Source organism: Cyclobacterium sp. 10D3-21 (assembly GCF_055809755.1).
The window spans coordinates 1,095,760-1,153,430 of sequence record NZ_CM147924.1 but is presented as its reverse complement, the minus strand read 5'-3'; the positions used below and the strand labels follow the sequence as shown (position 1 = coordinate 1,153,430).

The following is a 57,671-nucleotide window of genomic DNA, read 5'->3' as shown; positions in this document are numbered from 1 at the left end:
TAGGAAGTCCACTTCAGGACACCATTCCTACTGACAAAAGACTAGATCAGGTGCGAGAAGGTACCAATGACAACCACATTACGGAATTGTTTTTTCAATACGGCAGGTATCTTTTGATGGGCAGTTCTGTCAACAGAGCCAACCTACCTGCCAACTTGCAGGGTATCTGGAACAAGGAGATGTGGGCTCCCTGGGAATCGGATTTCCACCTGAACATCAACTTACAAATGAACTACTGGCCTGCTGATCAGACCAACTTATCCGAGGCCTTTGTTCCATTGTCAAATTTCATAGTGCAACTGGCGAAAAATGGGGAGACAACTGCAGAAAAATTTATTGGATCCTCCGGCTGGATGGCACACCATGTTAGCAATCCTTTTGGAAGAACTACTCCATCAGGATCCACCAAGGACTCTCAAATGACCAATGGCTATTCCAACCCACTTGCCGGAGCATGGATGTCCCTCTCCTTATGGAGGCATTATGAGTTCACGCAAGACCAGGAGTATTTAAAGGAGACAGCTTATCCTGTCCTGGCTGGTGCAGCACAATTTATTTTGGACTTCCTGAAGGAGAATGAAAAAGGTGAATTGGTCACTTCCCCTTCTTACTCACCGGAAAATGCCTATATAGATCCAAAAACAGGTAAAGCCACAAGAAACACAACTGCTGCCAGCATGGACATCCAAATCATCAATGACATCTTCAATGCCTGCTTGAAAGCAGAGGAAATCATTGGAGACGAGCAATTGACTGCAGCCATAGAAAAAGCATCCAACAAATTACCACCGATCAAAATCGGGAAAAACGGCACCCTTCAGGAATGGTATGAAGACTATGAAGAAGTGGAACCTGGCCACCGACACATGTCTCATTTGTATGCCTTGTATCCTTCCAACCAAATCACAAAGGCTACTCCTGAATTATTTAAAGCAGCAGAGAAAACCATTGAAAGGCGATTGACATACGGTGGCGCCGGACAGACGGGCTGGAGCAGGGCATGGATCATCAATTTCTTTGCGCGCTTGCAAAAGGGAGAAGAAGGACTTGAACATATCCATGAGATGATGGCCACTCAATTGTCTCCCAATATGTTTGACTTGCTGGGTAAAATTTTCCAGATCGAAGGCAACTTTGGCGCAACCGCAGGCATAGCCGAAATGCTAGTACAGTCACATGAAAAAGGAATCATCCGATTGTTACCAGCCCTACCTAAAGCCTGGAACACAGGTGAAGTAAAAGGACTGAAGGCCAGGGGCAACTTTGAAATAAGCATGGAATGGGAAGATGGTAAACTTAAAAAAGCAGCGATTCTGTCCATTTCCGGTGGAAAGACCAAGGTTGTATGTCAGGGCAAGGAATGGGAAATAGACCTGGAAAAAGGAGCTTCACAGGTCCTTTTATAAATTTTAATAAAATGGTTAGACCTGGAGGGGGATAGCTTCAGCCCCACAGGCAACAGCCTGTGAGACTTTTTGAATGCATAAAGAAGCCTGAAGGACTTCAACAATAATAACCAAGTGGTTTCACCCCAGGGAAATCGGTATATATTGCCAAAACCATAACGTCACTTTCCTAGATAAAAACCAAATTCTAATCAATACGGAAAACAAAAACCCCGACAGGGGTGAAATGATTATAGCCGGTGGCCTCAGCCACCGGATTAGTGAATAAAACACTAATTGATTTTGGCGGCATTGTTGCTTTTTTTTTCTGCAACAATACTGACAAAATCATAACGTCAATTTCCTACCGTGATCGTGCATTATTTCATTTGTCCTCACCTAGCCCCAACAGGGCGAAATATCTCAGTCACGGGTACCAGCCAGTGAGACGTCATTTTAGAACACATCAAGAAGCCTGAAGGGCTTCAACAACAATAACCGTGTGGTGTCAACCCACGGTAAACGGAATATACCGCCAATTGATTTTGGCGGCATTGTTGCTATTTTTCTGCAACAATGCTGACAAAATCACAACGTCAATTTCCTAACCTGATCGCGCATTATTTCAAATGACCTCACCAAGCCCTGACGGGGCGCAATATATTAGCCAAGGGTGTCAGCACTTGGTGAAAAACGGTAGACACACCTTGATTTTGGCGGTATTGTTGATTTTTTTCTGCAACAATGCTGACAAAATCACAACGTCAATTTCCCAAATAAAAACCAAATCCTAATCAATACGGAAAACAAAAACCCCGACAGGGGTGAAATGATTATAGCCGGTGGCCTCAGCCACCGGATTAGTGAATAAAACACTAATCGATTATGGCGGCATTGTTGCTATTTTTCTGCAACAATGCTGACAAAATCATAACCTCTGAGATAGCTAAACGTTTCTTATTGGAATTTTCAGATTAATCTAACCCATACAATCCTCATTGCAAAAAACCTAAAACCATGGACACCGAAACAAACAAAAAAAACGCCATCAGCTTTTACAAAACGGCCTACCTCGGAAAGCCAAAAGAGGCGATAGAAAAATATGTGGGTAAGGAATACATTCAACACAACCCCGCAGTAGCCAATGGCACCCAGGGTTTTATTGATTATTTTGATAAAATGCAGCGAGAATACCCCAAAAAATCCATCGAATTTTTACGTTGCATCGCAGAAAGTGACTTGGTGGCCCTTCATACCCGGCAAATCTGGCCAGGAAATGACCAATACGTCACCATGGACTTTTTCAGATTTGATGAAGCCGGTAAAATCTGCGAACACTGGGATGCCATCCAACAAGTACCTACCGATGCAGCCAATAACAATGGCATGTTTTAGTTACGGTAATTGAATATTTCATGTCTTTATAAATTCCCTTAAAATAGGAAGGAGTAGATGCAATCTACTCCTAGCAGGCTTAACAAGCTATTCGAATAATCTTAACCAATTGAATTACAATCTTATCTGTTTGGCTTTTTTCCCAATCATTACCTGATAGGCATCTTTCATTTCATCCGTAAGAAAGCTTTTTTCCACAAACGCATGCCATTTAGGTATCGCTTTTTTGAAACGTTGGAAGATGTTATCGAAAGCTTTTTGATCAATTTCAAACCTAGCCATAGCTGCTTCAAAATCCTTGCGAGTTATTTTCTTTTTCTTACCATTTAGGGTAAGTGCTAATTCTTCGCTATCTCCTTCAACAACCAATTGAGCTGCTATCATGTCGTAAGCAGGGCTCAGGTTGTACCCCTTTTCCGGATCCTTCAACAGGGAGAAGTTTTTCAGGTGCATGTCGTTGTTGCCGGTAAGGTAGCAAAACACCACCTGCTCAAAAAAGTTGATGATATCAAATCCAGGATTGTTCGAAAACTGAACCAATGCTTTTCCAATCTGTTCATAAGAACCACGATATTTTGATTCTGTTAACCGATCGGTCAATTGACACATGTCTTCCATGTGGAATTTTCGTTTTCCTTTTCTATCTATTCGTTTGGTAATGTAAGAAAGCTCACCTGACTTTAACCGTATCAGAGAATGCGGGACCGTCCTAATACCTGCTATAGCTGCCAGATGCATCGTGAGATCTTCAAGCTCCGGCAAACTTTTGTAATGCTCACTTGGTGGTTTCAAAATGTATTCTCCCCAAAAATCCATAATAGTCAGTTTTTGAGGCTTATCTTTTTCATCCATGGTTTGTAGCCCTAGGGAGAGTTTTGCTTGGACTCCGGGCACAGTCGATTGACTCTGTATGATCTTTTCAGCCAGTTCCAACATCTGATCATTTGTATATACTAATAGGGGAGGAAGAGGCTTACCGAAAATTTTCTTGCTGCATTTTGAGTGAAAATCTATTTCGCCTCCATCCAGTTTCTGGTAACAGTATAAACAGTTTCTCTTACTCATTTTCATTGTCCTCTTCTATGGATTGAATGCTCACTGCACCTATGCAGTCCTGACATGTTTTAAGTAACAAACCCATTCGATCACGGGCATTTAGTTTCCAGTTTTTTTCAGCGATCTCCAATAACCACCCTTCCGGTATCAAACCGTCAAAAAAGGGGAAAAGCACTTTATCCTTAAAAGGTTTTTCCTGCAGCGGAAGTGTCAAACTTACGGGCTCTGCATTGTCCTTTTTCAGATAATCATTACTGTATTGAAAATGATATCCTTCCTCATCCTCTTTAAGGATTCCAGCCCAATTATTATACATAAAAACTTTAGCCTTTCTCATGAATCAGTTTATTTCGGTTCATTGGCACTGGCCCAAGTTCAAAACCAAACAATACCAGTACCTGGTTAACTTTATCCATTTGAAGGGAAGGTTTATCACGTTCTAGTTCGCGTACAAAACGCAACCCTACGCCAGCTTTATCTGCCAGCTCTTTCTGGGTTAGCCCTAAGTCCTTTCTTTTTTCTTTTACAAACCTGCTTAATAGAAGTGCAATTGAGTGATTTCCAGAATTCATTCGTATATTATTACCCGTTCGGGTATAAATATACGATAATTAGGTAATAATATACCCGATAGGGTATGAATTGTGTTATTAACTAATTTTTATACCCGATAGGGTATAATTAATAAATTGCAGAACTACTTCTTAATATTTATTTGGCTAAATATTATAATGCTACTACGGGCAAATCATAATAGTAGATGATCGTTACAACTGTAATCAAAACACAGCGGAATTTTTTCAGATTTGATGAAGCCGGAAAAATCTGCGAACACTGGGATGCCATCCAGCAGGTACCTACCGATGCAGCCAATAACAATAGCCTGTTTTAGTTGCGGTAATTGAATATTTCATGTCTTTATAAATTTCCTTAAAATAGGAAGGAGTAGATGCAATCTACTCCTAGCAAGGGTAATAATATACCCGATAGGGTATGAATTGTGTTATTAACCAATTTTTATACCCGATAGGGTATAATTAACAAGTTGCAGAACTACTTCTTAATATTTATTTGGCTAAATATTATAATGCTACTACGGGCAAATCATAAAAGTTGATGATCGTTACAACTGTAATCAAAACACAGCGGAATTTTTTCAGATTTGATGGGGCTGGAAAAATCTGCGAACACTGGGATGCCATCCAGCAGGTACCTACCGATGCAGCCAATAACAATAGCAGGTTTTAGTTGCGGTAATTAATATTTAATTTCTTTATAAATTCCCTTTAAATACGAAGGAGTAGATGCAATCTACTCCTAGCAAGTGACAGTAAGGCATCTTTTTCAACAAGGATTGACCTAGCATCAAATCTGTTTAAATTAACATGCTTAATCTGGGATTTTGAAAGCAACAACATTTGGTTCCTCATCGATGCTGACCCCATATATTATTCCGTTTACTTCATCTACGGTAAAGCTTGTCAGAGGATAGTCTAAGGTATAATGCCTTACTATATTTCCCTGATAATCAAAAACGAACATTCTGTTCAGTTTGTCTGGATCACTAATATTCCTGAAGCTCTTCCCCAAATGGAGTCCATATATTAATTTTTCTCCCGCAAAGCTATCCAAATATTTTACGGTAAGTGTCTTAATATTCATAGCCGCCATGGGATATCCCATACTATAGTCTACCTCAAATTCGGGAACTTCATCTACAGGCCCTCTAATGGAAAGTATCTTTCCTGATGCTTTATCCAATACATCGATAAAATCTCGTCTTGATCCGGCAGATATAAATTTACGTTTATCAGGTGAGGCCTTTATTCTTCCCTGATGGATACTACTGATCACATTGTAGGGAATGTCTTTTCTTTCGAACATGCTGTCCCATTTACCATAGGTAGCCAAAGTATCCCCATTTAGAGAAACCTCAAAAAATTTATCATTACCGTCCACCATCGTAACCAATAAGCTAGTATCTGAAGCCCAAGTTAAATCCATTACATAATGAAAAATTTCTCCCAATCTCAACTGGCTATCTGCCAATTTAGAAGTATCTCCGGTAACTGAGTACTTCGAAAAAATAGTTTGTTCTAAATCATAGCACCAGAAGCTTTCCTTTTCAGAGGCATTCTCTAGTTTAGATACCATAGTTGCTTCTCTCGGACCAAGACCATTTTTCCCAGTGCTACGAATGTACTTCTCGGATTTAATGTCAAGGATATGCAAAAGATTATCATTGGTCTTTTCACTTACCACTAAGTAATCCCCTAAACACAAAATATATCTAGGATTTATGATGTTAGGGAAATTGTATTTCTTCCCTCTTAGCGCAATCGGATCAGGAAGGTCTTCCTCATCAAAAACCACTATTGCTTCCTTGCCTTTTTCCTCAGCTGAGGGAGAACAGCCTAAGCCAAATACTAGAAACACAATGAAAGTCAGAAAATTATTGTTCATAATACCTAGAGGTTAAAGTCAAAAACCACCACGCCAGGATCTATATCAGTAGTGATTCCAAAAATTCGCTGGCGCTCTTCGTCAACTGTAAAGGACTTTATAGGAGTATTCAATTTAAAAACGGTTTTGATATTTCCTAAAAGATCAAAGACAAACAGATTCGTTTCTCCCCTTCCTTGCGCCATAATTTCACTGTCCGTTTTTCCTGAATAGAGGCCAAAAACATGATCCTTACCTAAAAATGCATCCATATAGGCCAAAGGATGATCCGAAGTAATAACGGCTCCCGCATCTACTGCCTCGAATTCCGGTATAGCATTTTCGGGACCATTTATTTCAATGATCTCCCCACTTTCCTTATCCAAAATTTCCAAATGGTCTCTGAAAATGCTGGCTTTGATGAATTTACCTGCAATTGGGTCTCCAATTAATTTCCCCTGATGCAGATCTGCTATGACATGGTCTTCAAAATCTCCAGGAACCAAACCTTTCCACTTACCAAAGCCTTTAAGCCATGTTCCATCGGTATTGAATTCTACAAACTTGTCCTCACCATGAGCTAGAAAAGTCATAAACGTACTGTCAGAAGCCCAGGTAATGCCCATGGCCAGGTAGAACGCTTCTTTTTGTCGCACCTGAGTTAAGGCTTTGGCATCAATTACATTATCCAGCCCATATTCCGAAAAAAGCTTTCCTTCCAAACTATGTACCCAAAAGGTGTTCGGGTCAAGCCCTCCTTCAAGATTCCATGCCTTAGGCATTTCTCCAGGTCCATAGCCAACTGCACCAGTTGGGAAAAGATATTCCAAACTGTTCCCATCCAAAACATGGACAAAACTATCCCCTGGAGCTGATTCAATGATTAACAACTTGTCGTTTTTATAAAGAAGTCTACTGGGCATTTTCAATTCCTCGATAAAATACTTTTTACCAAAAAGCTCCTTTTCAAGTGAAGAGATGGAATCCCAAGTAAATGACTTTTTATTGGTATTGCCACTATTCCTACTGCAACTGCAAAATACAGTTGCCCAGATAAAGCAAATAATTACAAGGGAAAAATTACATTTTAACCTTGAACGAAAGCGCCCGTTTTTAGTGGCAACTTTTCTATTTAAGAAATCAACCTTTTTCATTTCACTCACAGCTGATTACATCTTTTACAATTCCCCTAAACACAAACAAAGAATCAAGAATTCAATTTTTACTCCCCATTGGGAAAGGCATCTTTCAAGGTTAGCGTAGCTAAGGCCTCCTGAACCTCCTCATAATAGTGCTCATATAGGTCGCAGCTACCAAAGACGGTTTGAATTATCCTTCCCTCTTTTGTAAAGATGGTAACCTCGCTTTGGCGAGTATATTTAACACCTTTGGAATCAACTAGCTGGTTGGCATAATTTAACCTATAACCTTTAGATTTTTCATCACCACCTATTTCTTTTACCTTAAAGTAAATCAAACTTGAATTGGACCGATAATCAGCTACCATTTTATCCAAAAGGCTCCCTATATCCAAAGCCGCTTCTTTAGGAAATAAAATTCTTACCTGAAGTGAAGCATCTCCGCAAAAGGACTTCCCCTCCCGTTTTGGACTCCTGAAAGAATCATTGGTTAGGTACATGTTGTCTTTTTCATAGTAGTCTTTTTTCACTTCCCCTCTTACAGCAGTATAATTCCACCCTACTGGTAATTTCATTTTGTAATAATCGTTCTCAGCAATGATTTCACTATTAGGGTCGATAATCTGATCTTGCTTTTCGGGTTGTTTGTCTTTCTTTGGGGAAGTCCTTTTTTGGTTTTTACCGATTAGTGGATTGGGTCGCACACCATCTTTTAAATCATACTCGAAAAGTACACCTTCTTTAAAATAAGAAAATCCGTAGATTTTTTGCCGTTTTTCTGAAACAGCATAGCTAGTGAGGAATTGATCCATCGTATAACGTTCCAATAGGTTTCCTTCCCAATCCCAGATTTCCATATGGGGCCGGAATGTCTCAAATTCTTCCATTATCTCACTTTTAGGTTTACCTACAAACATCACATAAATATGATTTTCGGTAGCGTAAGGCTCTACCCAAAAAAGGTCCAACTCTTCACCAGAAACTGGTTTTTCAAGCGCTTCAACGCCTATTTCCTTCAATAATTCTCCCTTGGGATTATAAAACTTGATTTGATTTTGTGAAAAGTAAAATGCAGCCAACCTCCCGTCTCTAGGATTGATCACGGTTGATTTTCCGAAATCCTGATATAGGTTGCCTTGACCACTACCCTGGTTTGTAGATTGTTCGGGATACTTACCAAATGTGGCTACTTCTTTAGCACTAGGCAGGTGTACCATTTGGTATTCCGGCCCTCTCGGTATAGCATCAAAAATATCACAAATATAGGTGGAGTCATTGAGCATAAGCAGCCTGTTCACGGGGCCGGCATTGGAATTGAGTAGTTTCACACTTTCCCCCATAACTGCCCCCTCCTCTTCCATACTAATTTTTCTGAGCTTTGTACCAGAGACGACCACCATATCATCTCCCTTTTTTTGTAAGGAATTTACATTCACATAACTAAATTCATCAGGTCCTTCTCCTAGTTTACCAAAACTGTAAAGGAGGGAAAAGTCAGGCAAACTGAAGACCTTAAACAAGGATTCTTTGCCATTGTCTAGAATAACCGCCTTGTCAGGAAATACCAGTATTTTGGCGGGAATCAGCACAGTACTGTCCATCGCTATTTCTTTGGATATTAAGCTTCCTGAATCCGGGAGCTCACTGATCAACTTCTTTGAAGAATCATTGGATTGACAAGAAAGAAGAAAAAGAGCTGGAAGGAAAAGCGCGCTACTTAGACCGTAGTTTTTTAAATATTTGAACATTAAAAACCTGTTTTAAAATTTAAACCCTATGTATATAGTTCAATTAGAATGGGGATGCATACACATTTCATCAAACTCCAATTTCTTTAATTAAAGGGTTAATTTGTATAGCTTTTATACTTCACATTAATTGAAGGGACCCCGATGAGAAAAAACAACTCCAACTAATTTATTAAAAATTATTGATGTAGAAAATCAATAAGTGGTTTTATTACAAGGATTTAAAAATACCCAATTGCGAATTTCAGCCTTGAAGGGCTTAAGTAACTACAAGCACGGCTTTTCACCCTTGGACGACCCTCTATTCGATCAATCTTCTTAATAAGAAGGAGTAGATGCAATCTACTCCATGCAGGGGAATACCTCCTACTGATTTACTATCACCGGTGAGATCGTATAAGACTGATTTTGCAATTGCTTAATTAATCCACATTCGTACATCAAATGACTTAAGCCTACTGCAATGAAACAGTTGTTCATTTCAAGTAATTTGACAATGTCACTCATCCATTTATTATTCCTATCGGTTAGCAGTAAAATATTACTACAAGGCAGATTGAATTGATAATCGATTTTCATTTGGTTGTACCATTCTGTTTCCTTACAGTAGTTGTTATTTTGGCTCTTGATTTTTGCAATTATATTCGACAGCCTTCTTTTGTGAACCTTTTGTGGCATTCCTTCAACGTCTTTATTGATGAGTTCTATTTGCTCTTCCGTTGTTTCAAGACCAAACAGTTTTACATTATGCTCCTTGGCTTTTAGGGCTATATAATCATCTAAGGTACGGGAAGGATCAGTTTGGTCTTTTGACAGACAAACTTGTTGATTGAAATGCCTGTTCAGAAAAACATACATCTCTGTTGGTGTCATTTTATGAAAATTGGTTGGACTGAAAGCGAACAAATTTTGAACAAAAGTAAGCTCATCTTTTTTCAAGTATTTGGACCATTTGGTCTTGACTGTTCTCCTATTGATTATGTCTTCTGCCAAATGCCCTGAAATATTCAGGTTTTCTTTTATCAGCACTTCACAAGTTCCCAAAGCTTGGTGGACATTATATAAAGTGTCGAAGAAGGATTTTCCAAATGCATGGTGGGTACCAAAAAGATATGAAACCTTGTTCGAATGGCTAGAAGTGACTTTAAATAACACCGTATTTAAGGTGTCGGCACCTATTATATTTTCATCCTGAGCCCAAACAAATTGACAAGAAATAAGCTGAAGATAAAACAGCATGATGACTGTGCGACTCAATGTGCATCCCATATTACTTTTTTGTCATTATCTTCCTTTAGTAAAACCAAATAGGGCTTGGGTGTACTACCATCGAAAATCATTTTAGAAGAAAACAACAGCTTTTCATTGCCCAAAAAAGCTACCCAATGTGGTGTAAGAGGTGCTGCTTGTTGGTAGATGTTTTTTCTCCTTTTTGATTTTTCTACAAGTTCAAATGACCTTTTGCCCCAATACGCAAAAAGTAAGTTACCTTTACTGAAATCTGCATCAAATATTTGGTTTCTATTTAGGGGTGCCTCCTCCACTTCATCTTCTGTTAATTTGGGCCAATGTTCCAAAATAACACCGTTTTGTTGGGTTAAATAACAATCATTCTCAGTCAATATTAGAATGTTGTTGCTTTCTACTGCCCTTATTCTATTTATGGCTTGATCGAACTTAAAATAAGTTGAAGGTTCCCCCCCTTTTTTTAAACGATATATTTCAGGGTATTTACCAAATACCATTTGATTGTCGGCAAGCATAAAAAAACCACCTTCTCCAATTCGCCAATCGTCTTCAAACCAATCCCAAATAACTTTTGGTTTGGTATCGACTTTTGTTTTCAATACCCTAACCTCGAAACTTTGAGTTGCTTGCAGGTGCCTTCTTTCTATAATGTAAATCTCATCCCGATTATTAAAGAGCATATAATCACTTGCAGGAAATTCAGACTTGATAAATACTTCAGGTTTTGAACCCTTGTTCCAAATCATTACACATGCGCTGTGGTTTGGATCATCAATTGGACTGATATAGGACCAAAGCACAGTGTTTTTGACAGTGATCATATTTCCAGTTGGATGAGCAACTCCCCACTGTGAATGGATCAGCATCCACAATATTAAAACAATGGTATGGGATCTAACCAGATTCATTCACCAATTTATTTCCGATATTAACTATTGATAATTAAGACATTAACCTATATAAACATAGGGGAAATGAAAAAAATATCCAAATTATTTACTATCAAACCTAGACCAAGTAAATAAAGGAGAATTTAACCCGGATTATGTTATAGGATTTCTCCACCCTGACAGAAGTCAGGGGTAAAGCCTGTCCCGTGTTTATGGGAAGTGGTGTAATCGCAAGAAAATCAGGCTGTTTGGAGATTTTAGCATAGCACCGTTATGGTGAAATTGAAAACAGCAACGATTGGGTATTTTGAAGTGATTCCATCACGTAATAGAAGGTCTATTGCATATTTCGGGTTTAAAAATTGACTTGACCAATAAAATATAATACGGCATTGCCTGACCAAAAAAAATACCTGACTTAAAGCCAGGCATTTTCTACTAAAAAAACTTTAATGTTTAATTATTTCGCATCTACAATTTCGCCAATTGGCTGACCAGTAGCTCCGCTAGGAAGTCTGGTTTTCAACATCATGGATAAAGTAGGCGCTATATCTGTAATGGTAGCATACCTGCTGCTGCTACCTGGTTTTACACCCCATCCGTAAAATACAATAGGCACATTGGTATCATAGGTATATCCGGTTCCGTGAGTAGTACCTTTGCTCGCATTGGCAAGCCATGCAGGCTCCATGATCACCATCACATCTCCTGAAGATTTGTGGTTGTAACCCATTTGTAACCTATGCTTAAATCCAGTAGTATACTCATACCTTCTTAAGTCATCTGCAATATAGGTCTCTTTAACGCCATCAAAGGTCAAAATAAAATCGGCTACTGCTCTTTGCATCTCTACAAGGGACAAGTCTTTTTCGATAACCAATTCTCTGTTTAGGAATATTTGCTGATTTGAAAAACTTGATATCCAACCACCTGCACCATATTTTTGATTGACAAAATCATTCAATTCGGCCATCATCGTTTTCGTGTCCAAACTTCCTGAAGTCACCATTCTTTCGCTTTTCATGTAGTTAACTACATCAGCAACACCATGATCGGCTGTAAGAAACACAAGGTATTCTCCTTTGCCTATTTCTTTGTCCAGGTAGTCAAAAAATCTGGCCAAATCCCTGTCTAATCGAAGGTAATTGTCCTCAACTTCTATGGCTTGAGGACCAAATCTATGTCCTATATAATCAGGTGAAGAAAAGCTTACTGCTAGAAAATCAGTTTCTCCTCTATTCCCCAATTGCTCTCCTTCTATGGCTGCTAAAGCCATTTCAACAGTAAAGGTATTTCCAAAAGGGGTAGAACTGATCATTCCCAAACCGCCATTGTCCTTCTGTAATTTTTTTAAATCATAAGGAAAAGTAGGTCTGTCTTTGCCTTTAAAAGGAGATTCAAATTCGTTGTCATCGGCAGCTCCCTGTATATAAGTTTCTATTGGGAAAAGTGTTTCCCAGGTCTGATCCAGGTATTTGGATACAAGTTTTCTATTGTTGAATTCTTTCACCCAAGAAGGCAATTCTTCGTAGTAATAACTGGAAGTCATAAAACCACCTGTCTTGCTGTCATACCAATAGGCATCTCCCAGGTGACCAGCAGGTAAGGCTGCGCCTCTGTCCTTAATCGCTACCCCTACTACTTTAGAACGTTTTCCGGTAGCAAATCTTAATTCATCTGTAATGGTGCTACTCAATAAGTTTTTAGGAGAGATTTCCCCACTGCTTTCACTCCCTCCTACAGCTGTAACATCCTGGTCTTCTGCACAGTAAATGTCAGAATCCGTCGCACGGATGTACCAGTTATTGCCTATAATACCATGGGTTGCAGGGGTAGTTCCTGTATAAACTGAAGCATGACCAGGTCCGGTATAAGTAGGAATATAATTGTAATGACCATTCTGCATCATAAATCCATCATGCATCAATCGCTTTAATCCACCTTCAACATACCTGTCGTGAAATCTGTAGAAATATTCCTGTCGCATTTGATCCACAACAATTCCTACCACTAACTTAGGTCGCTCTACTTCCCTTGCGGAATATTCTTGAGCAAAACTGAATTGGGAAAACAATAAGCATCCCAAGATTATCAATCTTTTCATATGGTCTATAATTTAAAATTTCGCCTGTAAATATACCTTTTTGCAAACCTAATGAGGGAAAACAATATCATTAATGATCAAAATTGGGATAAACGGAAGATAAAAGTTTTAAACCTTGATAATTAGTCCTTGTTCTTCAAGTCCCCATTTTTTATGGATTTGATAAACTGCGCCCAGGCAAATGGGTTTAACAATGGCATAGGCCTTGGTCCGTAACGGTCCATTGTTTGTTGGGTTTGTTGGTTGGTAAATTGCCTGAAATTTTCATTGCCTGAAGCTGGCATATCTGCTGCCCAACGCAATAGTAATTGAGGACTTAAATTACCCCTATTTAAAGGTGGTGCAGCATCTATATTGACTGCCAATATTGCATTTTTAAATTCTTCTTCTGTAGGGTAAGGCATTACTTGCACCTCTTGAAGCGCTATTTCATCCTGAACCATGGTGAGAATATAACTCACATCATCCTTTTCTATGTCTTCAGGAATCTTAATACTTTGTCTTTTCAAGCCAATATAGGAAAACACAATGCTATCGCCTGCAACGACAGGCATAGAGAAATAACCAAAACGGTTACTACTGGTTCCCCTACCTTTTCTTGGTACATAAATATTTACACCAGGAATAGCGGTGGTACTATCGGCATTCAGGATTACACCTGAAAACTGAATGACTTTTCTTTCCTGAGTTTCTTGTGAAAAACCATCATTAGCATTTCCAAAAAAACCTATACAAACAACAATTAATATGATTAGCCTTTGTCTCACATTTACAATTTTACATTGGGCAATTCCCTTGAAATTTTGACAAGAAAATTTCGACATTTTTAAATAAGGTCATTGATTTCACGATATTAAGTGAATTACTTTTGAATTCATTATCTTCAAACCGATTTATTTGTTAAAGTTAATTAAATGCGGTTAAAAAACATAAGTTTAAACTACGGAATGCGTGTCTTTAAAGCCCTTTCCGAGGAGTCAAGGGTCCGTATTCTACATTTGCTCATGCAAAACAAGGAATTATGTATATCAGACCTTGAACACATTTTAGAATTCACCCAGACCAAAACAAGTCGACATGTAACTTATTTAAAAAATGCAGGTTTAATTGGCAGCAAAAAAAAGGACCAATGGACCTTTTATTATGTTCTGGACGAGGCGCATGAAATTTTAAATCAAATTTTAAAATTTATTAAAAAAGATCAAAACCTTGTCCGTGATCAGGAGGTTTATGAAATATTGTATTCCAACAGAGAGCTGGCTATCAATAAATTTGAGAACAATCCTTATAGAAAATAATATAAAGTGAAAAAATACACCCACCTGCTTTTTGATCTCGACCATACCCTATGGGATTATGACAGCAATGTCAGGGATTCATTGTCAGAATTATTTACCGATTATGACTTAGGGAATTTAGGCAATCCTGATTTCGAATTGTTTTTTGAAGCCTTTCAAGCAACCAATCATATCCTTTGGGAGCAATTCAATAAGGGGCTGATAGACAAAGATGAACTCAGGGCCATGCGTTTCAAAAAGGTTTTCAGCAGCGCAAAACTTCCAATATCCGAAATACCCAAAGATCTTGAGGAGCAGTTTATTTTAAGAACTTCCTCCAAACCCAAGGTAATGGATCATGCTTTCGAAACATTGGACTATCTGAAAACCATGTATCAATTGCATATTATCACCAATGGATTTAACCTGAGCCAGTACAACAAACTCAAATCTTCAAAATTGGACACTTATTTTGACCTGGTAGTAACTTCTGAAAATTCGGGATTTAGAAAACCCGACAAAAGAATATTCGATCATGCCCTTCTTCATTTAAAAGCTGATGCAAAGCATTGCTTAATGATTGGAGACAATCCACTTTCAGACATTCAAGGGGCTCAAAATGCCAAAATTGATCAGGTTTTTTACAACCCTTTAAAAACCGAGAGCACGATCAGCCCCACTTTTACTATAAATCACTTGTCTGAACTCACTACAATTCTGTAAACAATTCAATTCTGCTAAGCCATCGATATTTTGTATATTTGAGTTATAAGTAGATTGAAAATTAAAACACCATACTATTATGCTAAAAGGCTTTTTTAATGTACCAGAACCAAGCAACGAACCCGTCAGAAATTATGCTCCGGGATCCAAGGAGAGGGGTTCTTTACAGGCTGCCTTAAAAGCAGCCCGTGATCAGGTAGTAGATATCCCGATGTACATCGGAAGTGAAGAAGTAAAGACCGGAAAGACTACCGCTATCTACCCTCCACATGACAGACAGCACCAAATAGGACAATTTCATTCCGGAGACAAAGGACATGTTACCCAAGCCATAAATGCAGCACTAGGTGCTAAACCTGCCTGGGAAAATATGCAATGGGAACAAAGAGCAGCTATATTTTTAAAAATCGCAGATCTCCTTGCAGGGCCCTATCGGGATAAAATCAATGCAGCAACCATGCTGGGGCAATCCAAAAATGCCTACCAGGCAGAAATTGATGCTGCCTGTGAATTGATAGATTTCCTAAGGTTTAATGTCAAATTCATGACAGAAATCTATGCCCAACAACCTCCAATAAGCGGAGAGGGTATATGGAACAGATTGGAGCAAAGACCTTTGGAAGGGTTTGTGTTTGCCATTACGCCTTTTAACTTTACAGCGATAGCAGGAAACCTGCCAACCGCCCCAGCAATGATGGGCAATACGGTCGTATGGAAACCAGCCGAAACTCAAATTTACTCCGCCAAGGTATTGATGGAGGTTTTTAAGGAAGCAGGTTTACCAGATGGTGTGATCAACTTGATCTACGTGGACGGACCTGATGCAGGTGATGTGGTTTTTTCACATCCGGATTTTGCGGGACTTCATTTCACTGGGTCTACCGGAGTGTTCCAATCCCTATGGAAGCTTATTGGGAACAACATCTCCAAGTACAAAACCTATCCTAGAATAGTCGGAGAGACAGGCGGAAAGGACTTTGTAATTGCGCATAAATCTGCTGATCCTAAAGCACTGGCCACAGCATTGAGCCGTGGAGCTTTTGAGTTTCAAGGACAGAAATGTAGTGCAGCCTCCAGGGCTTATATCCCATCTAATCTTTGGGAATTGGTAAAAGAATATTTATTAGCAGATCTTTCCTCTATGAAAATGGGGGGAACAGAAGACTTTGGTAATTTCATCAATGCGGTAATAGATGAAAAAGCCTTTGATAAAATAAGTGCTTATATAGCGGCAGCGAAAACTGCTCCGAATGTAGAAATACTTGCTGGTGGGAATTGTGATAAAACCAAAGGTTTTTTTATTGAACCTACCGTAATCTTAGTACAAGATCCTATGTACAAGACCATGGTGGAAGAGATTTTCGGTCCTGTTCTTACAATCTATGTTTATCAGGCCAATCATTTTGAAGAAGCACTGGAGTTGGTGGACCAAAGTTCTCCCTATGCCCTCACCGGAGCGATCTTCTCCAAAGACAGGTATGCTGTAGAAATGGCCACTATCAAACTTCGACACGCTGCAGGTAACTTCTACATCAATGACAAGCCTACAGGCGCCGTAGTGGGCCAGCAACCCTTTGGTGGATCCAGGGCTTCCGGAACCAATGACAAAGCCGGATCTTTGATCAATTTACTCCGTTGGGTCTCACCAAGGACAATTAAAGAAACCTTTGTCAGTGCTACAGATTATAGGTATCCATTCCTGGGATCAGACAAATAAAACATAAAGAAAAGGCATTACTTGTAAATAAAGTAATGCCTTTTCTTTACCATATTCTTTTAAGCGAATAAAGTTTGTTCTCTACTTCAAAGCCATCTAATAAAAGGTTGGTATAAGCATGTTCTGGAAACACCAATGCCGTCATTGCAAGGGCTCCATCATTGACAAATACTTCGACAGAGGACCTGTCCAATAATATCCTTACCTCATTAATCTTAAGTTCATTAAGTGGGGCCGTCATGACCGAAGCAAAACCTTCCTTGAAGTTGGTAAGACCTGAGTTGGTTCTGTCAATAAATAACTCATCCTCCTTTTTTCCGATAACCAGAATTTCCCCGAAGTCATTTTCAAAGGTAGCTGAGAAATCACCTGCTTTTGGTTTAAGGGAAACTTCTAACAATTCATTTTCAAGTGCAATTTCTTCGCCTTCTATAGCTAAGGTCTGATCCCTTAATTGCTCCAACTCTTTCACCGGATTAGAGGCGAGCCATAGTTCTTCCCCTTCCCTGTACAAGGACAAAGTTCTTGGCAAAGTCATTGCTGAACGCCAAACTTCGGTAGGCACCACTTGCGCGTAGTCCCAATTGCTCATCCAACCGATAAATAGCTTACGCCCATCCGAATCAGGGACATTGGACCAGGTCACACCAGCATAATTGTCTGTCCCATGATCTAACCATTTTATTTCTTCCTGATTGGTGGTAAAGGTTTCTCCATCAAAATCCCCGACAAAATACTGCGTCGCTGATCCTCCGTTAGGCCCACCTGGGTTAATACTCACCAATAACACCCATTTTTCCTCCCCCTCTGGCGATTGCAAAGGAAATAGGTCCGGACATTCCCAAACCCCTCCATAAGCAGCCCAATCAGGGTTAAAATCGCTTTCATGGGTCCATTCCAAAAGGTTTGGTGATGAATAAAAGCTTATTTTGTCCTTTACCGCCAATGACATTATCCAAGCTGTCTTGCCTTCAATCTCGACCTTAGTCACTTTAGGATCTCTGAAATCCTTAATCCCAGGATTGGCAAGAACTGGGTTTCCGCTAAATTTATCCCACGAAACACCATCATCCAGACTGTAGGCAATTCCTTGGGTCTGAAAATCAATCCTACCGGCATCTCCTTTTACATTATCATGATAAGTGTAGATGGCAACTAAAGGTGGGTTTTCGGCTGTACCCAAGCCGCTGCTATTTTCACTATCAAGAACAGCAGAACCGGAAAAGATCCAACCGAGGCTATCCGGAGCTATGGCAACAGGTAAGTTTTTCCATTCAACAAGATTTTTGGAAGTTGCATGTCCCCAATGCATGGGTCCCCAGACATTGCTATCTGGATAGTATTGGTAAAAAAGATGGTATTCGCCTTTATGAAAAACCATGCCATTGGGATCATTCATCCAATTGGCAGGAGGACTAAAGTGGAATTGAGGCCTGTGTGGCTCATTATAATCAGCAGAATTAGTCGTCTCTGCTACAACTTGCTCTTTAACCTTGGTTTGGCAGGAAAACCCGATTAATAAAATAAAAACCAATGCTAGAATCTGCTTTATTCCTTTCATAACAAATGTATTTAATTGATTAATCTATTTCATCTTGTTCTTTGACACCATGCAATACAATCCTAAAAGTTGTGCCTTTCCCTAGTTCTGAAGTATTGACGAATATTCTTCCATTGTGATACCCTTCCATTATTCTTTTGGCCAGTGTCAACCCTAAGCCCCAACCTCTTTTCCTGGTGGTAAACCCAGGATTAAAAACTTTGGTAAACATCTTTTTTTCTAAACCTTTCCCAGTATCAGAAATATCAACAAATACGAATTGTTCGCTTTCCTTCACAATATTGATTCGAATGGCCCCTTGCCCTTTCATGGCATCAACGGCATTTTTACATACATTTTCAATTACCCATTCAAACAATGACCTGTTCATCTGAGCATAGATATTTTCGGCATGAGAATTAAGTTCTATGCTGACTTTATTTGAGATCCTTGGTCTTAAATAATTAATGGCATCTCCGACTATTTGGTAAACGTTTTCTGGTTTAATCACAGGAGTACTTCCTATGTTACTAAACCGCTCTGTCACCATAGTCAATTTATTGATGTCCTTCTCTATTTCCAGAATGACTTCCTGGTTTTCATCATAGACAGGAGAGTTTTTGAGATAATCTATCCAAGCCATCAGGGATGCCAGTGGCGTACCAAGTTGGTGGGCAGTTTCCTTGGTCAAACCAGCCCATAACCTGTTTTGTTCAGCCACTTTACTTTGGTTAAAAAAGGCATAGGCCAAAAGGCTAAAGACCAAAATCACCGAAAGTTGAACATAAGGATAATATTGTAATCGTGTGAGAAGATCGGAATTTCTATAATAAATAAAAACATCATCCGAAAGGCTAATAGGCTCATAAAGTGCTTTCATGGATTCCAGTTCATCCAATAAATGAAGCCTTATCTCCTCCTCCGAACTATTTGGTGCAAAATTAATATTTTTATACTCGATAGGTTCTCCATCTGGGTTTACAGTAATCACCGGAATAGACTTATTCTCTTGGATAATCACCTGGAAGACAAAAGTTAGGTTGTCGGAATTTACGGAGGCATATTCTAAGGCTTCGGCATACAAATCTACCTGACGTTTTTCCCGAATTTTAAGCTCCTCTACCAGAGTATTGGTATAATATATTGATCCCAGGCCTATGACAAAGGAAAAAATAAATATGGCCCATTTTACTTTCTCCCTATTTTTATAAAGATCTAAGGAGGCTAGGTCTTGGAATTTTCTCTTCATTGCAAAATTTGGTGTTCCCGAACTTAAGTAAGTTCATAATGAGAAACAATATAAACCATGCATTATTGCCTAGAATGGAAGAAAATTCTATAACTAATAATCAAATAATGCATACAGATTAATAGGTCAACCCTAGTTTTGCTTCAACCATTTCCAAAGCACTTTATAGTTCACCTTCGAACCATGGACCAATATTCCTATCCTGTAGATTTTCCCTGCAAGCCAGGTGGTGGATAAAAAACCCGCCACCAATAGTGATATAGAAAGAGCCAATTCGTGCCATGGCACCCCAAAGCTCACCCTGCCCATCATTGCTACTGGAGAGGTAAAAGGAATAATGGAAAGCCAAAAAGAAACATTACTATTGGGATCGTCTAACACAAAAATAAACAACCCCATATAGGCTACCAATAAGGGAATTGTTACAGGAAACATGAACTGTTGCGCATCGGAAGGACTGTCTACAGCAGCTCCTATGGCTGCAAAAAAGGCTCCATATAACAGAAACCCGCCTACAAAATACACTAAAAATGTGAGGGTGATTTGTACAAAATCCAACCCCTGTACCATCTGCAATACTTCTAATAATTCAGGGTTACCTTCGACCGCAAACATTTCTTGCTGATTAGACATTTCCAGCATTTGCTGTTGGGGCATTTTCATGCCAAAATATCCCATGACTACGGAAGACACTGCACTGATCAATAGTATCCAAATCAGAAATTGGGTTAGCCCTACGGCTCCAATACCTATAATTTTACCCATCATCAGCTGGAAAGGCTTGAGTGAGGAAACCAAAATCTCGATAATCCTACTGGATTTTTCTTCTATCACTCCTTGCATAACCTGGTTGCCATACACAAAAATAAAGGTGTAAATCAGTATCCCCGCAAGAAAACCTATGGCATAATTCACTACTGAATTAGAAATACGTTCACCTCCAGCTTCACTAACAATAATCGTTTGTATATCGACATTCGTCTTATAAGAAGACAAAATCTCGGGATCAATCCCTGAAGCTTCAAGTCTAAAAGCTTCCACTTTCCTTTGCAACAGTAATTGCAAGCTGGTGATCATCGAAATAGGCGGCGTCTCTTCACTGTAAAAAACAACCCCTTTAGGATTTTCCAAATCCAGATCAGGAATATACAATAACCCAAACCTTGCTCCTTCTTGCACCAATAATTTGGCATCTTCTTGTCCTAAACCGCTATAAGAAAAGGAATACAACTCATCACTTTCTAAAAAAAACGAATTGTTTTCATCTACGACTTCTATCACTTTCCTGCTTTCACTTGTAGCATCAGACATTCCTATCCATAAAAATAGCCCTAGGATAGTAGGAAATACAAGGGGGGTAATAAGTGTAGCGAGAAGAAACGAACGTTTTTTTACTCTTGCTAAGTATTCTCTTTGGATAACTAAGAAGATTTTATTCGCCATGACTTTCATTGATTTTTTGAATGAATATCTCTTCTATGCTTGGAACAATTTCTTCAAAGCCAAGAATTTCTCCTTCGCACATAAGGGCTTTCAATACATCATTTGGTTTCTGCTCATTCAGCCTCAACTTAAATTCAAGAACCCCTTCAATTCTTTGTAAGTCTTCTCCAGGTGGCTCAAAATCCATACTTTCAGGAATCATTTTAACCCTAAAAACATTTGTTTTTGCTTGCTCTTTTATTGATTTTACGGTACCATCTAAAATTTTCTTTGACTGGTTGATCATAGCTATCTGATCGCAAAGCAACTCTACAGATTCCATTCTATGGGTAGACAAGACAATGGTCACCCCTTGATTTCTCAATTCAAGAATTTCATTTTTGATGATTTCAGCATTAACAGGGTCAAATCCAGAAAAAGGTTCATCCAAGATAAGTAAATCAGGACGATGGATGACGGTTGCTATGAATTGTACTTTCTGAGCCATCCCTTTAGACAAGTCCTGGATTTTCTTGTCTTTCCATTGGGTTAGACTGAGTTTTTCAAGCCAATCGGTAATTTTTTGTTTGGCCTCATTCTTCCGAAGGCCTTTAATTTGAGCAAAATACAACAATTGCTCCTTTACTTTCATCCCCTTATATAGGCCTCTTTCTTCGGGTAGGTAACCAATGTTCCGCACATGGTCCATCTTTAGAGGCTGCTCATTGATAAAAATTTCCCCGGAATCCCGGTCTATAATTTGATTGACAATCCTAATGAGCGTTGTTTTACCCGCGCCGTTGGGGCCCAATAATCCAAATATTTTTCCTTGACTTACAGAAAGGTCGAAATCTTTGAGTGCCACATGTGATCCATAGGATTTATTTAATGATCGAATGCTTAGTATTTCCAAATGAACAAAAGTTTAACAACTGGTTTGAAACTTTATTATGAACAGAAATCACCATCCAAAAATCTAACTATTCCAAAGATACGGAACCCACTGAAACATCTATTAGAAAGACCATCAGATTTTCGGCATCTTTGCTATAGCCCTTGCTCACATAGGTTTTATCAGCGATTTTTTTAAGATTGAAAGGCACTTTGGTCCTACACATTGCAGTTGATTTGATCTTGACCAGATAAGGTAAATCCTTGGGAGGTAGTTTTATATTTACTGAACCAGCACCTACCATTGTATGAATTTGAGAGGGGCCGGCCATGGTGTCATTAAAAGTTAAATTAACCGAACCGTAATTGACATCAAACATCAGTAACCGGGCATTGGAAAATTGCAGGTCATTGGCGTAAACGGAGCCCATATTGATCGCTACCGCAAGCGTATCCATACTAACCGAATTGGATACTTGGCTGGCATAATCTAAAAAAACGTCAGCTGAGGCTGTTTTGACAATGCAGTTTGAAACCGGAAGGTTTGAAAAATCTATCCAGGCTTTGCCTATCCCAAATTGAAAATGAAGATCGTAAAGGTAATTCGGATCCAAGCCGACCTCCCATTTGTGATCATAATCATCATCCCCACTGGAGAAAAGCCTATAGGATAAGTTTTTGCTTAAACTTTCAGATTCTACATTCTTATGTTCAAGTGAAGCATGAAGTACGCCATCTATAAGGCTGTGCGAAAAAGAAGGAAGAATATTTACCTTTCCAAGCTCAGCATCTACAAACAATGGGATTCCATGATAGGAACGACTTATATGAGACACTCCTTTATAACTAGAGAAATTAAGACTCACCAAATTGATGTCCTTTTGCTCAGTAACTTCAAAATGGCGCTGGATTTGCGCTTCGGATGAAATGACCACAAAAATGATTAAACAGATCGATATATTTAATTCCTTAAACATAGGGAATTAATACGATTGAAGACTGAAAAGGTTATCAAAAAGAAATGGCCGGCTTCCGGCCATTTCTTTTTAGAAAAATTCTTTAACTTTATCAAATATACTTTTCTCAGAATTCCCTGGATTTGGTTTGAAATTTTCAGAATCTCTAAGTGATTCCAGCTTTTCACGTTCCTCTGTACTTACTTCCTTAGGTGTCCACACATTTATATGTATCAATTGGTCACCTTTACCGTATCCATTAAGTTCTTTTATTCCTTTTCCTTTCAGTCTCAGAATTTTCCCTGCTTGGGTACCCGGCTCAATTTTGATTTTGACTTTACCATCTATGGTAGGTACTTCCAAAGAAACACCAAGGGCTACATCAATAAAACTCAGGTATAGATCGTAGACTACATTGTTCCCATCTCTTACCAATTCACTGTCCTCAATTTCTTCAATGAGAATCAATAAGTCACCAGGCACACCTCCAGGTATTTCATTTCCCTTGCTAGATAAGCTTAGTTGCATGCCTTCTGAAACTCCCGCCGGTATATTTATCGGGATTATTTCTTCTTTTATTACCAAACCATTGGCATTTGCATTGGGTGGTCTTTTATCGACAATCTGCCCACTGCCTTCACAGGTAGGACAAGTACTTGCTGATACCATCTGCCCCAGCATCGTATTGACTACTTTCTTTATTTGTCCCTGTCCCTGGCATGTAGAACAAGTTTTGAAAGTAACACCGTCTGCAATCATGTGACGCTTTACCTTTATTTTCTTCTCCACTCCTTGAGCGAGTTCTTTGAGGTTAAGCTTTAATTTGACACGAAGGTTCGTTCCTTTTCTGGTACGTCTGGAACTTCGTCCACCACCGCCAAAAAACGAATCAAAACCACCACCGCCACCGCCGCCGAAGATGTCCCCAAACTGAGAAAATATGTCATCCATATTCATTCCGCCGCCGCCATAGCCACTATTGCCACTGACACCTTGATGACCATACTTGTCGTATCGTTGTTTTTTCTCTGGATTACTTAACACCTCATATGCTTCCGCACCTTCCTTAAACTTGTCTTCTGAAGTAGGATCGTCCGGATTTTTATCTGGGTGAAATTTAATGGCCAATTTTCTGTAAGCCTTCTTTATTTCTTCAGGGCTGGCACTTCTTGCTACCCCCAGCACTTCGTAATAATCTCTCTTAGCCATAAGTTTTTAATTTCCTATTACCACTTTTGCAAATCGGACAACTTTTCCAGAAAGCATGTATCCTTTTTCTACAACATCTACAATTTTTCCTTTTAGATCCTCAGAGGGAGCAGGAATTTGAGTAATTGCCTCGTGATATTCTGCGTCAAATTTCTTTCCTATCAAATCATCCATAGGATCTAAACCTCTGGATTCTAGGGTCTTACTTAATTTATTATATATTAATTTGCTTCCCTCCTGGTCATTTCCTTCTACTTTAAATGACCTTTCAAAATCATCCAATATTGGAATAATTTCCTGAATAAGGCTCATGGAAGCGGTACTGATCATCTCCAGTTTTTCCTTTGCTGTTCTTCTCCTGAAATTGTCAAATTCGGAGTATAACCTGACATATTTATCTTTCAGTTCCAGGTTTTCCTTTGCCAAACTGTCCGATGCATCCTCTATATCCCTTATCTCTTCAGTCTCTAACTCTCCTTGGGATTCCTTGTTCAGATCTTCTTCATTATTAAGGTTTTCAACTGAATCTGTCTGATCCATACCTTGTTCCTTTTCTTCATTCACTTTATCTGTCATTATTCAATTCGTTTATCAACAATCAATCTCTCTTAAACAATTAACTTGCCATACTCTATAAATATGACATTCTGACATATTTACTGCAATGCCTTCCAAATCAAATCTTTAAGAGCTGGTAACTGAAAACCTGTAATTGAAGAGAAGAAGAGATATGGAATTCCTTCAGGTATTTCAGGTTTCAAGGCCTCCATGAGCTCCTCATCTAGCAAGTCTGATTTAGAGATGGCCAAAATTCGCTTTTTATCTAAAAGCTCTGGATTGTAACGTTTGATTTCATCCAATAATATAGCGTATTGCTCACCGATGTGATCGGCATCTGCGGGCACTAAAAACAGAAGGATGGAATTTCTCTCAATATGCCTGAGAAATCGTAGTCCCAATCCTTTGCCTTCGGCAGCTCCTTCTATTATACCAGGTATATCTGCCATAACAAAAGATTTTCCATCTCTATAATCCACCACACCTAAGTTAGGTATTAGTGTTGTAAAGGCATAGTCTGCAATTTCCGGCTTGGCAGCAGATACGCTCGCCAATAAAGTGGATTTTCCTGCATTTGGAAAACCTACCAACCCTACATCTGCCAAAAGCTTCAGTTCCATTATAATCCATTCCTCTATTCCTTCATCTCCAGGCTGAGCATAATGCGGTGCCTGATTGGTTGAAGTTTTGAAATGATCATTTCCCTGACCGCCTCTACCACCTTTTGTCAATATAAATTCCTGGCCATGTTCCGTGATTTCACACCTGAACTCACCAGTTTCTGCTACTTTTGCAACAGTGCCAATGGGCACTTCCAAAACAACATCATGGCCGTCGGAGCCTTTTCTTCTTCCACCTTCTCCATTATTCCCCTTGTCTGCAATGACATGTTTTTTGTATTTGAGATGAAGTAGTGTCCATAGTTGGGAATTTCCTCTCAGAATAATATGCCCCCCTCTTCCACCATCACCACCATCAGGTCCCCCTTTAGGAACATGTTTTTCTCTTCTGAAATGTACTGACCCACTTCCCCCTGCTCCTGATCGGGAGCAAAATTTCACGTAATCAATAAAATTGGATCCTGCCACAACTTTTACAGTTTAATATTCGGTACTTAAATTTTCATCCCTTAACATTCAACTTTTGGATGAAAAGAAAATGGCCAAGCTTGTAAGCTCAGCCATAAAATTATTTTGCAAAGATAGTGATTAATACTTATCTACCACAGCACAAATATTTTCGAAGATTTCATCTATGACACCAACGCCATGAATTCCGGATAATTTACCCTGATTTTTATAGTAGTTGGCGACTGGCAAGGTTTCTTCATTGTAAACCTTAATCCTATTTTTTATTTTTTCTTCATCCTGATCATCTGCCCTTCCTGAGGTCTTTCCTCTTTCCTTAAGGCGATTTTTCAATTCTTCTTCAGGAACTTCCAAAGCGATCATTCCAGAGATGGCTGTTCCTTTCTTTGTCAACAATTCGTCTAGCGCTTTAGCTTGAGCTACAGTACGAGGAAAGCCATCAAAAATAACGCCATTTGCATCCAATGAATCGTTGATCTTGTCTTCTACCATACCTATTACTACCTCGTCAGGTACAAGATTTCCTTCATCCATGTATTTGCGGGCCAACTTTCCTAACGCTGTGCCTTCACCCAAATGTTTTCTGAATAAGTCTCCAGTGGAAATGTGTTCAATATTGTACTTTTCTATCAACTTTTCACTTTGGGTCCCTTTACCTGCTCCGGGAGGGCCAAACAAAACGATATTTAACATAAGTGTAATTTTAATATAAATTAAGTGTTAATTTTTTTCAACAATTTGGTAAATATCTTTCAGGTTTCTCCCATGCCCTTGAAAATCCAGCCCATATCCAACTACGAAGAGGTCAGGGATTTCAAATCCAATATACTTGACCTTAACTGGCACCTTCAATGCGTCTGGTTTCAATAAGAGACTGACAATTTCAACACTGCTTGGTTGCTCATTGTTAATCATTTCCAGGAGGTGTACCATACTTGTACCAGTATCCACGATATCCTCCACAATAACGACATCTTTATCCTTAAGAGACTCCTCCAAACCTATTAATTCTCTGACTTTACCATCAGATTTTAATCCTGAATAGGAGGCTACCTTTATAAAACTGATAGACATATCCACTGTAATCTCCTTGCAAATATCAGACATAAACATAAAACTACCGTTCAAAACAGCTAAAAAGATAGGATTTTTTGTCTGATAATCACGATTTATGGAGTCAGCGAGTTCCTTCACCCTATTCAAAATGACTTTTTCTTTAAGATATGGTTCAAAAAATAAGTGTTTTAACTTAATCATTCTTACAAGTAAGTTTCCCAGGTGATGGATACCAAATACAAATATTCACCCTCTAAATAAGGACAAAATCAAATTCCTTACAAATATTGTAATAAATATTGATACAATTTAAACATACTCTCCATATCTGAAATGGCTACCTTTTCAATAGGAGTATGTGGATTTTCCTCTGGTGCACCAATAAAACACCAATCGATGGGATAAGGGCTCATTTGAATCTCTCTTCCATCACTTCCCCCATAAGCCTCTACTTCCAGCTGAAAAGGAATTCTTGCCTCGCGGGCACAATCGATAATTCTATTTACAAAAGTTTTTCGGGGTATAAAACTATCTCTCATTGAAATCACAGCCCCTTTGTCAAAATGAACGCCCTCGGTAACCCAGGTAACATCCGCTATTAATGCTTGTTTTACTTTCCAGTTGTCATATATGTATTTAATAAGGAAAGGGACTGAGCCTCCACCATGTTCTTCATAGGTACTAAATACCAGAATACCGTCTTCCAATGTATCACATAAGCGTAATAAGGTGTAAATCCCCAATCTATTGTCTAAAAATGCGGCTTGAAGAAACCCATCTTTTACTGTGACTTCTTGTTCGAATGAAAGAAGGGTCCCCGTTTCAATTTTTCTTGGAAAATCATGAAAAACGTTGCCATTAATTTCTCTGGCTTTACACCTTATAGGACCAGCCTCATCACTCCCCACCAACCACACACCATCCAAGAGCTCTGGGCCACCAATAGGCACGAGTTGATTTTCGTATCTGGCCGTAAAACCAACCGTATCCATGTGCGCAAACACAGCAGTTCGAGGCTTACCAAAAACAAGGATTATATTGTCATGAAATCCCTCTCCATGGTGGATTTCCGGAGTTACTTTCCACGTGGATTTGTGTTCAATTATATAATGAAGGATAAAAGCTGAAATCCTAGACTCATCTCCTGAGACGCTATCTAGATGAAGAATTTCTTTTAATAATTTTGTGAATGGCATAGTTTATGTTAATTATTTTTTTAAATTTCGGGATCAAATTAGTTTTTATTGAAACAATTGAGATAGATGTTTAAAGTTCCCGTAAATTAATATACATTTGTATCATAAACCGAGTAAAAATCTAATACCAATCAAAATCATTTAAAACACTGAATGTTGTAAAAAATTTTTTATCATGAAAAAAATAATACTATCAACACTACTAGTTGGTGCTTTAGCTGTAGGTGCTAATGCTCAAGACGACTTCAACAAATGGTCTGTAGAGGTTAACGGGGGGTTCAATAAACCAATGGCTCCAATTACGCCAGGTTATTTCTCTCCTACGTTAAACCTTGGTCATGCCGATCTTGGTGTCAGGTATATGTTTAATGAAAAATTTGGAACCAAATTAGATTTTGGTTTCGGTAGCTTTAAAAACGCTAGCGACACGCCTGATTTCTCTACAAATTACTACCGACTGAACCTACAAGGAGTTGCCAATATTGGCAGAATAATGAATTGGGAAACCTTTTCACAAACTTTCAACCTTTTGGGTCACTTTGGTGGAGGAATTAGCCAAATTACTCCTCAGGAAAATATGTTTGCTGACGAAAAAGATCGTCAGTACAATATAAGTACTGGGATGACCTTACAGGTTAAATTGAGTGATCGAATTGCCCTTACCGGTGATGTAACCAATTTTGTTGCAGGACGTCAATCAATCGCTTTTGATGGAGCATCTGATATTACCCCATCATCTGACAATGGTTATTACGGCGCAAATGCTGTTTGGTGGACTGGTACTTTGGGTCTTACATTCTACTTAGGTAGTAGTGACACTCATGCTGACTGGTACATTAGAGAAAGCAAATACGCTACTAAAGACGAATTGGCTACTCAAATCGGTGAAATCAAGGACATGCTGAAAGACTCTGATGGAGACGGCGTTCCTGATTACTTAGATCAAGAGCCTAACACTCCTGCAGGAGCAAGAGTTGATTCTCACGGTGTAACGATGGATTCTGATGGTGATGGTCTTCCTGATCATTTAGACAAATGTCCTTTCGTTCCAGGTCCAGCATCTCTTGAAGGTTGTGCACCTGAAGATACTGATGAGGTTGATTACCTGGCTAAAGCTATAAACGATCAATACGTAAACGTTTATTTTGCTTTTGACAGTTCTAAACCACTTGGATATTCTGCTTCTTCAGCAAATTATGTTGCTAATTTCATGAAGAGAAACCCAGGTGTTCAAGTAGAAATCAAAGGATATGCCGATGAATTAGGCCCTGAGAACTATAATATGAAACTTTCTGAGAAAAGAGCTAAATCTGTTTATGATTTACTTGTTGCTACAGGAGTGGATGCATCTAGACTTTCTTATAAAGGATACGGTGAAGATACTAGCGTAGACAAATCTTCTGCTGACGCAAGACAAATGGCAAGAAGAGTTAGTTTTGAGATCCAGTAAATAGGCATCTTACATAATATTTAAAACCCGATCTTAAAAGATCGGGTTTTTTTGTTTTAACTTTGTCCTACCATGTTTATTCTCAATCAAAATAACTCCATCGCCAATCATTATCTGGCAGAACTTCGGGACATCCAAGTTCAGAAAGACCGGATGCGTTTCAGAAAAAACCTTGAGAGATTAGGTGAAATCCTAGCCTACGAAGTTTCCAAGGAACTCCCCTATTCTTCTGCATCGGTATCCAGCCCCTTTGGTGAAGTCGAAACCCCTCTTTTGAAAGATCAACCTATAATTATAGCTGTGCTAAGAGCTGCAGTACCCTTTTATCAAGGCGTGTTGAATCTATTTGACCAATCAGACAGTGGATTTATTGGTGCTTATAGGAATGAAGGAGAGGATGGTTCTGAAATAGAAATCACCTTGAACTACCTGGCGGCACCTGACCTAACAGGAAAAACGGTAATCATGGTGGATCCAATGTTGGCTACAGGAAAATCCTTTTTAAAAAGCATACAGGCCCTTAAAGGAAATGGTTTACCTAAACAAATTGAAGTGGTAAGTGCCATCGCTGCTCCTGAGGGAATAAAGCATATTCAGGAAAATCTGGATCTCCCCCATCGTTTTTGGATCGGGGCAGTAGACGAAAAACTGAATCAACAATCCTACATTATCCCTGGATTAGGCGATGCAGGTGACCTCGCTTTTGGTTCTAAAATTTAATTTATTCTTTTAAAATGAGCTATTTAATATTGGCCTTTGGCTTTCTGGTCCTTTTACTGGGTGGAAAACTGCTTGTCGACGGTGCTTCTGCAATTGCTGCAAGGTTAGGCTTAAGTCCTGGATTGATTGGGTTAACCATTGTTGCTTTCGGGACTTCGGCTCCAGAGTTATTGATAAGTGTTACCGCTGCATTAAAAGGCGCTAGTGATATCGCTATTGGCAACGTAATAGGAAGTAATATCTCAAATATCACGCTCGTATTAGGAATTAGCTCTATAATATTCCCCATTTACATCCAGAAAAGCACCCTTAAACTCGATTACCCTTTTACTTTAATTAGTTCTGTCATTTTCTATATCATGGCATTCAATGGGCTTATTACTTTCATTGAAGGAATCATTTTGTTTTCCTGTTTTGTTGCACTAAACTATTATTTTTTCAAATCTATAGAGAGAGTAGAATTTTCTGATGAGGAAGCTATCTTAATGAAAAAGCAGTCGCCATGGTGGGCTATCCTGCAACTTATGGGAGGAGCAGCCGGTTTATATTTTGGATCTGAATTAGTAGTTGGCAATGCCTCGTTAATCGCAAGAAATTTTGGTGTAAGTGAAAGAATTATCGGAGTCACCATAATTGCAATAGGCACCAGTTTACCTGAATTGGTGACTTCGGTCCTTGCTGCATTGAAGAAAGAAACTGAAATGGCCTTAGGCAATATTTTAGGAAGTAACATCATGAATGTTTTTTCTATTATTGGTATTACAGCACTTGTCAAACCAATTGATGTTGCCACGGATTTTATTTACACTGACTTTGTATGGATGCTAGGGTTTACGGTCTTTCTCTTACCAGTAATGCGTATCAATTACAACATCTCCAGGTTAAACGGTGTCACATTAGTATTGGGTTATATGCTTTATATTTATTTCATTATTTCATGACTGAATACTTAATTACATTTGCAGGAATTTACTTCCTCTGTCTTTTTAAATTTATTGCTGGTCCCCTTTTAGGAGCAGCTGCAGGGTATAGTTTATTGGAGATAGTCTTAGTCACTGTTTCAGGTATGATGACATCAGTGGTATTATTTACTTTTTTAGGAGAATGGTTTATGCAAAATTGGAACATCCTGATTAGTAAAAAGCCAAAAAGATTTTCCAAAAGAACTAGAAATGTCATTAAGGTTTGGCAGAAATTTGGAGTCTGGGGAATAGCCTTTCTTACTCCCTTAATCCTAACTCCAATTGGCGGAACAGTAGTGCTTACTTCATTTGGCATCGACAAGAAAAAAATTCTTTTTACTATGTTTGTGAGTGCCTTAATATGGTCTTTTGCTTTTGGGCTAAGCATAGAGGAATTATTAAAAATCCCATTCTTGAAAAATTTATGGACATAAAAAAAAGGGCTTGAAGTTCAAGCCCTTTTTTTTATGTTTCAAAATATCAATTTACAGAAAGCACTTCTGCTTCGAATAATATTGGCGTAAAAGGCTTTACAAGGTCAATTTGTTCTCCTTTATTAATTAAATCCTCTCGGATGGCAGAAGGAAAAATCTGAATGGATACATCGTAGGCATTAAAAGAGGTAGACAATACTTCAATCTTTTGATCAGGCAATACATCAATTAAAGCCTCATTCAAAAATTCCAACCCGGAATTTCCTACAGATACGGTAGTAGGTTGATTACTCGTATAAGATTCGTAAACAGGATCATCCTCTCCCAATTCAAATAGCTCAAAATCCACTGAGACATTGCTTCCCAATTTAGACTCCGTCTTAGTATCATCTCCGGCGGTTATCGTTCGCACATAAATCCCTTCCGCTACTTCTTGAAAACCTTCCAGTTGCTCTGTCGCTATATAATCGGCAATCATGGCTTCTTCCCGTTCCATAAGTTCTTCTTTTGAGTATTTGGCAGCATACTTTAATTTAATCACCAAGTTGGAAGAAGGCAGGATCAACGTTTCGAATCCATAGTTCCCAAAAGCAAGATAGGAGGGTGAATAAACGGTCATTTCTTCCCCCACCTTGGCCAGACCAGAAGCATAAGTAATGGCTATTGGCCACAATCCATCCTGGCTGTATCTAAATATCCTAGGTTCTTTGGTTTCGTCCATATAAGAATCTATCAATTGACCGTCAAGACTATGAATTTCATAGTATACCCCTATAAAATCAGCATTTACATATTGTTCTGCATCTGGTTTTTCAACTGTCTTTGCATAATAATATCCTGATTGTGACTTGGTCGCAACAATATTATTGGCGGCTATGTATTGTTCCAAAATAAGGTCATCTCTCTCCATGTCCAATTCTATCTCCGATGCAGAATCTTCAATACAAGAAGACATTAAAATAATCAGGCCAAGTAGCCAGGTAAACTTGTTCGTTAAAATCATGGTAATTAATTAAAGTTTGGTTTGTTATTTATTTTTAAAATTGAAATTCATTCGCAGGTTAACCCCCCCAATAGAAAACTGCTGGTCTGCAAAAGTAAGGCCTCCCAATGGTAATTTGTAGAAAGGCTCGAAGGAAATATAAAACTCTTTGTTTAACTGATACTCATAGCCAAATGAAAGGTTTAAAAGCCCTGCTACATCAGTACTGCTTTGTCCTGTCTCAGGGGTAAATACATTACTAAAACTTTGTACTGAAGGTGCGTATTCTAACGCTCCATTAATGCTGTTTGCATTGAATAAGGACTGTGCCTGATACGATTCAACCGTGTTTTGTTTTAAGTACACCATGCTTGACAAACCAGTAATCAAATACAAACCTGTCTGCTTCTTATCGTAAAACTTATACTTTAAATTCACTGGAATATCCAGGGAAGCAAAATTAAGTTGGTAATCGGTGTCGATAATTTTACTATTGGACTTTAGACTTTCTGAAGCAGGAGAGGCATCCATCATCTGATCCATTCTATGGTTATTTTGCGCACCCATGCTTTGGTTAGCATAGGCCAACCCTACATCTAGCTTTAGTTTTCTGCTCAATGAGATCTCTGACATAATCCCAGCACCTAAATTCATCCCTGAAACAGGGTTTGAACTTGACTGAGGACTTACCATTAAGCCCAGTTTAAAGGACTTTGGTAAATCAGGAACTAGTTTAGATTCTTTTTCAGAATTTGAGGTTTTCCATGCATCCACCAGATTTTGGGCATCTGTTTCAGACATCCCTGTGGATTTTTCAGAAAGCAATTCCTCCTTTATTTTCGCCCCCCCTTCAAGTTTATCAAACTGCTGACCAATTTCAGCCTGAAATTCATCCCAAATATCAGTAAAATCTGCTATAAATGATGGGGCTAAGTCCTTAGTTGTTTCAGGAATTGTACGAACAGGAACCCTGTTCACCCCCCCATGCAAATCAGCAATAGGTTGGGAATTTGACACACCAGATGTACCTGGCTTCCGCGAGCCTGTAATGGCTTCTGAACTGATTGTTGGGACTTTTATCTCTTCAGGTTCTTGCTTTTCTTTATTTTCAAAAAAAGGAGCCTTGTCCTTTGTTACCGCATCTGCTATTGACTTTACCTTTTGATCAATTTCCACATGTTTAGGGAAATAAAAGAAAAAGAACAACAAACTAGCAGCTATACCTGCGGTCATAAAAGGCCAATAAATCAGCCATGCTTTTCTTTTGGGCTTAAAATAAGCATCAGAAAACTTCTCCCACTCTTTAGGGTCAAAAGGCTCCTCATGCCTGCTGAAGGAGGCTTTTATTTTCTCCGCCAGTTTCTTATCGAACTGCTCCTTCATTTTTTATATGATTTAATGCAATAATTTTTTCTCTCAATTTCTCCTTCGCTCTGGCCAAATAGGTCCTACAGGTACTTGATGGTATGCCTAGCTTTTCACTAATTTCTGAATGCTTGAATCCCTCTATTTCATACATATTGAAAATTACTCTCAATATATCTGGTAACTCTTCGAGGCACTTTAAGATATCATTCTTAGACAATTCATCTATAATATCGGCGTCATAAGTCTCAGCGTGCGCTTTGTCAATCTCCATTAGCGCCTGATGTTTTAAATTTTTCCTGTAATAGTCGACAGAAGTATTAATAATAATCCTACGAAACCATGCTTTGAATGAATTGTCTAAGCAAAATTGATCCAGTTTATCAAAAGCCTTCATGTAACTATCATTTACGATTTCGCATGCCTCTTCCCTATTACCCGAATACCTTAGCGCAATACTCATAGCATAGCCATAAAAGTGCCTGTAAAGCCTTTCCAGAGATTTTTTATCTCGCTTTAGTGCTTCTTGTATGAGATCTTTCTCCAAAAGCTTTTGTTTTACTGGGTAGATTCAAAACCCATACGTTACTAACTCCAAAAACGCTACAATACTTAATGAAATTTTATTTATTTCCGATTTTTTGTACCTAAATCATCCCCTCCTATTTAAGAACAAATGAAATATCAATTCCTTTTATCGAATCAAATAGCTGGAAAACCAAAGCATTAGAAGGTTGAGACATTGCTTCAACGTGTTTAATGGAAAAAACCAATTTTGGGCTAATCTTGCCTTTATTTCACTTTTTCCTTCGACTCCGCTCAGGCACAAAATAATCCTTCGGCTCCGCTCTCGTACCGTATTTCCATTCGACTCCACTCAAAAACCGGAGCCGAAGCAAACTATTTTAATCAAAATAAATATTTTCACACCTCAATTTCAAATAATAAGCACCACACAATTCACTAACAAAGCAAAGTCCTTTTGCATGATAAACTTAATCTGTCTATTTTTAATACCTAATAGATAACAATAAATGCAAATTTAGCGTTTAAATTGCTGATCATTTATGACTAAAGAAATGAAATATTTCCTACTGCTTATTTTTCTTTTAGGTACTTCTTTCAATTTATTGGCTCAGGAGGAGGAGTCCGGAGATTATGACTATGACAAAGAAGTGCTCTTTGGTATCAATAAGAACACCAATGGAGGGTTGATTGGTGGCATTAGTTTCAAAATTGGTTCAAGGATAGATGACAATCTATTTCAGTTTTTCAATTTAGAATTGGCCAATGTCAAAAATCCTAAAGAAGTACGATACAACACTGTTTTAGGAAATAGTTATATTTTCGGAAAATCCAATTACCTCTACGCCATCCGCCCACAGTATGGCAGGGAAATAATTGCTTTCAAAAAAGCACCACATCAAGGGGTTCAAATTTCATTCCTAACAGCTATTGGCCCCACTATAGGCTTACTCGCTCCTTATTATGTAGAATATGCGCTTAGTCGTACAGAAACGGTTCGCGAGGCTTACGATCCCGCTGTACATCAAAGTAGATTTAACATCCTTGGCCCCGGCAGACTTTTCGAGGGGATTGGAGAATCTGAAATCGCTTTTGGTGCAAATGCCAAAGCTGCTATTAATTTTGAGTTTGGTTTTTTAAAGTCAAATGTAACAGGTCTGGAACTAGGATACCAATTGGAGGGTTTCACCAAAGAGATCCCTTTAATGCCTACTACTGAGAACAGGCAGATCTTCCAATCTGCATTTGTCACCCTTTACTATGGGTTTAGAAGGTAGAGAGTTTGGTCCTAATTTGGGTTAACTCATATTTAATGACTAATTTTGAACGGATTTAAAAACCCGATATGATAGAACTACCGGTAATTTCTGAAGAACAAACCAGAAGAAAAAAACCCAATTGGTTAAGGGTCAAACTGCCTGTTGGTAAAGAATATGCACATGTCCGTAAGTTGGTGGACGAGCACAAGCTACATACCATTTGCGAGAGTGGAAATTGCCCTAATATGGGAGAATGCTGGGGTGCCGGCACAGCCACCTTTATGATTTTGGGGAATGTATGCACCAGATCATGCTCCTTCTGTGCTGTGGCTACAGGCAGGCCACCTGAGTACGATGAAGACGAACCCAGAAGAGTAGCAGAAGCAATTAAACTCATGCAGGTAAAACACGCTGTAATCACTTCTGTTAACAGAGACGAACTTAAAGATAAGGGTGCAGACATCTGGTATAGAACTGTTGCTGAAACAAAGAAAAGCTCACCTGAAACGACTATTGAAACCCTCATCCCAGATGTCAAGGGAAATTGGGAAGCTTTGTACCGGATGATAAGTGCTGGGCAAGAAGTGGTTTCGCACAATGTAGAAACCGTTGAAAGGCTATATAGGAGAGTAAGACCACAGGCCAAGTACAACCGATCTCTGGAACAAATCAAGTTGACTAAGGAGTATGGCAAACGAACCAAAACGGGAATAATGCTCGGGTTGGGAGAGAAAAAGGATGAAGTACTTAAGGCCATGGATGATTTAGCTGCGCATGGTTGTGATATTCTAACGTTGGGTCAATACCTGCAGCCAACAAAAATGCACATTGAAGTGGCTGAATTCATACATCCAGACCAATTTGATGCATACAGAGAAGAAGGACTGAATAGAGGTTTGAAATATGTAGAATCAGGACCACTAGTTAGATCTTCCTATCACGCAGAAAGACATGTGAACGTTTAACGTTCTAACTTTTAGTAACCCCGGGTTAAATGCACTTGATTTTTCCGGGGGTTATGATTTTTTTAAGGATGGAAAGGAAAATGGCTAATTTTTTGTATCTTTTGACTGTGTATAACTTACCAATAAAACTGGCTTTTAAACCTGCATTAAAATGACTTTTACCAAATCATTACTATTTGTAATAATCGCTGCAGTATTTTTCAACTGTTCCTCTAAAACACTTGGTGGACTTACCAAAGAAGAGTACAAATCATGGAAACAGCAGAAAAAAGAAATGAGCATCGAAGCTTTCAAGGCTTTGGTAGAGGACAAGGCCAAACTGGACCAGGAAAACTTCACGCTCACTGAAAAAACGGCTTATCTTGAGCAAAAGATCAGCAGTAAAGAAGGTGAAATTGATCGATTGGCCCGTCAGGTAATAAGCTTAAGTACGCAAAACAATCAAAGTTCGGTTGGGAATTCAGCATCCATCACGGATGAATGGCAACAAGGAGTAGTTTTTAAAGTACAGTTGGCCGCATTCGATGAATTTGACCTTAGAGACCTCACCGAAAACGGAAGTGACCTTAAAATCATAGATGAGGAAGGGTACATCAAATACGTTTTAGGTCAATTTAGGGACTATAAAATGGCGGACCTGTTTAAGAAAAAATTAAGAAAAATAGGTGTAAAAGAAGCATGGATCGTCCCTTTTAAAGACGGCAAGAGAGTACCACTTAAGGAAGTTCTCACCGAGGTGATTGACTAAACGGTAAAGAACTCAATGCATGGACTTTAGGTAAATCATTTAATTTTTATTAGAATTATTAAGGTGCTTTTTTAGTTGAATCGCCTGTTTGTTTTGTAATTTACACCCCATGGACTTTAGATGGAAACATAAAAACAAGGCAAATCCCGAATTAGTAGAACACCTTAGCAATGAAATCAACGTCAATCCAACATTAGCAAATGTATTGGTAAATCGCGGCATTGGCGATTTCCAACAAGCAAAAGATTTTTTCCGTCCAGACTTGGACAAATTACATGATCCATTCCTAATGAAGGACATGGACACAGCTGTCCAGAGATTACATCAAGCCATAGAGAACAACGAGAAAATACTTGTTTATGGAGATTATGATGTTGACGGCACTACTTCAGTGGCCTTGTTTTATGGTTTTATTAAATCGTTTTATGACAATGTAGCTTTTTATATTCCAGACAGGTACAAAGAAGGGTATGGTATCTCTGAAAAAGGAGTGCATTTTGCTGCAGAAAACAACTTCAGTCTCGTTGTATCATTGGATTGCGGAATCAAGGCCATGGGTAAAATTGAGCTGGCCAATGAATTGGGTGTAGACTTCATTATCTGTGACCACCATACTCCTGGAGACCTACTCCCTCAAGCCGTTGCTGTTTTAGACCCAAAAAGAAAGGACTGTCCCTATCCGTTCAAAGAATTGAGCGGTTGCGGCGTGGGTTTTAAGCTTGTTCAGGCATATACAAAATTTACAGGCAATAGCCAGATTAACCTCTATGCTTTTCTTGACTTACTAGTAATCAGTATTGCATCTGACATTGTCCCCATTTCAGGAGAAAACAGAATCCTTGCTTATTTTGGTCTGGAAAGATTGAACAACAACCCCAGACCAGGAATTAAAGCCCTGATACTTAAAGGGAAATTAGAAAAAGACATTACGGTTTCAGATATCGTTTTCAAAATTGGACCTAGAATAAATGCCTCTGGAAGACTGGAGCATGCCAAGGCTTCTGTAGAATTATTAATTGCCAAAGATCTTGATGAGGCAGTGAGAAGAGCCGAACTGGTAGAGGATGTAAATGCTGCCCGAAAAAATTTCGATGAAAACATTACCCGTGAAGCATTAGAAATGATTGAAACCAGGGAATTGGAAGGAGATTTCAAAAGTACTGTTTTATTTAAGGAAGACTGGCACAAAGGAGTAATTGGTATTGTGGCCTCCAGATGCATAGAAAAGTACTACAGGCCCACGATCATACTCACCGAGTCAAACAATAAAGCCACAGGCAGTGCTCGCTCTGTCGTTGATTTTAACATCTATGATGCCATTGAAGAATGTAGCGACTTATTGGAGCAGTTTGGCGGGCACAAATATGCGGCAGGGCTTACGCTTTCGGTAGAAAACATCCCCGCATTTCAAGCCAGGTTTGAGGCCGTTGTTAGTGAAAGGGTGACTGAAATACACATGAAACCTATTTTAGAAGTGGACGATGAAATGATCCTGGATCAAATCAATTATAGGTTTTACAACATACTCAAGCAAATGGCTCCTTTTGGCCCTGGAAATCCTGAACCAGTCTTTTGCGCCAATCAGGTTTATGCAGATAACGTTCGCATTCTAAAAGACAAACACTTGCGCTTTGAACTCATTCAAGATGGCCAAAGCACAAGACCGGTTTGTATTGGTTTTGGTTTTGCAGATTATTATGAATTGCTAAATAGCAAAATGCGTTTTAATATCGCATTTGAGATTAGAGAGAATACATTTAGAAATACTAGCAGTTTGCAGCTTTTCGTAAAGGATATCAAATTTGATTAAACATGATATTAAAGGCAGAGCATCTTATTAAAATATACAAGAAAAAAAAGGTAGTCAACAATATTTCCGTTGAAGTAGCTCAGGGAGAAATTGTAGGTCTTTTAGGACCTAATGGCGCTGGAAAAACCACCTCATTTTACATGATTGTGGGCCTTGTAAAACCGAATGGCGGAACCGTATACCTGGACAACCAGGACATCACGCCATTACCCATGTACAAAAGGGCTAAATTGGGCATTGGATACCTGGCACAGGAAGCCTCTGTTTTCAGGAAGCTAACCGTGGAAGAAAATATAATGGCGGTTTTGGAAATGAGTAATATTCCTAAAAAAGCCCAGAAGGAAAAGGTAGAAGAATTATTGGAAGAGTTTAGTCTCACCCATGTGAGAAAAAATTTAGGAATGGTGCTTTCTGGTGGTGAAAGACGAAGAACAGAAATTGCCAGAGCTTTATCTGTGGATCCAAAATTTGTATTACTGGACGAACCATTTGCGGGAGTAGATCCTATTGCTGTGGAAGAAATTCAAACCATTGTAGCCAAGCTTAAAAGGAAGAATATTGGCATTCTCATTACTGACCATAATGTAAATGAAACCTTGTCTATTACTGACCGTGCCTACCTGATGTTTGAAGGGAAACTATTAAAGGCTGGAACAGCGGAAGAACTCGCCGCAGATGAGCAAGTACGAAAAGTTTATCTTGGAAAAAATTTCGAGTTAAAAAGGAAAATTTAAAACGACCAAACCTCCACTATGGAATTGATCAATACTTTTATGACCTGGATCCTAAAGAATCGAATAGGTCAGATCGAAAAATTTAAAAATAATCCGCTGGAAACCCAAAGAGAAATTCTTTTCAAGCTGATACATACAGCCAAAAGAACTGAATTTGGGAAAAAATATAATTTTGAGAAGATTTCGGCTTACGAAGATTACAACCAATGGGTACCTGTTCATGATTATGAAGCACTAAAGCCATATATCGAACAAACCATGAAAGGGCAGCAAAATGTTATTTGGCCAACCCCTATCCATTGGTTTTCAAAATCATCTGGCACCACATCTTCTCGTAGTAAATTCATCCCAGTCTCGCCTGAAAGCCTGGAGGATTGCCATTTCAAGGGTGGCAAAGACATGCTTTCCCTTTATATCAACAATTATCCGGAGACAAAATTGTTTACAGGCAAAAGCCTGACGATAGGCGGAAGCCTTCAAACCAATAATCTTGATTATAATGAAAATAGTTTTTCTGGTGATATTTCTGCTGTCATCATGAGAAATCTCCCTAAATGGGCTCAAATGGCAAGAACACCTAGCCTCGAGGTGGCCTTGATGAGTGAATGGGAGAATAAAATAGACAAGATGGCTGATGAAACGATAAAAGAAAATGTGACCAGTCTTACAGGCGTCCCCACCTGGACAATGGTATTAATTAAGAAAGTCCTCGAAAAAACCAATACCAAAAATATTTTAGAAATTTGGCCTAACCTCGAGGTATTCTTTCATGGTGCTGTAGCTTTTGGTCCATATAAAAACGTTTTCGAAAGCCTTATTCCTTCTCCCGATATGCATTATATGGAAACATACAATGCTTCTGAAGGTTTCTTTGGTATTAAAGACCAAAAAGATTCAGACGAATTGCTTCTAATGCTAGACTACGGGATTTTTTATGAATTCATTCCGATGGAGGAAATAGAAAGCGAACACCCCAACATCATCCCCCTGGATAAGGTAAAGAAAGGTAAAAACTACGCCTTACTAATATCTACAAATGCCGGCCTTTGGAGGTATAAAATTGGTGATACAGTCAAATTCACCTCTACAAACCCTTACAGAATTAAAATTAGCGGACGTACCAAACATTTTATCAATGCCTTTGGTGAGGAGCTGATCGTGGAGAATGCAGAAAAAGCAATGGAAATCACCTGTAAAGCTACAAGTGCCACCATCAGCAACTTTACTGCAGCACCGGTATATTTTGATAAAAACCACGAGCAAGGCACGCATGAATGGATCATTGAGTTTGTAAAGCTACCCACTAATAAGGACGATTTTCTCCAAAGATTGGATCAGGAATTAAAGAATGTAAATTCTGACTACGAAGCCAAGCGATACAAGGACATGGTCTTGAAGCCACCTATTCTTCATTTTGCTTCAGAAGGAATATTTGAAAAGTGGCTCAAATCAAAGGGTCGTTTGGGTGGCCAAAATAAAGTTCCCAGACTTTCCAACAACCGGGAATACATCGATGAAATATTGAAATTCGTTTAATCCCTAAAGATGCATTGGCTATTCCGTTAGGTTAGGAAAAAAAAATGCCCTGTAGCGGTATTATTGCCATTTAATTGAAACAGTGCAGCCACAATACAGATCCAAATCTGGATCAATTACTTACTTATAAGGCACTGATTCTTACTGGTAAAACTAAAAAACATTACAGGTATTACAGCGCTTTTAAGCTAAGATAGTAATGCATCTGTTCATTTCTGAATAAACCAAATAAGATTCTAATTTGGGGTTAAAATGAAGAGAAAAACAAATGGCAACCGGAAGCTAAAATCTACTGAATTTCGGTCAAAAATGGCCTTTCCATAATGCATTTGAGGAATGAAAAAAGCAAGAAATATTTATCCACATTTCGATAATTTTATCCACACCGTTCATGTAATTGAGGTTAATGAATTGATATAGAGCACATTAACACTCGTTAAAAAATTACCAGATTGTGGAAAACTTGGAAAAACTATACTTTTCCTAAATTAATCTAAGCCTAAAAAGTGGATAACCCATTGATCAGAATTTTCTTTTAAAACACCCTATTTACTCCTTACTTTTTGCTGCTTCCCAGTAAGCATCCATTTCCTCCAAACTCATTTCAGACAAGGTTTTACCTGAAGATTTTGCTTCCTTTTCAAGGTATTGAAACCTGAAAATAAATTTCCGGTTGGTTCTCTCTAAAGCATCCTCCGGATTGACCCCAATGAACCTTGAATAGTTTATCAAGGAAAACATAAGGTCTCCAAATTCTTTCGTCGCCTCCTCCTTATTTACAGGTTGCTCAGTAGTGGCATCGAAATTTTCACGAAATTCTGCCAGTTCTTCTTCTACTTTTTCCCATACCTGATGTTTCTCCTCCCAATCGAAACCTACCCCTCTGGCTTTTTCCTGGATCCGCATGGCTTTAATCAAAGCAGGTAACGATTTGGGTACTCCTCCGAGCACACTTGTGTTGCCTTTTTCTTTAAGCTTAATTTTTTCCCAATTTTGCTTTACCTCCTCCTCATCATCAACAGTCGTATCTCCATAAATATGAGGATGTCTTCTAATCAATTTTTCGTTTAGCTGTTCAATCACCTTGGCAATATCGAAAGCTCCTTTCTCATCTCCTATACGGGCATAAAAGACGATATGCAATAATATATCGCCAAGTTCTTTACTAATTTCTTCCAGATCATTGTCTATTATAGCATCGGAAAGTTCAAATGTTTCTTCAATCGTTAGGTGCCTTAAACTCTCAATGGTTTGTTTTTTATCCCATGGGCATTTTTCACGGAGTTCATCCATGATCGTCAATAGTTGGTCAAAAGCTGCTAACTGCTTTTTTCTTTTGTCTGGATTAATCATAAAAAGAGAGGAAACTTATATTTCGGTATAAACGTTTTGAAAGTAATACGTAAATTTGCAGAAATAAAATTGATATGACAACCGTATATTTAACATTGGCATTCGTGGCATTATTTTTCATTTTGATGTCTGTAAGGTTAATTTTCCTAAAAAACGGACAATTCAAAGGAACATGCGCCTCTCAAAACCCCTATCTTAATAAGACAGGTGAAACTTGTGGCTACTGCGGCAAAAAAGTAGATGAGATAAGTTCTTGTGGCAATCCTGACAATGAAGTTGACAAGGTGATGGCAAAATTCAAATAATCACATCCATCAAATACTAATTTTTATAACCTTCCATTAAATTCTTTAAATGGCATTAATTAAATCGATTTCCGGTATTAGAGGAACTATTGGCGGAAAACCTGGTGAGGGACTTTCTCCTTTGGACATAGTGAAATTTTCAGCAGCTTATGGTGCATGGGTTTTAGAAAACTCACCCAATAAAAAAATCGTGTTGGGCAGAGATGCAAGAATCTCTGGAGCGATGGTTTCACAACTGGTGGCCAGTACCCTTCAGGGTTTAGGACTAGATGTAATTGATCTGGGACTGAGCACTACCCCTACCGTAGAACTGGCTGTACCAAGAGAAAATGCAGGTGGTGGAATCATCATTACAGCAAGTCACAATCCCATTCAATGGAATGCGCTAAAGCTACTCAACGCTCAAGGTGAATTTATTACGGACAAGGAAGGTAAAGAAGTACTGGATAAAGCTGAAAACGAGAATTTCACTTTTGCAGAAGTGCGCAAACTAGGACGCTATTCTCAAAGAGAAGATTACCTTGACATCCACATTCAGCATGTTCTTGATCTGGCGCTTGTGGACCGAGAGGCCATTGCGGCTAGAAAATTTAAAGTAGTCATTGATTGTGTGAATTCTTCTGGAGGTCTTGTCGTTCCAAAATTACTTACTGCTCTGGGAGTGGAAGTTATAGAGAAAATGTATTGCGAACCAAATGGAGATTTCCCTCACAACCCTGAACCCTTACCTGAACACCTTCGGGACATTTCCTTAAAGTTGGAAAATGGCAATTATGATCTTGGAATAGTAGTTGATCCGGATGTTGACAGACTTGCATTTCTAAATGAAGACGGTAGCTTTTTCGGGGAGGAATACACCCTCGTGGCTGTAGCAGATTATGTATTGTCCAACCAGAAAGGAAATACTGTATCCAATCTTAGCTCTACCAGAGCTTTAAGAGACGTAACTGAACGCCAGGGAGGAGAATACCACGCTTCTGCTGTGGGTGAAGTAAATGTTGTCACCAAAATGAAAGAGATAGATGCCATTATAGGAGGCGAAGGCAACGGTGGAATAATCTATCCGGAGTCTCATTATGGAAGAGATGCATTGGTGGGCATTGGATTATTCCTAACCCATTTGGCCAAATTTGGGAAATCTGCCAGTAGGCTAAGGGCCACTTATCCTGGCTATTTTATCTCAAAAAACAAAATTGAACTTACACCTTCTATCAATGTAGACAGTATTCTGGATAAGATTCAACGCAAGTATCAAAATTACCCTATCAACACAATAGATGGTGTAAAAATAGAATTTGAGAAAGAATGGGTTCATCTTAGGAAATCAAATACAGAGCCTATCATTCGTATTTATTCAGAATCTGGGACGGCTGCTACCGCTGACCATTTGGCCAATAAAATACTCCTGGACATCAAAGAGATAATTTCAGAGAAATAAGCTAAGATTATCTAAAACGGCATAATGACGGAATTAGCTTCCATATATTTTGACAATGCGGCAACAACTCCCATGGATGAGCGGGTCTTGGAAGTGATGTTACCCTATTATAAAAATAATTTTGGCAATCCTTCTTCTGTACATAGCCATGGGCGAAATGCAAGAGAAGCTTTAGAAAAAGCCAGAAAAAAAATAGCGAGCCTACTAAATACCAGCCCAGGAGAAATTGTATTTACATCTGGCGGAACTGAAGCAGACAATACTGCTATTTGTGGTGCCATTGCAACCTATGGCATAAAGCATGTCATCACCTCTCCTATTGAGCACCATGCAGTTTTGCATGTGGTAGAACAGGAGGTTAAAGAAAAAAACATCCGATTAAGTTTACTCGAATGCGACGCAGAAGGGAATCTAAATATGGATCAACTTGCCTTATTGTTAGAAAAAGAACCTAACAGTTTGGTTAGCTTAATGCATGGCAATAATGAAATAGGAAATCTAAACGATATAGAAAAAATAGCTGCTTTTTGTAAAAAGCATGGCAGCTATTTTCATTCTGATACTGTTCAGACTATGGGGCATTATCCCATTGACTTGAAATCCCTCCCCATTCATTCACTATCAGGTTCGGCCCATAAATTTCATGGTCCTAAAGGGGTCGGCTTTCTCTATATTAATAAAAATAAAAAGATAAACCCATTGATTTTGGGTGGTGGCCAGGAAAGAAACCACAGAGGAGGTACTGAAAATATTGCCGGGATAATTGCCATGGCCAAGGCACTTGAACTGGCCTACGAAGAACAAGCATCACATGCTCAGGAAATTCTGCAGTTAAAAGTTTACTTTAAAAGCCAAATAGAAGAGGCCATTCCAGGTATTACCTTCAATGGACTGTCTGGTAACCTTGACAAAAGCCTGTATACTGTGCTCAATGTAAGCTTCCCTCCTTCAGACAATAACCAAGGCATGTTATTGTTTCATCTTGATCTGGAAGGAATTTCGGCATCAGGTGGTTCAGCATGTTCAAGTGGGGCGCGTCTTGGCTCACATGTACTTAACGCCCTTGAAGCAGATCCCTCAAGAGAAAACGTCAGGTTTTCGTTCAGTAGATTCAATACCAAAGCTGAAATAGACCGTGTGGTGAAAATTTTAGCGGGCTTGTACCAGGCGTAGTCGCTACCTTATTAAGGTAATAACATGCCATTTCCTTATGAGAACGTCCAGGAAACCCAAATGCATAACATGGATTAAAAAGGCAATTTTGACAAGTCTACATTTCCTCCTGACAAAATGATTCCCACCTTTTGCCCTGCAAACAAGCTTTTGTTCTTTAAAACAACTGCCAAAGGCACTGCACAACTTGGTTCTATTACAATTTTCATTCTCTCATAGATCAGCCGCATTGCAGCAATAATTTCCGTATCATTTACGGTCAATATATCTTCAACATATTTAGAGATGATGTCAAAATTCATTCCTCCCAGAGAGGTTAACAGACCATCAGCGATAGTATTGGGCTTTTCCATAGGTATTCTATACCCTGCGACAAAAGACCTTCTTGCATCATCTGCACCTTCAGGTTCAGCACCTATGACTTTGGTGTTTGGAGAAAAAAAACTTGCCGCCAAAGCTGTCCCTGCTAATAATCCTCCACCACCAACAGGCGTTAACAATACATCTAGTAAATACCCCGCGTCAAATATTTCCAATGCGCAGGTAGCTTGCCCTTCAATAACATCGAGATGGTCATAAGGAGGGATAAAAGTTGCCCCATGGGTATCCACCACATTCTGCAATCCCTCTTCCCGAGCCTGAAGACTCGGTTCACATTCAATCACTATTCCCCCATATCCTTTTACTGCAAGCTTTTTCACTTCAGGAGCATTTGATGGCATCACAATATAGGCTGGTATTTTAGCGACATTGGCAGCACGTGCAAGGGCGGCGGCATGGTTTCCTGAAGAATGAGTGGCTACACCATTTTCACGGTCCTTTTTGGACAATTTGAGTACCGCATTTGCAGCACCTCTTGCTTTAAAAGCGCCTACTTTCTGAAAGTTTTCACACTTAAAAAACAAATCACACCCTGCCAATTCGTTTATCGCAGAGGAATGTAATACAGGCGTACGATGAACCATGTGATCGATTCTTTCTCTTGCCTCTCTTATACTTTGAGATGAAATATTTGGGCGAGTCTCCATATATCAAAATTGCATATAATCTGAACAATAGACAATATAATCTGGTTGATTTACTTATCGCAAGAAAATTGATTTCTATCCTTTTGCTACAAACTAATTTCCCTATCTTGAAAAATAATTTCAAATTGCCCATTTATTTTATTTAAGTCATATGTCAATCAAACGTCTGGAATTTCATCCTATAATGGGAGAAGCTCTGAATGATAGCAACACCATTTTGATGGACATAAGCGAGCAGAATTTAGCGCTAAAGCAAATAGACTTGATGGACACGCCAGCCTTTGAAGCCTTTATCACCACATTATTAAGGCAAAATAAAAAAAGGTTTGGAATCGGAGGTTACCTGGAAAAACGCAATATTTATCAGCGAAGTAAGGTTTTTGAAGACGCAACCGATTCAAAATACCGAAATATTCACTTAGGAATGGATATTTGGTCCTTTTCTGATAGCTCAGTCTATTGTCCGAAGGAAGGGCTGGTGCATAGTTTTCAGGACAATAAGGGCTTTGGCAATTATGGCCCTACTGTAATACTCGAACATTTCTGGCAAGATCAAACAATCTACAGCCTTTATGGGCACTTAAGCATAAAAGACCTAAAAAAGTTAAAAATTGGCCAAATGATCAAAAAGGGTGAAAGAATCGGGCACCTGGGGACTTCCTCTGAAAATGGCAACTGGCCTCCCCACCTTCACTTTCAAATGATCAAAAATTTGGAAAATAAATCAGGAGATTATCCTGGAGTTTGTTCGGCTTCAGAAAAAGAAAGATATCAAGTAAATTGTCCAGATCCAGCTTTATGGCTTGGTATCCCCGCCAATATTATTTATTGAAAAATTTAAGATGAATTCTATTATTAAAGAAATAAGTACTTTACGGAAACAGCTTCACCAGGCACCTGAGATTTCAGGAAAGGAACAAAAGACCTCCAAAAAGATTAGGGCCTTTTTTGAAGCTTTGTCCCCAGATGAAATCGTGGACGACCTGGGGAAATATGGTCTGGCCATTGTTTTCAAAGGCCAAGAGAAGGGACCAGCTACCTTGATACGGGCGGAACTTGATGCCTTGCCAATTTTAGAGAATAACAATTTTCCCTATAAAAGCAAAAAAAACGGGATCGCACATTCTTGTGGTCATGATGGCCATATGGCTATTCTCTGCGGCGTAGGACTGAAACTGGCAAAGAAAAGGCCTCAATATGGAAGTGTAATTTTGTTATTTCAGCCATCAGAGGAGACCGGTATGGGAGCCGCACAAGTAATAGAATCCCCCAATTACCAAAAAATTAAACCCGATTTTGCCTTTGCCTTGCATAACCTACCTGGTTATGATTTAGGGGAAGTGATATTAAAACAAGGAGCTTTCACTGCAGCATCCAAAGGGATGATTATAAAGCTTAAAGGAAGAACCAGCCATGCTGCTCACCCTGAGAATGCAATAAGCCCTGCCAATGCCATGTGTCAGTTGATATCAGGTCTACAAAAACTTCCTGAGAAGCACCAGGAGTTTTCACTGGTAACTGTAATTCATGCCCAACTTGGAGAGGTAGCCTTTGGCACCACTCCCGGAGCAGCCAATGTCATGTCCACCCTTCGGACTTTTGACAATGAGGTCATGAACAGATTGACGGAAAATGCCATCTCCCTATCCCAAAAAGTATCCGCCATAAATGGTTTAGAATGCAGCATTAGTTTCACAGAAGAGTTTCAGGTGGTAGAGAATGATACAGAAGCCTATGATATAGTAGATGAGGCAGTCACTAAACTAGGCCTCACTAAAAACATTGCCATCACGCCCTTTCGATGGTCAGAGGATTTTGGTGCGCTATCAAGCACCACCAAAAGCGTGCTCTTTGGCTTAGGATCTGGGAAACTCCACCCTCAACTGCACGAAAACAGTTATGATTTTCCAGATGAATTGTTGCCCATTGGAGTTGATTTGTTTTATACCATTATAGAAAAACTAAACCACTAAAAGATGGACCACACTTCTTATATTGAAATAAGTAAAAGTGCCTATAGCAATAACATTAGGTTTATAAAAAGCCAAATCGGGGAGAACGTAACCATCTCCTCAGTCATCAAAGGAAATGCGTATGGTCATGGCATAGAAAACACTGTGAAAATTGCAGAAAGTGTTGGCATCCGGCATTTTAGCGCTTTTAGTACTGACGAAGCAATCAGGGTGCAAAAATCTTCCACCAAAAAGAGTCAGGTAATGATTATGGGCATGGTGGAAAATGAAAACCTGCCCTATTTAATAGAAAACGAAATAAGCTTCTATGTTTTCGAAATGGATCGGTTGGAGGCTGCTATTCATAAAAGTAAAGTTTTAGGAAAGAAAGCAATGATCCATATAGAGGTGGAGACGGGCTTTCATAGAATGGGCTATGAATGGAATGAAAAGGAATCACTTGCAGAGGTTTTAAAAGAGAACAGTAAATATTTACAGTTGTGCGGATTGTGCACCCACTATGCTGGGGCTGAAAGCGTTGCCAATTATGTTCGGATACAAGGTCAAATTAAGCGTTATCAGGAATTCAAAAATTGGTTCAATGACAATGGAATTCATTTTGATCGCTATCATACAGCTTGTTCTGCTGCCTCATTTAGTTACCCTGAGACCATCATGGATATGGTAAGGATTGGAATTGCCCAATATGGCTTTTGGCCAAGTCAGGAGACCTACATGTTTAAATTTAAGCAATTGGCTCCTAATAAAAAGAATCCGCTTAAACGACTGATTAGTTGGAAGAGTAAAATAATGAGCCTTAAAAAAATTAAAATCGGAGATTTTATTGGGTATGGCAACAGCTATATGGCAGCAAGGGATATGACCATAGCCCAGGTTCCTGTTGGTTATTGTCATGGTTTTGGTAGAAGTTTGAGTAACCTTGGCAAAGTGCTTATTCATGGAAAAACATTGTCGGTAGTAGGAAATGTCACTATGAACTCCTTCTCTGTAGATGTCACCGACTTAAAGAATGTAAAAAAAGGGGATGAAGTAGTAATTATTGGACGGCAAAAAAGAAATGAAATCACTGTTGCTTCTTTTGGAGAATCAACCCAACAAGTGAATTACGAGTTATTAACGCGACTTCCTAAAGATATCCCGAGAAAAATTGTCACCTAAAAGCAAAATATGCGATGGCTAGCTCATTTATGGTTTGAGGATCTTCATGGATGAAAGGTAATCCTATCTAAAGTCTAAAAGCCTTCACTCTGGAAAGTATATACATTTTAAGCCTAGGGGATAAGTCCATTGTATAAAAATTACAGGAAACAATTTTTAGAACAGTGTTTGTGGTGTTTTACTAAGATAATGGATGAACTCATCCAATATGTAAAACTAAACAATGAAATAAAATGAATTTTGACCTTAAAACAAGCCTAATTCTTCTATTAATCGTTTTCTGTTTTTCCTGTAATTCAGAACCTGTAAAATTAGCAGATCATCACTGGAAGGTAACCGATCTGCCAGGAGCTGCAGCTACCAAAAAAGATTTATCAAAACTTTCTTTAATCTTCAAGGAAGACAAAGAAATCGGGGGTTTTGCAGGATGCAATAATTTTCGAGGAGGCGCAATTTATAACCAGGAGAAGATTAAATTTTCAACCTTATATTCAGACAAAGCCTCGTGTAAGTTCGATGAATTAGAACAACGATTTTTATCTAGCCTGGAATCAAGCAAAAAATACACTTATCATGCAGGTAATTTAATACTACAGGATGAAAGTGGCAATATTTTGATAACCTTGGAGAAAATTTAGCAAGAGCCTAAACCGAGAGAAAAGCAAGCAAACCGACCCTATCATGGGTGGGTTTGCAGGTTTCTTACCAAGTTGTTATCAAATGAAGTAGGCTCCATATTGGCAAACTTCTTCACCTATTTACTAATTAAAAATTATTGTTCGGTTGCCTACCACTTGTACTTTCCTGGCCAAATGGTATTTGATGGCTTTTGACAACACTACCTTCTCCACGTCTTGGCCTATTTGTACCAGATCTTCCACTGTATTGTGGTGCCGAACACGGGCAACATCTTGCTCTATAATGGGACCTGCATCCAGTTCTTCAGTTACATAATGAGCCGTTGCGCCTATGATCTTCACCCCGCGCTTGTATGCCGCATGATAAGGTTTAGCACCAACGAAAGCAGGCAAGAAGGAATGATGAATATTAATAATATTGTTGGGGAAATGTTTTATGAAATTTCCTGAAATAATCTGCATGTACCTAGCTAGCACCACAAAGTCAACCTTATGCTCAAGCATTAGTTCAAGTTGCTTTTTCTCCTGTTCTGCTTTGTTCTCTTTGGTTACAGGAAGATGATAAAACGGGATACCAAATGCCCTTACCACAGGTTCTAAATCCGGATGATTAGAAATAACGAGCGGAATCTCCACATTGAATTGACCGGAATAATAACGACTTAAAATATCAAAAAGGCAATGCGAAAGTTTTGAAACAAATAGTGCCATTCTTGGCTTAGGAAAGTTGAATGAAAGTGAGTATTGCATTTCAAACTGCTGTCCCACCTTATCTACAAACTCCTGCAGGATGTAGTCCTTATCAATATCAAATGTATCTAATTCCCACTCAGCCCTCATAAAAAAATCACCTAAATCATCGTCAACATACTGATCTACAGCTAAGATATTTCCATTGTTTTCATAAAGAAACTGAGAAACGGCCGCTACGATCCCTTTGTTGTCTTTGCATTGAACGATTAAAATTGCTGTGTGCATTTTTTATTTAATGTAAATTTTTAAGATGATTCATTTATTAATCCATCAGTGGTTATCAGTCAAGCAAGGCCACAATGTCTTCTTGATTCAGGCTTTTAATAAAGCTCTCCTCAGTACTAATCAATTCTCCAGCAAGTGCCATTTTCCGCTTCTGAAGGGCCATTATTTTTTCTTCTACTGAATTCCTGGTAATGAATTTGTAAATAATAACTTTATTTTTTTGCCCAATTCGGTGTGCTCTATCTATAGCCTGGGCTTCCACTGCTGGATTCCACCATGGATCCAGGAGGAATACATATTCAGCCTTGGTTAAATTAAGACCTACCCCTCCAGCTTTAAGGGAAATTAGGAAAACTTTTATGTCTGGGTTTTCCTGAAAGGAAGCCACTTGTTTTTGCCGATCTACTGTCGCCCCATCAAGGTAGGCAAAGGGTATTTTCTCCTCATCCAAAAAAGACTTTACAATATTCAGGTGACGAACAAATTGACTAAAAACCAACACCTTATGCCCTTCACTTACGGTTGATTTCACCATATGTGAAATATCTTCCAATTTCCCAGATCCCCCTTTATAATCCTCATCGGCCATTTTGGGATGATTGGCCATTTGTCTTAATTTGGTGAGACCTCGCAATAAAGTTAGTGATTTTTGAGATTTACCCGGTAGACTTGCTTCATCAATGATCTTCTCCCTAAAATAATTTTTCACATCCTCATAAGCCTGTTCCTGATCAGTGGTCATGGTGGAATATTTGATATTGATCACCTTTTCCGGAAGATCTGTTGCAACCTGCGATTTTAACCTTCTAAGAATAAAAGGTTTGATCATCGCATTTAATTTCAGGATTTTATCTTTGTCATTCTTCTTCTCAATCGGCAATAAAAACTGCTTTTTAAAAGCAGCCTGTCCACCTAAAAGCCCCCTGTTGATAAAGTTTATTTGCGACCAAAGGTCCATCGTCCCATTCTCTACAGGAGTTCCTGTAAGTATTAACTTGTGGTTACTTTTCAATTGAACCACTGCTTTGGAAATAATACTGTCAGGATTTTTTATGGCTTGACTTTCATCAAGGATAATATAATTAAAATAGAAATCCTTAAGAATATCAATGTCTAGTCTGGTGATCCCATAAGAAGTTAAGACCAAATCATAGCGTTCAAATTGACTACAGTCCTTGATTCGTTGTGTACCAGTATAAATTAAAATTTTTAATTTCGGCGTAAATTTCCTGGCTTCTAGTTCCCAATTGTAAATCAGGGAAGTGGGCATTACCAACAAAGAAGTAGTGCCTTCTGACCGCTCCTTTTCCATAGCAAGCAAGGCAAGGGTTTGAACCGTTTTACCAAGTCCCATATCATCAGCAAGGCAACCGCCAAAATTGTATTCATTTAGAAAGCGCATCCAATTATAGCCAGCCTTTTGATAGGGCCTTAAGGTCCCTTTAAAAAAATTGGACAACTTATAATCATCAATGGTAGAAAAGTCTTTCAGCTTTTTCAGCCTTTCACTTAGCCCCAGTTTAAGCAGGTTTCCCTTTTCCAATTCTTGAGCAAGTGCAATATGGTGCTTCTTTAATTTATAATTGCCATTTTCATTTTGCTCTTCCTCTATAAAAGAAAAAATCTCCCCATAATTAACGAACCATGATTTAGGGATAATTCCAATTTCCTTATTGGGTAATTCTATTTCAGATTTCCCTTTAAGCAGTAGTTTTCTAAACTTTTGGAAAGAGATTTCATAGTCCCCAAAAGTAATCACTGTCTCTACATCAAACCAATCAATTTTTTCATTGATCCTGACCGAAATTTTGGCTGCACCTATAAAGTAATTTTTTCCTTTTTCGTTGACCGTTTGTTGGATTTTAATCCCTAAATCATCCAATTCAGGTCGGTGATTAATTATCCATTCATAGGCCTCCCTCTTGGGCATTGACTGCCTCCCCATCCGCACCGAAAGACCATTTTCCTTTAAATAGTTTCCATAAAAGCTCTCCTTCTTCAAATCTCTCACCACCTTGTAGAAAACATATTCGTCTCCATTCTTCTCCAGTTCCACATTGGTTGGTTTGACCTGGTCAGCTTTAAAGGAATAATCGCCATATTTAAACCTAAGTTCAAAGACCATTTTCTCTTCATCATCGGCAGCAATCTTTTTACCAAATATATCGGTTGTGGGATTGCCTTGTAATTCACCAAGGTACAAAACAGGTTCTGGATTGTCACGTGCAACTTTTATCTCAAATCCTTTGGCATAAACATCGAATGATGCTACAAGTTGGGTGACAAATTTCCTGTAATAGGAATCTTCCACTTTTCGAGGAATAACAATAAACCTTTTGCTTAAAAAAGGTAGTAATTTCTTCCCATCCACGGCTTTTTCGAAACTAACCAACATGGCATCCACTACCAACCAGGCAGGCTGGTGGCAGATCAGATAACTACCCTTGTACTGCCATTCAATTTTTTCTCCCTGGTATTTGATCGTAGGGAAATAATGGGTGTTTTCTTCATTCCTACGGAAGTGAAACAAAACGGATGCTTTTTCGGGCATTATTGCAATTTCCTTCCAAACAGGGTTTCCGTCGTTCCCCATTTCAAAAAGTCGCTTTTGCTGTATTTTTTCTAGTATTTTAGCCCGTGTAATTTCTAATTTTGCTTCTATTAGCTTTTGTACTTCCTTATGAGACTGAATAGAATGCTCCTTATCAAAGACCTTTCTTAAAAATTCTTTGGGTTTGTTGTTTTTTACATTGTACTTTTTGACAATGGCCTCCTGTTGCATGCTATCCATCAATTTGATCAGCTCCAGGTCTGTATTATCTAACCTTTCCTCAAACTCTCGGGCATTTTGATAGGAAATATTCTGATAAGCAAATGACAATCTTCCCTTTTCGTCAAGTTGGACGGCAAAGGACTCAAATAGAATTCCTAAAAATTCATGATTAAACAGGGAATAAACGATTTCAAAGGGCTTATCTGAAGCTACTTTCATTAAAACAAGATTTAAACTAAAATGTGCTTTTTTAAGAAATTGGCAGTTTGCAAATTACAGAAATATTTAAAAGAAATAAATTAATCATGAATTTAAAACCTTACAAATGATGAGTAGTTTTCACTCTGGAGGCTATCAATGCAGGACGATAAGAGGCTATCATTGTGATAATTACCACACTTATACTTGTATATAAAAAATCCGTCCATTGCATTTTCACAGGGTAGGCATCTATTACAGATGAGGTTACCCCCAATGAAACAAGTCCATAGTTATCCTGAATCCAACAGATCAAAAAACCTAAAACCAGACCAACCAAGGCACCGGAAAAAGCAATAATGGCTCCTTCCTTTAGGTAGATGGAGCGGATAAGTTTTTTTGTACCTCCCATTGCGAGCAATACAGCAATATCCTTTTTCTTTTCTATGGCCAACATACTTAAAGAGAAAAATATATTGAAGGAAGCCACAGCTAAAATAAATGTAAGCGTAAGGAATACAAATAATTTCTCTAATCTGATTGTCATCAAAAGGCTTGCATGTTGCTCATCACTATCCTGAACAATAAACGTTTCACCAAGAAGGCTTCTTAACTCAGCTTTAACCGTCTGTACATTATAGCCGTCCTCAACCATAATTTCAAGACCTGTCCTTCTGTTTCCATAATCCAACAATTTCGAAGCAAAATCCAGGGGCACAATAAGGAACTCGTCATCTATTTGTTTTTCTACGCTGAAAATTCCTGCGGGCTGTATGACTTCCCGATTGTACATACTTGAAGGATCTATACTTCCTGATTTAGGGTCTTTGGGGTAAAAAACCTGGATCAAATCGAATTCATTGTCAAGGTTGAGTAGTAAAAAATAGGACAAACCTCTGCCTATCAAAGCTTGAGGTCTGTTTTTCTCCCCCAAACTCATTTCTCCACTGAGGTAGCCATCTTTAAATTTTTCCTGATTAATAAAATTGTCCGAGACTCCTTTCAGCGTTGCTACAACCTGATGGTCACCGTACTTTACCAGGGCGTTGTCTTCGATAACTTCTGTCAGAATTTCCACACCTTCTAACTTTGCTATCTGTGCTAAAAAATCTTCATCCATTTCAAAAGACTTCCCTTCATATGGCAATACTTTAAGATCGGCATCAAAGGAGGCATACAATCCTTTGATCAAGTCTTCCAAACCATTAAAAACAGACAAAACCACTACCAATGCCAAAGTTCCTACAGCAACCCCCACCATAGATATTCTGGAAAGGACTGTAATGAAATTCTTCTTGGCTTTGCTTTTAAAATACCTGGATGCTATAAAATAGGAGAGATTCAATTTTGTTTTATTAGCCTTTACCTGAAATATACAATAGCTATTCTATAATTTTTTGAAATTGGCAATAATATAAGCCCTAATACAGATTTAACTCCGATTATGCTTGGGTTTCATGCCAGCCTTTCTTAGGAAAAGATTACACCACGAAATAGATTTCTTTTTTCGGGCTTAATCTTCATCTTCTTCATCATCATCTTCTTCTTCTTGTTCTGGAGCTACAGGAATATTAAGCTTGGAAATAACACCATCCATATGTTGGGCATAAGCAGCTGATTCGTCCAAAAAGAAAGCCAATTCAGGTATGATTCGCACAGATTTACCTATTCGTCTTCCAAGAAACTTTCGAATCTGTCCTTTATTTGTATCAACTTTATCAAACAAAACCGTATTTTCGCCCAATAAGAAGCTCAAATTGATTTTTGCAAGTGCCAGATCCGGGCTCATCAAAACCCGGGTAACTGTAACCATGGCCTGACCAACTATCGCCCGTCCTTCCTTCTGAAATATTTCTCCCAACTCCTTTTGGATCAGTTTGGAATATTTTTGTTGTCGTTTACTCTCCATTTTAAAATATTTAATCTTCACAAATTTAGTGAAATATACGGGTAACCTTTAATTTCGTAAATTGAGTTTAAAATAAAAATAGACCTTGCTGGAATTTTTCAAAATTAATGACCCATTAAGAATGGTAGGAATTCTTTTCCTATTCATCCTCCTTCAGATTCCTTATTATTTAATGGACATCCCTTTATTGCAACCAGAGCTAATCTGGAGGCTTTTAGGGCAACAGATGGCCGAAGCAAACCTCCAATATGTCGATATTATTGACAATACCGGGCCCTTTTCTGCATTGGTCTATTGGATCAATGGCTTGCTATTTTCCAATTCGACGCTTTCCTTCAGGATTATTGCTTTCTTGATCCTATTTTTCCAGGTGTATTATACCAATCATATGCTTATTAAAAATAATTCATATGAAGATTCAAACTATCTTCCTGCCTTTGTAATGATTGTGTTGTTTCAATTGTCTTTTGACTTTTTGACACTTTCCCCGGCCTTGATGGGAAGTACCTTTGTTTTGCTGGCACTGTCAAGACTTTTAAGCCAAACCTCAGTCAATACCAATACGGTACCCTCTATTCTGCTTATGGGGATCTTTGCAGGCATCGCCTTTTGCTTTCATTTCCCTTATCTATTGTTTTTGCCCTTGTTGATCTTTTCCGGATTACTCATCAACGGGTTTTCATTTCAGCAACTTTCCTTAATACTTACAGCATTCCTTTTACCTGTAGCCTTTTGTGCGCTGTTTTATTTCTGGGAAGATGGCTTGTCCGATTTTATCGAAATGTATTTTACTTTGGCATTAAAATTAGGGAAAATTTATCATGTCAATTTTAAAGACCTAAGTTATCTTTTTGCTTTGCCCCTTATAATAGCCATCATAGGTTATTTTAAAAACAATGTCCTAAGAAGAATGACGGTAAACCAGCAAAAGCAAAATCAACTCTTTTTCCTTTTTTTACTCTTTAATA

The 57,671-nt window shown here is 38.6% G+C and carries 55 protein-coding genes (2 of these 55 only partly in view); 25 read left to right on the top strand and 30 right to left on the bottom strand.

What is annotated here, in order from left to right; translation table 11 throughout:
• Together AC0L7T_RS04900 and AC0L7T_RS04895 are read left to right on the top strand one after the other, a co-directional pair.
• Nucleotides 1-1,406: the 3' portion of a glycoside hydrolase family 95 protein gene (locus AC0L7T_RS04900; RefSeq protein ID WP_473341362.1), read on the top strand. It extends 1,015 nt beyond the left edge of the window; the window shows 1,406 of its 2,421 coding nt (coding positions 1,016-2,421); its start codon lies beyond the left edge, outside the window; the stop codon is at nucleotides 1,404-1,406.
• A 996-nt stretch (nucleotides 1,407-2,402) separates the two neighbouring features.
• Nucleotides 2,403-2,780 (top strand): nuclear transport factor 2 family protein, encoded by a 378-nt coding sequence (locus AC0L7T_RS04895; protein ID WP_473341361.1) that lies wholly within the window; start codon nucleotides 2,403-2,405, stop codon nucleotides 2,778-2,780.
• A gap of 114 nt (nucleotides 2,781-2,894) precedes the next feature.
• Here AC0L7T_RS04895 and AC0L7T_RS04890 read toward each other — a convergent pair whose 3' ends face one another.
• From AC0L7T_RS04890 to AC0L7T_RS04880, 3 genes are read right to left on the bottom strand one after another with little or no spacing between them, the layout of a single operon-like run.
• On the bottom strand, nucleotides 2,895-3,845 hold the full coding sequence (locus tag AC0L7T_RS04890; protein ID WP_473341360.1) for a HipA domain-containing protein: 951 nt from the start codon (nucleotides 3,843-3,845) through the stop codon (nucleotides 2,895-2,897).
• Complete coding sequence (locus AC0L7T_RS04885) at nucleotides 3,838-4,173, bottom strand: HipA N-terminal domain-containing protein (RefSeq protein WP_473341359.1); 336 nt, start codon at nucleotides 4,171-4,173, stop codon at nucleotides 3,838-3,840. Before AC0L7T_RS04885 ends, AC0L7T_RS04890 begins: the two co-directional genes overlap by 8 nt.
• The gene (locus AC0L7T_RS04880; RefSeq protein WP_339901167.1) at nucleotides 4,160-4,408 is read right to left on the bottom strand and encodes a helix-turn-helix transcriptional regulator; all 249 of its coding nucleotides are present in this window, start codon (nucleotides 4,406-4,408) and stop codon (nucleotides 4,160-4,162) included. Before AC0L7T_RS04880 ends, AC0L7T_RS04885 begins: the two co-directional genes overlap by 14 nt.
• A 188-nt stretch (nucleotides 4,409-4,596) precedes the next feature.
• On the opposite strand from AC0L7T_RS04880, the gene AC0L7T_RS04875 reads away from it, so the two are divergent.
• Both AC0L7T_RS04875 and AC0L7T_RS04870 read left to right on the top strand, forming a co-directional pair.
• The gene (locus AC0L7T_RS04875; RefSeq protein WP_473341358.1) at nucleotides 4,597-4,728 is read left to right on the top strand and encodes a hypothetical protein; all 132 of its coding nucleotides are present in this window, start codon (nucleotides 4,597-4,599) and stop codon (nucleotides 4,726-4,728) included.
• A gap of 224 nt (nucleotides 4,729-4,952) precedes the next feature.
• The gene (locus AC0L7T_RS04870; RefSeq protein WP_473341357.1) at nucleotides 4,953-5,084 is read left to right on the top strand and encodes a hypothetical protein; all 132 of its coding nucleotides are present in this window, start codon (nucleotides 4,953-4,955) and stop codon (nucleotides 5,082-5,084) included.
• A 141-nt stretch (nucleotides 5,085-5,225) separates the two neighbouring features.
• Here AC0L7T_RS04870 and AC0L7T_RS04865 read toward each other — a convergent pair whose 3' ends face one another.
• The 7 genes from AC0L7T_RS04865 to AC0L7T_RS04835 form a co-directional block, all read right to left on the bottom strand.
• Nucleotides 5,226-6,299: a BF3164 family lipoprotein gene (locus tag AC0L7T_RS04865; RefSeq protein ID WP_473341356.1), complete on the bottom strand. Its 1,074-nt coding sequence runs from the start codon at nucleotides 6,297-6,299 to the stop codon at nucleotides 5,226-5,228.
• A 5-nt stretch (nucleotides 6,300-6,304) separates the two neighbouring features.
• Nucleotides 6,305-7,432, bottom strand: coding sequence for a BF3164 family lipoprotein (locus AC0L7T_RS04860; protein ID WP_473341355.1), 1,128 nt, complete (start codon nucleotides 7,430-7,432; stop codon nucleotides 6,305-6,307).
• Nucleotides 7,433-7,500: 68 nt separating this feature from the next.
• Complete coding sequence (locus AC0L7T_RS04855; RefSeq protein ID WP_473341354.1) at nucleotides 7,501-9,165, bottom strand: BF3164 family lipoprotein; 1,665 nt, start codon at nucleotides 9,163-9,165, stop codon at nucleotides 7,501-7,503.
• 366 nt (nucleotides 9,166-9,531) lie between these two features.
• Entirely contained in the window at nucleotides 9,532-10,434 is a 903-nt protein-coding gene (locus tag AC0L7T_RS04850) for a TraB/GumN family protein (RefSeq protein ID WP_473341353.1), read from the bottom strand.
• Nucleotides 10,419-11,321, bottom strand: coding sequence for a hypothetical protein (locus tag AC0L7T_RS04845; protein ID WP_473341352.1), 903 nt, complete (start codon nucleotides 11,319-11,321; stop codon nucleotides 10,419-10,421). Before AC0L7T_RS04845 ends, AC0L7T_RS04850 begins: the two co-directional genes overlap by 16 nt.
• Before the next feature lie 442 nt (nucleotides 11,322-11,763).
• Entirely contained in the window at nucleotides 11,764-13,407 is a 1,644-nt protein-coding gene (gene pafA, locus AC0L7T_RS04840) for an alkaline phosphatase PafA (protein WP_473341351.1), read from the bottom strand.
• Between the two features lie 122 nt (nucleotides 13,408-13,529).
• Entirely contained in the window at nucleotides 13,530-14,174 is a 645-nt protein-coding gene (locus tag AC0L7T_RS04835; RefSeq protein WP_473341350.1) for a carboxypeptidase-like regulatory domain-containing protein, read from the bottom strand.
• 147 nt (nucleotides 14,175-14,321) lie between these two features.
• Here AC0L7T_RS04835 and AC0L7T_RS04830 point away from each other — a divergent pair, with 147 nt between their 5' ends.
• From AC0L7T_RS04830 to pruA, 3 genes are all read left to right on the top strand, one after another.
• Nucleotides 14,322-14,705: an ArsR/SmtB family transcription factor gene (locus AC0L7T_RS04830; RefSeq protein ID WP_473341349.1), complete on the top strand. Its 384-nt coding sequence runs from the start codon at nucleotides 14,322-14,324 to the stop codon at nucleotides 14,703-14,705.
• A 6-nt stretch (nucleotides 14,706-14,711) separates the two neighbouring features.
• Nucleotides 14,712-15,407: a YjjG family noncanonical pyrimidine nucleotidase gene (locus tag AC0L7T_RS04825; protein ID WP_473341348.1), complete on the top strand. Its 696-nt coding sequence runs from the start codon at nucleotides 14,712-14,714 to the stop codon at nucleotides 15,405-15,407.
• 79 nt (nucleotides 15,408-15,486) lie between these two features.
• The gene (gene pruA / locus AC0L7T_RS04820; protein ID WP_473341347.1) at nucleotides 15,487-17,124 is read left to right on the top strand and encodes an L-glutamate gamma-semialdehyde dehydrogenase; all 1,638 of its coding nucleotides are present in this window, start codon (nucleotides 15,487-15,489) and stop codon (nucleotides 17,122-17,124) included.
• 46 nt (nucleotides 17,125-17,170) lie between these two features.
• On the opposite strand, the gene AC0L7T_RS04815 is transcribed toward pruA, so the two are convergent.
• From AC0L7T_RS04815 to AC0L7T_RS04765, 11 genes are all read right to left on the bottom strand, one after another.
• The gene (locus AC0L7T_RS04815) at nucleotides 17,171-18,685 is read right to left on the bottom strand and encodes a glycoside hydrolase family 32 protein (protein ID WP_473341346.1); all 1,515 of its coding nucleotides are present in this window, start codon (nucleotides 18,683-18,685) and stop codon (nucleotides 17,171-17,173) included.
• 19 nt (nucleotides 18,686-18,704) lie between these two features.
• Nucleotides 18,705-19,913, bottom strand: coding sequence for a sensor histidine kinase (locus AC0L7T_RS04810; RefSeq protein WP_473341345.1), 1,209 nt, complete (start codon nucleotides 19,911-19,913; stop codon nucleotides 18,705-18,707).
• Between the two features lie 132 nt (nucleotides 19,914-20,045).
• Nucleotides 20,046-21,356, bottom strand: coding sequence for an ABC transporter permease (locus AC0L7T_RS04805; RefSeq protein WP_473341344.1), 1,311 nt, complete (start codon nucleotides 21,354-21,356; stop codon nucleotides 20,046-20,048).
• Nucleotides 21,346-22,248 (bottom strand): ABC transporter ATP-binding protein, encoded by a 903-nt coding sequence (locus AC0L7T_RS04800; RefSeq protein WP_473341343.1) that lies wholly within the window; start codon nucleotides 22,246-22,248, stop codon nucleotides 21,346-21,348. Before AC0L7T_RS04800 ends, AC0L7T_RS04805 begins: the two co-directional genes overlap by 11 nt.
• 67 nt (nucleotides 22,249-22,315) lie before the next feature.
• Entirely contained in the window at nucleotides 22,316-23,203 is an 888-nt protein-coding gene (locus AC0L7T_RS04795) for a hypothetical protein (protein WP_473341342.1), read from the bottom strand.
• A gap of 69 nt (nucleotides 23,204-23,272) precedes the next feature.
• On the bottom strand, nucleotides 23,273-24,391 hold the full coding sequence (gene dnaJ, locus AC0L7T_RS04790; RefSeq protein WP_473341341.1) for a molecular chaperone DnaJ: 1,119 nt from the start codon (nucleotides 24,389-24,391) through the stop codon (nucleotides 23,273-23,275).
• Nucleotides 24,392-24,397: 6 nt separating this feature from the next.
• Nucleotides 24,398-24,967, bottom strand: coding sequence for a nucleotide exchange factor GrpE (locus AC0L7T_RS04785; protein WP_473341340.1), 570 nt, complete (start codon nucleotides 24,965-24,967; stop codon nucleotides 24,398-24,400).
• 80 nt (nucleotides 24,968-25,047) lie between these two features.
• Nucleotides 25,048-26,037 (bottom strand): GTPase ObgE, encoded by a 990-nt coding sequence (gene obgE / locus AC0L7T_RS04780; protein ID WP_473341339.1) that lies wholly within the window; start codon nucleotides 26,035-26,037, stop codon nucleotides 25,048-25,050.
• Between the two features lie 120 nt (nucleotides 26,038-26,157).
• Nucleotides 26,158-26,730, bottom strand: coding sequence for an adenylate kinase (locus AC0L7T_RS04775; RefSeq protein WP_473341338.1), 573 nt, complete (start codon nucleotides 26,728-26,730; stop codon nucleotides 26,158-26,160).
• Between the two features lie 27 nt (nucleotides 26,731-26,757).
• On the bottom strand, nucleotides 26,758-27,294 hold the full coding sequence (gene hpt, locus AC0L7T_RS04770) for a hypoxanthine phosphoribosyltransferase (RefSeq protein WP_473341337.1): 537 nt from the start codon (nucleotides 27,292-27,294) through the stop codon (nucleotides 26,758-26,760).
• A 77-nt stretch (nucleotides 27,295-27,371) separates the two neighbouring features.
• Complete coding sequence (locus AC0L7T_RS04765) at nucleotides 27,372-28,289, bottom strand: aminopeptidase (protein ID WP_473341336.1); 918 nt, start codon at nucleotides 28,287-28,289, stop codon at nucleotides 27,372-27,374.
• 175 nt (nucleotides 28,290-28,464) lie between these two features.
• Between AC0L7T_RS04765 and AC0L7T_RS04760 the strand changes: the two genes are divergently transcribed.
• From AC0L7T_RS04760 to AC0L7T_RS04745, 4 genes are all read left to right on the top strand, one after another.
• Entirely contained in the window at nucleotides 28,465-29,739 is a 1,275-nt protein-coding gene (locus tag AC0L7T_RS04760) for an OmpA family protein (RefSeq protein WP_473341335.1), read from the top strand.
• 72 nt (nucleotides 29,740-29,811) lie between these two features.
• Nucleotides 29,812-30,459, top strand: coding sequence for a uracil phosphoribosyltransferase (gene upp, locus AC0L7T_RS04755; protein ID WP_473341334.1), 648 nt, complete (start codon nucleotides 29,812-29,814; stop codon nucleotides 30,457-30,459).
• A 14-nt stretch (nucleotides 30,460-30,473) separates the two neighbouring features.
• Nucleotides 30,474-31,400, top strand: coding sequence for a calcium/sodium antiporter (locus AC0L7T_RS04750; protein WP_473341332.1), 927 nt, complete (start codon nucleotides 30,474-30,476; stop codon nucleotides 31,398-31,400).
• Nucleotides 31,397-31,855 carry a hypothetical protein gene (locus AC0L7T_RS04745; protein WP_473341331.1) on the top strand — a complete coding sequence of 153 codons (459 nt, stop codon included), beginning with the start codon at nucleotides 31,397-31,399 and terminating at the stop codon, nucleotides 31,853-31,855. Before AC0L7T_RS04750 ends, AC0L7T_RS04745 begins: the two co-directional genes overlap by 4 nt.
• A 46-nt stretch (nucleotides 31,856-31,901) precedes the next feature.
• On the opposite strand, the gene AC0L7T_RS04740 is transcribed toward AC0L7T_RS04745, so the two are convergent.
• The 3 genes from AC0L7T_RS04740 to AC0L7T_RS04730 are packed head-to-tail and all read right to left on the bottom strand — an operon-like array spanning nucleotide 31,902 to nucleotide 34,749.
• Entirely contained in the window at nucleotides 31,902-32,858 is a 957-nt protein-coding gene (locus AC0L7T_RS04740; protein WP_473341330.1) for an FKBP-type peptidyl-prolyl cis-trans isomerase, read from the bottom strand.
• A 24-nt stretch (nucleotides 32,859-32,882) separates the two neighbouring features.
• Nucleotides 32,883-34,220 (bottom strand): outer membrane beta-barrel protein, encoded by a 1,338-nt coding sequence (locus AC0L7T_RS04735; protein WP_473341329.1) that lies wholly within the window; start codon nucleotides 34,218-34,220, stop codon nucleotides 32,883-32,885.
• Nucleotides 34,201-34,749, bottom strand: coding sequence for an RNA polymerase sigma factor (locus AC0L7T_RS04730; RefSeq protein WP_473341327.1), 549 nt, complete (start codon nucleotides 34,747-34,749; stop codon nucleotides 34,201-34,203). The genes AC0L7T_RS04735 and AC0L7T_RS04730 overlap by 20 nt, the downstream gene beginning before the upstream one ends.
• Nucleotides 34,750-35,281: 532 nt before the next feature.
• Between AC0L7T_RS04730 and AC0L7T_RS04725 the strand changes: the two genes are divergently transcribed.
• The 6 genes from AC0L7T_RS04725 to AC0L7T_RS04700 all read left to right on the top strand — a co-directional run bounded on the left by AC0L7T_RS04725 (nucleotide 35,282) and on the right by AC0L7T_RS04700 (nucleotide 41,779).
• A complete protein-coding gene (locus tag AC0L7T_RS04725; protein WP_473341326.1) occupies nucleotides 35,282-36,004 on the top strand; it encodes a hypothetical protein in 723 nt (240 codons plus the stop codon).
• 68 nt (nucleotides 36,005-36,072) lie between these two features.
• Entirely contained in the window at nucleotides 36,073-36,951 is an 879-nt protein-coding gene (gene lipA / locus AC0L7T_RS04720) for a lipoyl synthase (protein WP_473341325.1), read from the top strand.
• A gap of 151 nt (nucleotides 36,952-37,102) precedes the next feature.
• Nucleotides 37,103-37,699, top strand: coding sequence for an Ezrin/radixin/moesin family protein (locus AC0L7T_RS04715; RefSeq protein ID WP_473341324.1), 597 nt, complete (start codon nucleotides 37,103-37,105; stop codon nucleotides 37,697-37,699).
• 109 nt (nucleotides 37,700-37,808) lie between these two features.
• On the top strand, nucleotides 37,809-39,509 hold the full coding sequence (recJ, locus tag AC0L7T_RS04710; RefSeq protein WP_473341323.1) for a single-stranded-DNA-specific exonuclease RecJ: 1,701 nt from the start codon (nucleotides 37,809-37,811) through the stop codon (nucleotides 39,507-39,509).
• 2 nt (nucleotides 39,510-39,511) lie between these two features.
• Nucleotides 39,512-40,243 (top strand): LPS export ABC transporter ATP-binding protein, encoded by a 732-nt coding sequence (gene lptB, locus AC0L7T_RS04705; RefSeq protein ID WP_473341322.1) that lies wholly within the window; start codon nucleotides 39,512-39,514, stop codon nucleotides 40,241-40,243.
• Between the two features lie 18 nt (nucleotides 40,244-40,261).
• A complete protein-coding gene (locus tag AC0L7T_RS04700; protein WP_473341321.1) occupies nucleotides 40,262-41,779 on the top strand; it encodes a GH3 auxin-responsive promoter family protein in 1,518 nt (505 codons plus the stop codon).
• 549 nt (nucleotides 41,780-42,328) lie between these two features.
• Here the strand turns inward: AC0L7T_RS04700 and mazG are convergent.
• Complete coding sequence (gene mazG, locus AC0L7T_RS04695; protein ID WP_473341320.1) at nucleotides 42,329-43,132, bottom strand: nucleoside triphosphate pyrophosphohydrolase; 804 nt, start codon at nucleotides 43,130-43,132, stop codon at nucleotides 42,329-42,331.
• Between the two features lie 74 nt (nucleotides 43,133-43,206).
• Between mazG and AC0L7T_RS04690 the strand changes: the two genes are divergently transcribed.
• Genes AC0L7T_RS04690 through AC0L7T_RS04680 form a run of 3 tightly spaced genes read left to right on the top strand, consistent with a single transcriptional unit; the run spans nucleotide 43,207 to nucleotide 46,048 of the window.
• Nucleotides 43,207-43,437, top strand: a complete 231-nt coding sequence (locus AC0L7T_RS04690; protein ID WP_473341319.1) for a hypothetical protein — start codon at nucleotides 43,207-43,209, stop codon at nucleotides 43,435-43,437.
• Between the two features lie 49 nt (nucleotides 43,438-43,486).
• Nucleotides 43,487-44,875: a phosphoglucosamine mutase gene (gene glmM / locus AC0L7T_RS04685; protein WP_473341318.1), complete on the top strand. Its 1,389-nt coding sequence runs from the start codon at nucleotides 43,487-43,489 to the stop codon at nucleotides 44,873-44,875.
• 24 nt (nucleotides 44,876-44,899) lie between these two features.
• Nucleotides 44,900-46,048, top strand: a complete 1,149-nt coding sequence (locus AC0L7T_RS04680) for a cysteine desulfurase family protein (RefSeq protein ID WP_473341317.1) — start codon at nucleotides 44,900-44,902, stop codon at nucleotides 46,046-46,048.
• A gap of 74 nt (nucleotides 46,049-46,122) precedes the next feature.
• Here the strand turns inward: AC0L7T_RS04680 and AC0L7T_RS04675 are convergent, their stop codons facing one another.
• Nucleotides 46,123-47,076 carry a pyridoxal-phosphate dependent enzyme gene (locus tag AC0L7T_RS04675; protein WP_473341316.1) on the bottom strand — a complete coding sequence of 318 codons (954 nt, stop codon included), beginning with the start codon at nucleotides 47,074-47,076 and terminating at the stop codon, nucleotides 46,123-46,125.
• Nucleotides 47,077-47,227: 151 nt separating this feature from the next.
• Here AC0L7T_RS04675 and AC0L7T_RS04670 point away from each other — a divergent pair, with 151 nt between their 5' ends.
• The 4 genes from AC0L7T_RS04670 (at nucleotide 47,228) to AC0L7T_RS04655 (ending at nucleotide 50,845) form a co-directional block, all read left to right on the top strand.
• Nucleotides 47,228-47,908 (top strand): peptidoglycan DD-metalloendopeptidase family protein, encoded by a 681-nt coding sequence (locus AC0L7T_RS04670; protein ID WP_473341315.1) that lies wholly within the window; start codon nucleotides 47,228-47,230, stop codon nucleotides 47,906-47,908.
• A gap of 10 nt (nucleotides 47,909-47,918) precedes the next feature.
• Entirely contained in the window at nucleotides 47,919-49,049 is a 1,131-nt protein-coding gene (locus AC0L7T_RS04665) for an amidohydrolase (protein ID WP_473341314.1), read from the top strand.
• A gap of 3 nt (nucleotides 49,050-49,052) precedes the next feature.
• Nucleotides 49,053-50,207 (top strand): alanine racemase, encoded by a 1,155-nt coding sequence (gene alr, locus AC0L7T_RS04660; RefSeq protein ID WP_473341313.1) that lies wholly within the window; start codon nucleotides 49,053-49,055, stop codon nucleotides 50,205-50,207.
• Between the two features lie 233 nt (nucleotides 50,208-50,440).
• On the top strand, nucleotides 50,441-50,845 hold the full coding sequence (locus tag AC0L7T_RS04655) for an META domain-containing protein (RefSeq protein ID WP_473341312.1): 405 nt from the start codon (nucleotides 50,441-50,443) through the stop codon (nucleotides 50,843-50,845).
• A gap of 123 nt (nucleotides 50,846-50,968) precedes the next feature.
• Here the strand turns inward: AC0L7T_RS04655 and purU are convergent, their stop codons facing one another.
• The 4 genes from purU to rbfA form a co-directional block, all read right to left on the bottom strand.
• Nucleotides 50,969-51,823, bottom strand: coding sequence for a formyltetrahydrofolate deformylase (purU, locus tag AC0L7T_RS04650; RefSeq protein ID WP_473341311.1), 855 nt, complete (start codon nucleotides 51,821-51,823; stop codon nucleotides 50,969-50,971).
• Between the two features lie 55 nt (nucleotides 51,824-51,878).
• Nucleotides 51,879-54,815, bottom strand: a complete 2,937-nt coding sequence (locus AC0L7T_RS04645; RefSeq protein ID WP_473341310.1) for a DEAD/DEAH box helicase — start codon at nucleotides 54,813-54,815, stop codon at nucleotides 51,879-51,881.
• 100 nt (nucleotides 54,816-54,915) lie between these two features.
• Entirely contained in the window at nucleotides 54,916-56,139 is a 1,224-nt protein-coding gene (locus tag AC0L7T_RS04640; protein WP_473341309.1) for an FtsX-like permease family protein, read from the bottom strand.
• Between the two features lie 168 nt (nucleotides 56,140-56,307).
• Entirely contained in the window at nucleotides 56,308-56,703 is a 396-nt protein-coding gene (gene rbfA / locus AC0L7T_RS04635; protein WP_473341308.1) for a 30S ribosome-binding factor RbfA, read from the bottom strand.
• Between the two features lie 121 nt (nucleotides 56,704-56,824).
• On the opposite strand from rbfA, the gene AC0L7T_RS04630 reads away from it, so the two are divergent.
• Nucleotides 56,825-57,671, top strand: the 5' portion of a protein-coding gene (locus AC0L7T_RS04630; RefSeq protein ID WP_473341306.1) for a hypothetical protein. 524 nt of this gene lie beyond the right edge of the window; the window shows 847 of its 1,371 coding nt (coding positions 1-847); it begins with the start codon at nucleotides 56,825-56,827; its stop codon lies off the right edge, out of view.

Bases quoted from the DNA above. Each gene is read 5' to 3' on its own strand.
- pafA (WP_473341351.1), bottom strand. From the start codon at position 13,407: ATGAAAAGATTGATAATCTTGGGATGCTTATTGTTTTCCCAATTCAGT.
- AC0L7T_RS04860 (WP_473341355.1), bottom strand. From the start codon at position 7,432: ATGAAAAAGGTTGATTTCTTAAATAGAAAAGTTGCCACTAAAAACGGG.
- AC0L7T_RS04845 (WP_473341352.1), bottom strand. From the start codon at position 11,321: ATGAATCTGGTTAGATCCCATACCATTGTTTTAATATTGTGGATGCTG.
- recJ (WP_473341323.1), top strand. From the start codon at position 37,809: ATGGACTTTAGATGGAAACATAAAAACAAGGCAAATCCCGAATTAGTA.
- AC0L7T_RS04890 (WP_473341360.1), bottom strand. From the start codon at position 3,845: ATGAGTAAGAGAAACTGTTTATACTGTTACCAGAAACTGGATGGAGGC.
- alr (WP_473341313.1), top strand. From the start codon at position 49,053: ATGGACCACACTTCTTATATTGAAATAAGTAAAAGTGCCTATAGCAAT.
- AC0L7T_RS04805 (WP_473341344.1), bottom strand. From the start codon at position 21,356: ATGGCGAATAAAATCTTCTTAGTTATCCAAAGAGAATACTTAGCAAGA.
- AC0L7T_RS04680 (WP_473341317.1), top strand. From the start codon at position 44,900: ATGACGGAATTAGCTTCCATATATTTTGACAATGCGGCAACAACTCCC.
- AC0L7T_RS04785 (WP_473341340.1), bottom strand. From the start codon at position 24,967: ATGACAGATAAAGTGAATGAAGAAAAGGAACAAGGTATGGATCAGACA.
- AC0L7T_RS04715 (WP_473341324.1), top strand. From the start codon at position 37,103: ATGACTTTTACCAAATCATTACTATTTGTAATAATCGCTGCAGTATTT.
- hpt (WP_473341337.1), bottom strand. From the start codon at position 27,294: ATGATTAAGTTAAAACACTTATTTTTTGAACCATATCTTAAAGAAAAA.
- AC0L7T_RS04735 (WP_473341329.1), bottom strand. From the start codon at position 34,220: ATGAAGGAGCAGTTCGATAAGAAACTGGCGGAGAAAATAAAAGCCTCC.
- AC0L7T_RS04865 (WP_473341356.1), bottom strand. From the start codon at position 6,299: ATGAACAATAATTTTCTGACTTTCATTGTGTTTCTAGTATTTGGCTTA.
- AC0L7T_RS04850 (WP_473341353.1), bottom strand. From the start codon at position 10,434: ATGGGATGCACATTGAGTCGCACAGTCATCATGCTGTTTTATCTTCAG.
- AC0L7T_RS04830 (WP_473341349.1), top strand. From the start codon at position 14,322: ATGCGGTTAAAAAACATAAGTTTAAACTACGGAATGCGTGTCTTTAAA.
- AC0L7T_RS04655 (WP_473341312.1), top strand. From the start codon at position 50,441: ATGAATTTTGACCTTAAAACAAGCCTAATTCTTCTATTAATCGTTTTC.
- mazG (WP_473341320.1), bottom strand. From the start codon at position 43,132: ATGATTAATCCAGACAAAAGAAAAAAGCAGTTAGCAGCTTTTGACCAA.
- AC0L7T_RS04690 (WP_473341319.1), top strand. From the start codon at position 43,207: ATGACAACCGTATATTTAACATTGGCATTCGTGGCATTATTTTTCATT.
- AC0L7T_RS04670 (WP_473341315.1), top strand. From the start codon at position 47,228: ATGTCAATCAAACGTCTGGAATTTCATCCTATAATGGGAGAAGCTCTG.
- AC0L7T_RS04700 (WP_473341321.1), top strand. From the start codon at position 40,262: ATGGAATTGATCAATACTTTTATGACCTGGATCCTAAAGAATCGAATA.
- glmM (WP_473341318.1), top strand. From the start codon at position 43,487: ATGGCATTAATTAAATCGATTTCCGGTATTAGAGGAACTATTGGCGGA.
- AC0L7T_RS04885 (WP_473341359.1), bottom strand. From the start codon at position 4,173: ATGAGAAAGGCTAAAGTTTTTATGTATAATAATTGGGCTGGAATCCTT.
- dnaJ (WP_473341341.1), bottom strand. From the start codon at position 24,391: ATGGCTAAGAGAGATTATTACGAAGTGCTGGGGGTAGCAAGAAGTGCC.
- purU (WP_473341311.1), bottom strand. From the start codon at position 51,823: ATGCACACAGCAATTTTAATCGTTCAATGCAAAGACAACAAAGGGATC.
- lipA (WP_473341325.1), top strand. From the start codon at position 36,073: ATGATAGAACTACCGGTAATTTCTGAAGAACAAACCAGAAGAAAAAAA.
- pruA (WP_473341347.1), top strand. From the start codon at position 15,487: ATGCTAAAAGGCTTTTTTAATGTACCAGAACCAAGCAACGAACCCGTC.
- AC0L7T_RS04895 (WP_473341361.1), top strand. From the start codon at position 2,403: ATGGACACCGAAACAAACAAAAAAAACGCCATCAGCTTTTACAAAACG.
- AC0L7T_RS04815 (WP_473341346.1), bottom strand. From the start codon at position 18,685: ATGAAAGGAATAAAGCAGATTCTAGCATTGGTTTTTATTTTATTAATC.
- AC0L7T_RS04765 (WP_473341336.1), bottom strand. From the start codon at position 28,289: ATGCCATTCACAAAATTATTAAAAGAAATTCTTCATCTAGATAGCGTC.
- AC0L7T_RS04795 (WP_473341342.1), bottom strand. From the start codon at position 23,203: ATGTTTAAGGAATTAAATATATCGATCTGTTTAATCATTTTTGTGGTC.
- AC0L7T_RS04750 (WP_473341332.1), top strand. From the start codon at position 30,474: ATGAGCTATTTAATATTGGCCTTTGGCTTTCTGGTCCTTTTACTGGGT.
- lptB (WP_473341322.1), top strand. From the start codon at position 39,512: ATGATATTAAAGGCAGAGCATCTTATTAAAATATACAAGAAAAAAAAG.
- AC0L7T_RS04645 (WP_473341310.1), bottom strand. From the start codon at position 54,815: ATGAAAGTAGCTTCAGATAAGCCCTTTGAAATCGTTTATTCCCTGTTT.
- AC0L7T_RS04875 (WP_473341358.1), top strand. From the start codon at position 4,597: ATGATCGTTACAACTGTAATCAAAACACAGCGGAATTTTTTCAGATTT.
- AC0L7T_RS04760 (WP_473341335.1), top strand. From the start codon at position 28,465: ATGAAAAAAATAATACTATCAACACTACTAGTTGGTGCTTTAGCTGTA.
- AC0L7T_RS04880 (WP_339901167.1), bottom strand. From the start codon at position 4,408: ATGAATTCTGGAAATCACTCAATTGCACTTCTATTAAGCAGGTTTGTA.
- AC0L7T_RS04870 (WP_473341357.1), top strand. From the start codon at position 4,953: ATGATCGTTACAACTGTAATCAAAACACAGCGGAATTTTTTCAGATTT.
- rbfA (WP_473341308.1), bottom strand. From the start codon at position 56,703: ATGGAGAGTAAACGACAACAAAAATATTCCAAACTGATCCAAAAGGAG.
- AC0L7T_RS04725 (WP_473341326.1), top strand. From the start codon at position 35,282: ATGAAATATTTCCTACTGCTTATTTTTCTTTTAGGTACTTCTTTCAAT.
- upp (WP_473341334.1), top strand. From the start codon at position 29,812: ATGTTTATTCTCAATCAAAATAACTCCATCGCCAATCATTATCTGGCA.
- AC0L7T_RS04665 (WP_473341314.1), top strand. From the start codon at position 47,919: ATGAATTCTATTATTAAAGAAATAAGTACTTTACGGAAACAGCTTCAC.
- AC0L7T_RS04740 (WP_473341330.1), bottom strand. From the start codon at position 32,858: ATGATTTTAACGAACAAGTTTACCTGGCTACTTGGCCTGATTATTTTA.
- AC0L7T_RS04775 (WP_473341338.1), bottom strand. From the start codon at position 26,730: ATGTTAAATATCGTTTTGTTTGGCCCTCCCGGAGCAGGTAAAGGGACC.
- AC0L7T_RS04675 (WP_473341316.1), bottom strand. From the start codon at position 47,076: ATGGAGACTCGCCCAAATATTTCATCTCAAAGTATAAGAGAGGCAAGA.
- AC0L7T_RS04745 (WP_473341331.1), top strand. From the start codon at position 31,397: ATGACTGAATACTTAATTACATTTGCAGGAATTTACTTCCTCTGTCTT.
- AC0L7T_RS04810 (WP_473341345.1), bottom strand. From the start codon at position 19,913: ATGAAGAGAAAATTCCAAGACCTAGCCTCCTTAGATCTTTATAAAAAT.
- AC0L7T_RS04855 (WP_473341354.1), bottom strand. From the start codon at position 9,165: ATGTTCAAATATTTAAAAAACTACGGTCTAAGTAGCGCGCTTTTCCTT.